The sequence below is a fragment of the Kaistia terrae genome, from assembly GCF_026344005.1.
GTDB lineage: Bacteria > Pseudomonadota > Alphaproteobacteria > Rhizobiales > Kaistiaceae > Kaistia > Kaistia terrae.
The window spans coordinates 568619-626163 of the sequence record NZ_JAPKNH010000002.1 but is presented as its reverse complement, the minus strand read 5'-3'; the positions used below and the strand labels follow the sequence as shown (position 1 = coordinate 626163).

General features: G+C 63.9%; 49 protein-coding genes and 1 pseudogene (2 of these 50 running past the window's edge). 21 read left to right on the top strand and 29 right to left on the bottom strand.

Features of this window, described 5'->3' with window-relative positions:
* Positions 1 to 459, bottom strand: partial view of an N-acetylmuramoyl-L-alanine amidase gene (locus OSH12_RS08075; protein WP_266343354.1) — the 5' portion only. 273 nt of this gene lie to the left of the window's left edge; the window shows 459 of its 732 coding nt (coding positions 1–459); it begins with the start codon at positions 457 to 459; its stop codon lies off the left edge, out of view.
* A 50-nt stretch (positions 460 to 509) separates the two neighbouring features.
* Positions 510 to 1226 (bottom strand): J domain-containing protein, encoded by a 717-nt coding sequence (locus OSH12_RS08070; RefSeq protein WP_266343007.1) that lies wholly within the window; start codon positions 1224 to 1226, stop codon positions 510 to 512.
* Between the two features lie 106 nt (positions 1227 to 1332).
* Here OSH12_RS08070 and OSH12_RS08065 point away from each other — a divergent pair, with 106 nt between their 5' ends.
* On the top strand, positions 1333 to 2244 hold the full coding sequence (locus OSH12_RS08065) for a DMT family transporter (protein WP_266343006.1): 912 nt from the start codon (positions 1333 to 1335) through the stop codon (positions 2242 to 2244).
* A 61-nt stretch (positions 2245 to 2305) separates the two neighbouring features.
* A complete protein-coding gene (locus OSH12_RS08060; RefSeq protein WP_266343005.1) occupies positions 2306 to 5941 on the top strand; it encodes a hydantoinase B/oxoprolinase family protein in 3636 nt (1211 codons plus the stop codon).
* Between the two features lie 298 nt (positions 5942 to 6239).
* Here the strand turns inward: OSH12_RS08060 and OSH12_RS08055 are convergent, their stop codons facing one another.
* From OSH12_RS08055 to OSH12_RS08010, 10 genes and pseudogenes are all read right to left on the bottom strand, one after another.
* Positions 6240 to 6944: a hemerythrin domain-containing protein gene (locus OSH12_RS08055; RefSeq protein ID WP_266343004.1), complete on the bottom strand. Its 705-nt coding sequence runs from the start codon at positions 6942 to 6944 to the stop codon at positions 6240 to 6242.
* 96 nt (positions 6945 to 7040) lie between these two features.
* The gene (locus tag OSH12_RS08050; protein WP_266343003.1) at positions 7041 to 7973 is read right to left on the bottom strand and encodes an extensin-like domain-containing protein; all 933 of its coding nucleotides are present in this window, start codon (positions 7971 to 7973) and stop codon (positions 7041 to 7043) included.
* A gap of 79 nt (positions 7974 to 8052) precedes the next feature.
* Positions 8053 to 9273: an alanine racemase gene (locus tag OSH12_RS08045; protein ID WP_266343002.1), complete on the bottom strand. Its 1221-nt coding sequence runs from the start codon at positions 9271 to 9273 to the stop codon at positions 8053 to 8055.
* A gap of 73 nt (positions 9274 to 9346) precedes the next feature.
* Positions 9347 to 10405: a DUF2336 domain-containing protein gene (locus OSH12_RS08040; protein WP_266343001.1), complete on the bottom strand. Its 1059-nt coding sequence runs from the start codon at positions 10403 to 10405 to the stop codon at positions 9347 to 9349.
* Between the two features lie 638 nt (positions 10406 to 11043).
* Positions 11044 to 11364, bottom strand: a complete 321-nt coding sequence (locus OSH12_RS08035) for an AzlD family protein (protein WP_266343000.1) — start codon at positions 11362 to 11364, stop codon at positions 11044 to 11046.
* Complete coding sequence (locus OSH12_RS08030; protein WP_266342999.1) at positions 11361 to 12086, bottom strand: AzlC family ABC transporter permease; 726 nt, start codon at positions 12084 to 12086, stop codon at positions 11361 to 11363. Before OSH12_RS08030 ends, OSH12_RS08035 begins: the two co-directional genes overlap by 4 nt.
* A 130-nt stretch (positions 12087 to 12216) precedes the next feature.
* A pseudogene (metH, locus tag OSH12_RS08025) lies at positions 12217 to 15950 on the bottom strand (methionine synthase).
* Positions 15951 to 15990: 40 nt separating this feature from the next.
* The gene (gene metF / locus OSH12_RS08020) at positions 15991 to 16932 is read right to left on the bottom strand and encodes a methylenetetrahydrofolate reductase [NAD(P)H] (RefSeq protein WP_266342998.1); all 942 of its coding nucleotides are present in this window, start codon (positions 16930 to 16932) and stop codon (positions 15991 to 15993) included.
* Positions 16932 to 17936, bottom strand: a complete 1005-nt coding sequence (locus OSH12_RS08015) for an ArsR/SmtB family transcription factor (protein ID WP_266342997.1) — start codon at positions 17934 to 17936, stop codon at positions 16932 to 16934. Before OSH12_RS08015 ends, metF begins: the two co-directional genes overlap by 1 nt.
* A gap of 173 nt (positions 17937 to 18109) precedes the next feature.
* Positions 18110 to 19573 (bottom strand): catalase, encoded by a 1464-nt coding sequence (locus tag OSH12_RS08010; RefSeq protein WP_266342996.1) that lies wholly within the window; start codon positions 19571 to 19573, stop codon positions 18110 to 18112.
* 154 nt (positions 19574 to 19727) lie between these two features.
* On the opposite strand from OSH12_RS08010, the gene OSH12_RS08005 reads away from it, so the two are divergent.
* Positions 19728 to 20672 carry a hydrogen peroxide-inducible genes activator gene (locus tag OSH12_RS08005; protein WP_266342995.1) on the top strand — a complete coding sequence of 315 codons (945 nt, stop codon included), beginning with the start codon at positions 19728 to 19730 and terminating at the stop codon, positions 20670 to 20672.
* Between the two features lie 74 nt (positions 20673 to 20746).
* Positions 20747 to 21046, top strand: a complete 300-nt coding sequence (locus OSH12_RS08000) for a hypothetical protein (protein ID WP_266342994.1) — start codon at positions 20747 to 20749, stop codon at positions 21044 to 21046.
* 72 nt (positions 21047 to 21118) lie between these two features.
* Here OSH12_RS08000 and tam read toward each other — a convergent pair whose 3' ends face one another.
* Complete coding sequence (gene tam / locus OSH12_RS07995) at positions 21119 to 21889, bottom strand: trans-aconitate 2-methyltransferase (RefSeq protein WP_266343353.1); 771 nt, start codon at positions 21887 to 21889, stop codon at positions 21119 to 21121.
* A gap of 667 nt (positions 21890 to 22556) precedes the next feature.
* Between tam and OSH12_RS07990 the strand changes: the two genes are divergently transcribed.
* Positions 22557 to 23258 (top strand): phosphotransferase, encoded by a 702-nt coding sequence (locus OSH12_RS07990; protein ID WP_266342993.1) that lies wholly within the window; start codon positions 22557 to 22559, stop codon positions 23256 to 23258.
* A gap of 8 nt (positions 23259 to 23266) precedes the next feature.
* On the opposite strand, the gene OSH12_RS07985 is transcribed toward OSH12_RS07990, so the two are convergent.
* The 4 genes from OSH12_RS07985 to OSH12_RS07970 all read right to left on the bottom strand — a co-directional run bounded on the left by OSH12_RS07985 (position 23267) and on the right by OSH12_RS07970 (position 27998).
* On the bottom strand, positions 23267 to 23968 hold the full coding sequence (locus OSH12_RS07985; RefSeq protein ID WP_266342992.1) for an aspartate/glutamate racemase family protein: 702 nt from the start codon (positions 23966 to 23968) through the stop codon (positions 23267 to 23269).
* 119 nt (positions 23969 to 24087) lie between these two features.
* A complete protein-coding gene (gene ettA, locus OSH12_RS07980; RefSeq protein WP_266342991.1) occupies positions 24088 to 25740 on the bottom strand; it encodes an energy-dependent translational throttle protein EttA in 1653 nt (550 codons plus the stop codon).
* A gap of 242 nt (positions 25741 to 25982) precedes the next feature.
* Entirely contained in the window at positions 25983 to 26564 is a 582-nt protein-coding gene (locus OSH12_RS07975) for a DUF1993 domain-containing protein (RefSeq protein ID WP_266342990.1), read from the bottom strand.
* A gap of 42 nt (positions 26565 to 26606) precedes the next feature.
* The gene (locus tag OSH12_RS07970; protein WP_266342989.1) at positions 26607 to 27998 is read right to left on the bottom strand and encodes a glycosyltransferase family 4 protein; all 1392 of its coding nucleotides are present in this window, start codon (positions 27996 to 27998) and stop codon (positions 26607 to 26609) included.
* 248 nt (positions 27999 to 28246) lie between these two features.
* Here OSH12_RS07970 and OSH12_RS07965 point away from each other — a divergent pair, with 248 nt between their 5' ends.
* The 3 genes from OSH12_RS07965 to OSH12_RS07955 are packed head-to-tail and all read left to right on the top strand — an operon-like array spanning position 28247 to position 31518.
* Positions 28247 to 28720, top strand: coding sequence for a MarR family winged helix-turn-helix transcriptional regulator (locus OSH12_RS07965; RefSeq protein WP_266342988.1), 474 nt, complete (start codon positions 28247 to 28249; stop codon positions 28718 to 28720).
* Positions 28717 to 30417, top strand: a complete 1701-nt coding sequence (locus tag OSH12_RS07960; protein WP_266342987.1) for an MFS transporter — start codon at positions 28717 to 28719, stop codon at positions 30415 to 30417. The genes OSH12_RS07965 and OSH12_RS07960 overlap by 4 nt, the downstream gene beginning before the upstream one ends.
* 27 nt (positions 30418 to 30444) lie before the next feature.
* Positions 30445 to 31518 (top strand): HlyD family secretion protein, encoded by a 1074-nt coding sequence (locus OSH12_RS07955; RefSeq protein ID WP_266342986.1) that lies wholly within the window; start codon positions 30445 to 30447, stop codon positions 31516 to 31518.
* 49 nt (positions 31519 to 31567) lie between these two features.
* Here OSH12_RS07955 and OSH12_RS07950 read toward each other — a convergent pair whose 3' ends face one another.
* From OSH12_RS07950 to OSH12_RS07915, 8 genes are all read right to left on the bottom strand, one after another.
* The gene (locus OSH12_RS07950; protein ID WP_266342985.1) at positions 31568 to 32641 is read right to left on the bottom strand and encodes a sulfite oxidase; all 1074 of its coding nucleotides are present in this window, start codon (positions 32639 to 32641) and stop codon (positions 31568 to 31570) included.
* A 207-nt stretch (positions 32642 to 32848) separates the two neighbouring features.
* Complete coding sequence (locus OSH12_RS07945; protein ID WP_266342984.1) at positions 32849 to 34072, bottom strand: NAD(P)/FAD-dependent oxidoreductase; 1224 nt, start codon at positions 34070 to 34072, stop codon at positions 32849 to 32851.
* A gap of 336 nt (positions 34073 to 34408) precedes the next feature.
* Positions 34409 to 35407, bottom strand: a complete 999-nt coding sequence (locus tag OSH12_RS07940) for an ABC transporter ATP-binding protein (RefSeq protein ID WP_266342983.1) — start codon at positions 35405 to 35407, stop codon at positions 34409 to 34411.
* A 61-nt stretch (positions 35408 to 35468) separates the two neighbouring features.
* Complete coding sequence (locus tag OSH12_RS07935) at positions 35469 to 36521, bottom strand: Gfo/Idh/MocA family protein (protein ID WP_266342982.1); 1053 nt, start codon at positions 36519 to 36521, stop codon at positions 35469 to 35471.
* Between the two features lie 74 nt (positions 36522 to 36595).
* Entirely contained in the window at positions 36596 to 37435 is an 840-nt protein-coding gene (locus OSH12_RS07930) for a carbohydrate ABC transporter permease (RefSeq protein ID WP_266342981.1), read from the bottom strand.
* An 8-nt stretch (positions 37436 to 37443) separates the two neighbouring features.
* Positions 37444 to 38391, bottom strand: a complete 948-nt coding sequence (locus OSH12_RS07925; protein ID WP_266342980.1) for a carbohydrate ABC transporter permease — start codon at positions 38389 to 38391, stop codon at positions 37444 to 37446.
* A 204-nt stretch (positions 38392 to 38595) separates the two neighbouring features.
* Entirely contained in the window at positions 38596 to 39867 is a 1272-nt protein-coding gene (locus OSH12_RS07920; RefSeq protein ID WP_266342979.1) for an ABC transporter substrate-binding protein, read from the bottom strand.
* A 51-nt stretch (positions 39868 to 39918) separates the two neighbouring features.
* A complete protein-coding gene (locus tag OSH12_RS07915) occupies positions 39919 to 40827 on the bottom strand; it encodes an N-acetylmuramic acid 6-phosphate etherase (RefSeq protein ID WP_266342978.1) in 909 nt (302 codons plus the stop codon).
* On the opposite strand from OSH12_RS07915, the gene OSH12_RS07910 reads away from it, so the two are divergent.
* From OSH12_RS07910 to OSH12_RS07870, 9 genes are all read left to right on the top strand, one after another.
* Complete coding sequence (locus OSH12_RS07910; RefSeq protein ID WP_266342977.1) at positions 40826 to 41131, top strand: hypothetical protein; 306 nt, start codon at positions 40826 to 40828, stop codon at positions 41129 to 41131. The two genes, OSH12_RS07915 and OSH12_RS07910, sit on opposite strands and share 2 nt — an antisense overlap.
* A 1-nt stretch (position 41132) precedes the next feature.
* Positions 41133 to 42038, top strand: coding sequence for a BadF/BadG/BcrA/BcrD ATPase family protein (locus OSH12_RS07905; protein ID WP_266342976.1), 906 nt, complete (start codon positions 41133 to 41135; stop codon positions 42036 to 42038).
* Positions 42035 to 42799, top strand: coding sequence for a GntR family transcriptional regulator (locus OSH12_RS07900; RefSeq protein ID WP_266342975.1), 765 nt, complete (start codon positions 42035 to 42037; stop codon positions 42797 to 42799). Before OSH12_RS07905 ends, OSH12_RS07900 begins: the two co-directional genes overlap by 4 nt.
* Before the next feature lie 22 nt (positions 42800 to 42821).
* Positions 42822 to 43847 (top strand): SIS domain-containing protein, encoded by a 1026-nt coding sequence (locus OSH12_RS07895; RefSeq protein ID WP_266342974.1) that lies wholly within the window; start codon positions 42822 to 42824, stop codon positions 43845 to 43847.
* Positions 43848 to 43970: 123 nt separating this feature from the next.
* Complete coding sequence (gene nagA, locus OSH12_RS07890) at positions 43971 to 45134, top strand: N-acetylglucosamine-6-phosphate deacetylase (RefSeq protein WP_266342973.1); 1164 nt, start codon at positions 43971 to 43973, stop codon at positions 45132 to 45134.
* 13 nt (positions 45135 to 45147) lie between these two features.
* Positions 45148 to 46056 carry an ROK family protein gene (locus OSH12_RS07885; protein ID WP_266342972.1) on the top strand — a complete coding sequence of 303 codons (909 nt, stop codon included), beginning with the start codon at positions 45148 to 45150 and terminating at the stop codon, positions 46054 to 46056.
* A gap of 52 nt (positions 46057 to 46108) precedes the next feature.
* Positions 46109 to 46849: a copper homeostasis protein CutC gene (locus OSH12_RS07880; protein WP_266343352.1), complete on the top strand. Its 741-nt coding sequence runs from the start codon at positions 46109 to 46111 to the stop codon at positions 46847 to 46849.
* Between the two features lie 118 nt (positions 46850 to 46967).
* Positions 46968 to 48134: an ABC transporter ATP-binding protein gene (locus OSH12_RS07875; RefSeq protein ID WP_266342971.1), complete on the top strand. Its 1167-nt coding sequence runs from the start codon at positions 46968 to 46970 to the stop codon at positions 48132 to 48134.
* A gap of 139 nt (positions 48135 to 48273) precedes the next feature.
* Positions 48274 to 48438 carry a hypothetical protein gene (locus OSH12_RS07870; RefSeq protein ID WP_266342970.1) on the top strand — a complete coding sequence of 55 codons (165 nt, stop codon included), beginning with the start codon at positions 48274 to 48276 and terminating at the stop codon, positions 48436 to 48438.
* A 207-nt stretch (positions 48439 to 48645) separates the two neighbouring features.
* Here the strand turns inward: OSH12_RS07870 and OSH12_RS07865 are convergent, their stop codons facing one another.
* From OSH12_RS07865 to OSH12_RS07855, 3 genes are all read right to left on the bottom strand, one after another.
* Positions 48646 to 49398 (bottom strand): carbohydrate ABC transporter permease, encoded by a 753-nt coding sequence (locus tag OSH12_RS07865; RefSeq protein ID WP_380223552.1) that lies wholly within the window; start codon positions 49396 to 49398, stop codon positions 48646 to 48648.
* Between the two features lie 62 nt (positions 49399 to 49460).
* Positions 49461 to 50411, bottom strand: coding sequence for a carbohydrate ABC transporter permease (locus OSH12_RS07860; protein ID WP_266342968.1), 951 nt, complete (start codon positions 50409 to 50411; stop codon positions 49461 to 49463).
* A 152-nt stretch (positions 50412 to 50563) separates the two neighbouring features.
* On the bottom strand, positions 50564 to 51844 hold the full coding sequence (locus OSH12_RS07855) for an extracellular solute-binding protein (RefSeq protein ID WP_266342967.1): 1281 nt from the start codon (positions 51842 to 51844) through the stop codon (positions 50564 to 50566).
* 342 nt (positions 51845 to 52186) lie between these two features.
* Here OSH12_RS07855 and OSH12_RS07850 point away from each other — a divergent pair, with 342 nt between their 5' ends.
* From OSH12_RS07850 to OSH12_RS07835, 4 genes are all read left to right on the top strand, one after another.
* On the top strand, positions 52187 to 53611 hold the full coding sequence (locus OSH12_RS07850; RefSeq protein ID WP_266342966.1) for an NAD(P)-binding domain-containing protein: 1425 nt from the start codon (positions 52187 to 52189) through the stop codon (positions 53609 to 53611).
* A 16-nt stretch (positions 53612 to 53627) separates the two neighbouring features.
* The gene (locus tag OSH12_RS07845; RefSeq protein WP_266343351.1) at positions 53628 to 54671 is read left to right on the top strand and encodes a questin oxidase family protein; all 1044 of its coding nucleotides are present in this window, start codon (positions 53628 to 53630) and stop codon (positions 54669 to 54671) included.
* Positions 54672 to 54679: 8 nt separating this feature from the next.
* Entirely contained in the window at positions 54680 to 55876 is a 1197-nt protein-coding gene (locus OSH12_RS07840; protein ID WP_266343350.1) for an amidohydrolase family protein, read from the top strand.
* 135 nt (positions 55877 to 56011) lie between these two features.
* Positions 56012 to 57223, top strand: coding sequence for an MFS transporter (locus OSH12_RS07835; RefSeq protein WP_380223336.1), 1212 nt, complete (start codon positions 56012 to 56014; stop codon positions 57221 to 57223).
* Between the two features lie 88 nt (positions 57224 to 57311).
* On the opposite strand, the gene OSH12_RS07830 is transcribed toward OSH12_RS07835, so the two are convergent.
* Positions 57312 to 57545, bottom strand: the end of a protein-coding gene (locus tag OSH12_RS07830; RefSeq protein WP_266342965.1) for an SDR family NAD(P)-dependent oxidoreductase. 549 nt of this gene lie beyond the right edge of the window; 234 of the gene's 783 nt are visible here — the last part of the coding sequence; its start codon lies off the right edge, out of view — the gene reads right to left on this strand; its stop codon occupies positions 57312 to 57314.

The following is a 57545-nucleotide window of genomic DNA, read 5'->3' as shown; positions in this document are numbered from 1 at the left end:
GGAAGCGAGACGGCCCCAAGGGAACTTCTCGCCGGGGTCGCGCTTGCGCGCCGGCGCAACGTCGGAGTGAGCAAGGATTCGTTCCGGACGAATGCCGTGTCGAGCGCAAATGTCGCACGCCAGCGCTATGACGGAATCGATCTGGACGTCGGGAAAATCGGGGTAGCCATGATCATGGCCCAGATTGGCGATCTCGATTCCGACCGACCGGGAGTTGATATCACCCTCGCCGTGCCAGGACGAAACACCCGCATGCCAGGCGCGATCCCCCTCCCGGACAAGCTGCGTGATGGCGCCATCCTCGGCCACGACATAGTGGCACGAGACATTCGAGGCCGGATCCGACAGCAGTTGGATCGCCGCCTCAGCGGTCTTCATGTCGGTATAATGCAACAGCAGGATATCGATCGCGACGCCCTCGGCGCGCAGTCCGAAACTGGGCGACGGCCGCCAGACCATGTTCGGCAACGTCACGCCGGGGATCGCCACGTCAGCCACGTCTTTCTCCATCATGCAAAGGCCCGCTCGCGACGGATGCGGTCATAGGCGCCGTTCAGGGCGGCAAGCTTGGCGGTGGCGATGGCAAGAAACTCCGCAGGGACGCCGCGCGCGATCAGCTTGTCGGGATGCGTCTCGGAAACGATGCGACGATAGTGTCGCTTCACGTCGTCGTTGGAAGCGCCGCGATCAATGCCAAGGATGAGATAGGGATCGCCCTCCTCCGGCACGATATGGCGGCTGCTGATGCGGGCGAAAGCCGCCTCGCCGATGCCGAAGATCGAGGCGACATGGTCGAGAAAGGCCAGTTCGTCCTGATGCACCATGCCGTCGGCCTTGGCGATGTGAAACAGGCCGTCGACGATGTCCTCGAACACGCTGGAGCCTGGATCGAACAGGCCGGCCAGCTTGCGCGCATAGGCATCGAAGCCGGCCAGATCCTGCTTGGCCAGATCGAACAGCCGCGCCACGTTCTGGTGTTCGGTCGCCGGAATATCGAAAAGCTGCTCGAACGCCGTGACTTCATCGCGCGTGACGACGCCGTCGGCCTTGGCCATCTTGGCCGAAAGCGCGATCATCGAAACGGAAAAAGCGACCTGCCGCCGGTCTTCCGGCGAGCCGGCCAGCATCGTGCGGACTGTTTCTATCAAATCATCCAGGGCCCGCCCGAGAGTGCAGGTGCCAGGAAGAGAGCAGATGAGATCGCCGAGTCGTTGCCAGATTGTCATGGGCTGACAATAAACACGCACCGTGCCGAGCGCGAGAGTCCAGGGTGTCGCGCACGTCACCGATCCACGATAGAAGGACATTCAATCCGCGCACCGCGAGAATATCTTGTCTCCCTCCTCCCATCCTGCCTCCCGCGACCTGGTCGGCTATGCGCTCGGCCTGGCCGGTGTCGTCATCTTTGGCGCCACCCTGCCGATGACCCGCATCGCCGTCGTCACCTTCAGCCCGTGGTTCATCACCTTTGGCCGCGCCGCCGTCGCCGGCGTGCTCGCGGCCCTACTCCTCGCCGTCATCCGTCGCCCCCTGCCGGACCGCAGGCTGTGGCCGGCGCTGGTCCTTGGCGCAATCTGCACGACGATCGGATTTCCCGGCTTTTCCTCGCTCGCCATGCAGACGGTGCCCGCCTCGCATGGCGGCGTCGTGCTTGGCGTGCTGCCGCTGGCAACCGCCGTCGCCGCATCCTTCATCAATGGCGAGCGGCCGTCGCCGGTGTTCTGGTTCTGGAGCCTGGCAGGCGCCGCGATCGTCGTCGCCTTCACCTTGCGGGCGGGAGACGCCAGCTTCGGCCATGGCGACCTCTATCTGCTGCTCTCCTGCGTCGCCGCCGCAACCGGCTATGCCTGCTTCGCCAAGGTGACGCGCAGCGTTGGCGGCTGGGAGACGATTTCCTTCGCGCTGGTGCTGATGCTGCCGGTTTCGATCGCGGCAAGCTCCTTTCTCTGGCGCGACAGCTACGCCGCCGCCCCGCCCGAGGCGATCGCCGCCTTCGCCTATGTCAGCCTGTTCTCGATGTTCATCGGCTTCTTCTTCTGGAATGCCGGTCTGGCGCTGGGTGGCGTTGCGCGAGTCGGCCAGGTGCAGTTGCTGCAGAGCTTCGTAACCCTGGCGATCTCGTCGCTAATGCTGGGCGAGACGATCGGGCTGGAGACCATCCTGTTCGCGCTCGCCGTCGTGGTCATCGTGATGATGGGTCGCCGCGCCGCCGTTGCCCGCCGGCCGGCGCCGATCGCATCGTGACGGATTGACGGACGCAGCCTGAGCCTTACTCATGCGCCCGGGCTTCAATCGCGCGAAGGGCATGACGATGACGCAGTGGGACTTCTGGATCGATCGCGGCGGCACCTTCACCGACATCGTCGCACGCGATCCCGAAGGCCACATCCGGGCCCACAAGCTGCTCTCGGAAAACCCCGAGGCCTATCGCGACGCCGCCGTGCAGGGAATTCGCGAATTGATGGGCGTCGCCCCCGGCGCGTCGATCCCGGCCGGGTCGATCGACACCGTGAAGATGGGCACCACCGTCGCCACCAACGCGCTGCTTGAGCGCAAGGGCGATCACACGCTGCTGCTGATCACGAAGGGATTTCGCGACGCGCTGAAGATCGGCTACCAGGCGCGACCGGACATCTTCGCCAAGAAGATCGTCAAGCCGGAACTGCTCTATGAGCGCGTCGTCGAGGTTTCCGAGCGGGTGCGCGTCGATGGCACGGTCGAAGCGGAGCCGGACAATGCCGAGGTCGAGGCAGCCTTGCTCGACGCCTATGCCAGCGGCGTCCGCTCCGTTGCCATCGTCTTCATGCACGCCTGGAAATATCCCGAGCACGAGGCACGCGTCGCCGAGATCGCCCAGAAGGTCGGCTTCCCGCAGATATCGGCCAGCCACCAGATCTCGCCGCTGATGAAGCTGGTCGGACGCGGCGACACCACGGTGGTCGATGCCTATCTCTCGCCGATCCTGCGCCGCTATGTCGAGCAGGTGGCTGGCGAACTGGGCGGCACGGAAGGCGCCTCGCCGCGCCTGATGTTCATGATGTCGTCGGGCGGCCTGACGGCGGCCGAGCTGTTTCGCGGCAAGGACGCAATCCTTTCAGGCCCTGCCGGTGGCGTTGTCGCCGCCGTCGAAACGGCGCGGCAGGCCGGCTTCGGTCAGGTCATCGGCTTCGACATGGGCGGCACCTCGACTGACGTCTCGCATTATGACGGCGTTTATGAGCGCTCCTTCGAGACGGAGGTCGCGGGCGTGCGGATGCGCGCGCCGATGATGCGGATCCACACGGTCGCTGCCGGCGGCGGCTCGATCCTGCATTATGAAGCCGGCCGGTTCCGCGTCGGCCCGGATTCGGCCGGCGCCGATCCCGGCCCCGCCAGCTACCGGCGCGGCGGCCCCCTCGCCGTCACCGACGCCAATGTCATGACCGGCAAGTTGCGGGCAGAGCATTTTCCAAAGATCTTCGGACCCGGCCGCGACCAGCCGCTGGACGCCGGCGTCGTTCGTGCCCGCTTCGAGGCGCTGGCATCCGAAATCGGCGACGGTCGCAGCGCGGAAGAGATCGCCGACGGCTTCCTGCGGATTGCCGTCGAGAACATGGCCAACGCCATCAAGAAGATCTCGGTCCAGCGCGGCTATGACGTCACCGACTACGCCCTGAACTGCTTTGGCGGCGCGGGCGGCCAGAGCGCCTGCATGGTCGCCGATGCGCTCGGCATGACGACGGTGCTGGTGCATCCCTTCTCCGGCATTCTCTCCGCCTATGGCATGGGCCTCGCCGACATCCGCGCCAGCCGCAGCCAGGCGGTGGTCAGGAAGCTCGCGCCGGAGACACTGCCCGAGCTTTTGACGCTTGCCTCAGGTCTCGAAACCGATGTGAGGGCGGAACTGATAGGCCAGGGCGTCGAGGCTGCGGATGTCTCGGTCTTCATCCGCGCCCATCTGCGCTATGACGGCACCGACACGCCGATCCCGGTCGACGTGCTGGCGGAAGGGTCGGACTGGCTGCCATTGGGAAAAATCCTCGGCGGCTTCGAGGATGCGCACAAAAAGCAGTTCGGCTTCGTCTTCGAGGGCAAGGCGATCGTCGTCGAGAGCCTGGAGGTCGAGGCGGTCGGCGGCGGCGCTTCGATCGAAGAACCCGCCCTCGACGCACCAGAGAGCCGGCCGCAGCCGTCTGAGACGGTCTCGGTGTTCTCGAATGGCGCGGCGCATCCAGCCGGCATCTTCGCCCGCAACAGCCTCACGCGCGGCGCCATCATTGCCGGTCCCGCGCTGATCATCGAGCCGCACCAGACCATCGTCGTCGAGCCCGGCTGGCAGGCTCAAATCTCGCCGCGCGACCATGTCATGCTGACCCGCGTCGAGGCGCTCGACCGCAGCCATGCCATCGGCACCGATGCCGATCCCGTCATGCTGGAGGTGTTCAACAACCTCTTCATGTCGATCGCCGAGCAGATGGGCGTGACGCTACAGAACACGGCCTATTCGGTGAATATCAAGGAGCGGCTGGATTTTTCATGCGCCGTCTTCGACGCGACCGGCGCGCTGGTCGCCAACGCGCCGCACATGCCGGTGCATCTAGGCTCCATGGACCGCTCGGTTGAGACGATCATCGAGTTGAACCGGGGAACGATGCGGCCGGGCGATGTCTATGCGCTCAACGCGCCCTATAATGGCGGCACGCATCTCCCCGACATCACCGTCGTCTCGCCGGTCTTCGACGATGCCGGCGAGGAGATCCTGTTCTTCGTCGCCAGCCGCGGCCACCACGCCGATATCGGCGGCACCGCGCCCGGCTCGATGACGCCGCGCGCGACCACCGTCGACGAGGAAGGGGTTCTCATCGACAATTTCGTCCTCGTCGATCGCGGGAACTTCCGCGAGGCCGAGCTGGTCGAACTCTTGACCAACCACCCCTGCCCCGTTCGCAACGTCACGCAGAACATCGCCGACCTGAAGGCGCAGATCGCCGCCAACGAGAAGGGCGTGCAGGAGCTCAGGAAGATGGTCGGGCATTTCGGGCTCGACGTCGTCATCGCCTATATGGGCCATGTGCAGGATAACGCCGCCGAGAGCGTGCGGCGGGTGCTCGGAAGCCTCAAGGATTCCGAATTCGCTGTCGAGACTGACCAGGGCGCGATGATCCGGGTAAAAATCAGCGTCGACCGCGACAAGCGCGAGGCGACGGTCGATTTCACCGGCACGTCGCCCCAGCAGAAGACCAATTTCAACGCGCCCGAACCCGTCACCCGCGCGGCAGTGCTCTATGCGTTCCGCGTCATGGTCGAGAGCAACATCCCGATGAACGCCGGCTGCCTACGGCCGATCCACATCGTCGTTCCCGAGGGTTCTATGCTGGCGCCGCGCTATCCGGCCGCCGTCGTCGCCGGCAATGTCGAGACCAGCCAGCAGGTGACAAACGCCCTGTTTGGTGCGCTGGGCGCGTTGTCGTCCTCGCAAGGCTCGATGAACAACCTCACCTTCGGCAACCAGACATATCAGTATTACGAGACGCTCTGCTCCGGCGCTCCGGCCGGCGTGTTCAATGACGGCACCGGCTTTGACGGCATCGACGGCGTACATGTCCACATGACCAATTCGCGCCTGACCGATCCGGAAGTGCTGGAATTCCGCTTCCCCGTCCTGCTCGAGGATTTCCATATCCGCGAGGGTTCGGGCGGGCGCGGAAAATGGTCGGCCGGCGGCGGCACGAAACGGACGATCCGCTTCCTGGAAGAAATGGAATGCGCCATCCTCGCCTCGCACCGGCAGGTTGCCCCGCATGGCCTCATGGGCGGCGATCCCGGCGCGCTCGGCAAGACCGAGGTGCGCCGCAACGACGGCCGCATCGAGGAACTCGAAGGCTGCGACCAGACCGTGCTCGCGGCCGGCGAGGCTGTCATTGTCACGACGCCGACCGGTGGCGGGTTTGGAAGGGCCTAACTTCGCCAGACACAGGCTGTAGGCTTGGTCTGGCCGTCAGGCGACCTTCCCAAAAGATCGAACTCCGAACCTGCAATCCACCGTCTCCGCCCCCCATCATCCTGAGGTGCCTCGCGGTAGCGAAGCCTCGAAGGAGGGGCCAGTGAAACACCGGAACCTCCCTTTAGCTCTGATCACGCGGCTTGCTGCTTGATGCCTGGGCCAGACGGACGCCATGAGTTGTCTGGATGCTCCTTCGAGGCCCGGCTGCGCCCGGCGCCTCAGGATGATGATCGTGCGGCTTGCAGCAGGTAACGGCTCAGGCCGCCTTCGCCAGCGCCGCCTCAAGCGCCTGCCAGTCGGACGGCGTCAACACCGGCTTGACGCCCATGTCGACGATCGCCGCGAACACCGGCACCGGCATGGCGGCCTTCATGCCGCCCAGCATCGCCAGCCTTTCGGCCGGGTTCATCGCCGGGATCATGATGCGGATGAATTCCATCATCATGCCGGGCTCGACCGAGCCGACAATGCTGCCTTCGATCGCCGCCAGTTCGTCATCGCGAAACAGCTTGTGGAGGAGCGACAGGGTTTCCGTCTCCTCCTCGATCATGTGCTCGAAATCATGCGCCTGGAACTTAGTGTAGCGCAGGTAGAGCGCCCGCAGCATGGGCGAGCGCTGATCCGGCGCTGCCGCCTCGATCTGCGACAGCATTCCCTCGAGTTCCTGGAAATCACGCTCGTGATCGTCGTGGTCGTCGGCCAGGCGCTGGGACGCGCCGACGCTCCGCTTCTCGAGCTCGGTATGGACGAACCGGTCTTCATGCTTCAGGTGCATGCGCCCCATCGTGACCATCAGGCGGAGATCGCGGATAAGCCCGGCGACATCCGTCTCGTTCAACGGATCGATCGCGCCGAGGCGGATCATCAATTGTCCCTGGGCGCGCCGCAGGCCCTTGTGGATGGTGGCGTAGAGGTTGTAGCGCGTCTCATCGACGTAAACGGCTGTGGTGGCGGTCATCATCAAACTCCTCGAATCCCTAGAGGGAGGGCGGAGTACAATGTGACGTTAGGTCAGGCTGTGATGCAAATCACTTGCCCTTATTGCGCGCACTCGCCGTCATTGCGCGTAGGACATCGGGATGCTGGCCGGCGGCGTATAGGGGCCAGAGGCCGGAACCGAAGGCGCTTGGCCCTGGAGAATCTGGTCGCCCGGATAGGGCGCGGAGGCGTCCGGCGCACCGAGATTGTCGTCGAAGCGATAGGTGAAGGCCCGCTGCTCCATATTGGCTGGTGCTGCGGGTGGCGGCGTCTGCAGCAGCGTCGCCATCGGGATGCCGGTATTCGGATCGAGCGGTGTCGGGCCCGGCATGTCGAGCTTCGGCCGGCAATAGCGGGACGTGCCGGCTGCGTTGTGGCGGGCCAGATCGATGTGGATGTGGTCCTCGTGCAGGCGGTTGGAGCCCGGCCCGAGCACGGTGGTGAAGTATTCGCAAGCAGAGATCAGCGTCTCACGCAGAAACGCCTGGCTGGCCGGATCGCCGCGCCGCCAGTCGGTCTTGACGCGGATCGTACGACCATCGGCGAGACGGAAGCCGGCGACATCGAAGGCATTGGCGAAGGAATGTTCCGAAAGCTTGGCGCCATGGCGGTTGTTGCGTGACCGGCAGGAGTAAGTGCCCATGGTCAAGACTTCGGTGACTGGCATGCCGAAGCGAGCCTGCGCCGCCGGCTGGACCGACAGGCGGATCCAGCGTTCCATGGCATTGGTCATCATGCAGCCAAGCACCACATCGCCGCCGGTGACGGCGACGATTCCGCGCTCGAATGCGTTGACCTTCAGCGGCCGTTCGATGCCGCACGTGCCCTTCCCTTCCACTTCCTTCGCCGGGCGCTGGAAGTAGGACGGGACAACGAGCTTTTGAGCGTAACAGGCTCGCTCCGTCGCATCCCGCCAGCTTTCCCTTTCCTCCCCAAGGAAGTTAAGGGCACAGCCGGAGAGTGAGACGAGAGCGAGCACAGACGCGGTACGCAACGCTACGCAACTGAACATGCTGCGTAGAATGCGTCCGAAGCTCTTAAAGAATAGTCAACCATAACTTCAACTCAAGCGAGCAGCCGAACAGGCTTCGCTACTCGCCCATGGTCTCGATGCTGGCAAAGCCCTCGACAGGGCCGGCCGCCTCGAAGGGGGTCGTCACCTCGACGAAGCTGTCTGGATAGAAGCCGTTGAAGCGGGTGCGCAGTGACAACGAATAGGCGCCGATATGGCCGATCTCGATCCAATCGCCCATGCCGATACTTTCCGGCAGGTAGAACGGCCGTGACAGGATATCGACGGAATCGCAGGTCGCGCCGCAGACGCGGAATGGCACGACCTTCTCCCCGTCGACGCTGCGTTTCCGCCGCGCGGGATCGGGCAGGTGGCGCGCCGGCAGCGTGATCTTGCCCGTCCAGGAATCGGAAAGCGACGACCAGATCCCGTCATTGATGTAGAGGCGCCTGCCCTTCTTCAACAGCACGCGCACGACGACAGAGAGACAGCGCGCGACGATAACGCGGCCGGGCTCGGCTACCAGCGGCACGTCGCCAAAGCCCCATTCCTGCGCCTCGCGCACGACATCGGCGATCAACGCGCCGGTTTCCGGCCGCACTACCTGCTTGCGGCGAGGGTCGCTTCCATAGGCGGCCGGAAAGCCTCCGCCTATATCGAGCGCCGCGAGCTCGACGCCGGCGCGAGAGCGCACCCAGGCGGCGGAGGCCAGCGCGCGCTCATACGTGTCGGTGTCCTCGACCTGACTGCCGACGTGGAAACAGAGCCCGACCTTGAAACCGAGCTTGGCGATCCGTTCGATCAGCTCGACGGCATGTCCCGGCGCCGCGCCGAATTTTTTGGAAAGTTCATAGGCAGCATGGCCGCGTGTCGCGAGGCGCACAAACAGTGTGATCTCTTCCGGATCGAGATCGAGCGCCCGCACGATGCGGAGGATCTTGGCGATCTCGTCCTCATGATCCACGGCGATGACGCGAATGCCATAGGTCTCCAGCGCCAGCCTTATGTCCGACTGCGCCTTGACGGGATGCATGTAGAGAAGCTCGGCATTCGGCGCGACGGCGCGGGCGGCGGCGAATTCGGCCGGCGACGCGACATCGAAGCAGTCCACCCCGGCATCGGCCAATGTCTGCAAGACCAGCATCTCGCCATTGGTCTTCACGGCATAAGCCATGCGGCCCGGAAAGGCCGATTTGAACGCTAGCGCATCGTCGCGCAGCACACTTGGGCGAAAGCAGTAGAGCGGCTGGTCCGGACGGAGCTTGTAGGCAGCGTCGCGGGCGGTTTCGAAGCGATCCATCGTTCACGACCCCGTATGCCGGTTACCCATGAACGCTATCAGCGGCGGATCACCACGGGAACCCCATTCGGGGTCAGCCGGCCGGGTTCTGCAGGATAGGCTGCGCGGGCGATGTATCCGTGCCATGGCGGGCGCGCAGGAAGCGCAGCGTATTGGCGACGTCGTCGGGACCAAGGATCTGATAGGCCCGGACCAGAGCTCCGATGGCTTCTTCCGAATGGCCATGGCGGCGGCCCCGGATCGTCGCGATAGCCGCAAACGTCTCGACGCTGACACCGGCTGCCTTGCAGAGCACGGCGAGTGGCATCGTGTCGGGCTTCGCAATCATCCGGCTCACCATGTCGACCGGGAGCCCGGCGAATTCGGCGAGCAGGCCAGCCACCTCGAGCATCCGATCGCCCGAGGCGACCGTGGCGATGACCTCGGCGACGGCATTGAACGATGGCTCGATGTCGGCGTCGGCCGCTTCTTCCGACCGAATCTGGCGCGAGGGAAGCGGAATGACGACACCATTGCCTGAGGGCTTGGCGAAAGACCGCCGCGACCGCGTGGCAGATGGGGCCGAGCGGATGTCCAGCACCTGTCCGCGCAACTCCTCGTTTGCCTTGAGCGCGGCCTGGCGCTGCGCCAGCGTCTGCGTGGCCTCGTCCACCAGCATCGTCAGGCCATGCTGCGAGAAACGCACGCCGGGGTTTTGCGCCAGAAGGCGCAGCACGGCCCGATCGCCGCGATCCAGCAGCGCGTCGGAAACCGCTTCGGAAAGACGCGGACGGGCAGCGATGGCGCAAAGCCGGTCGTGCGGCAAGCGCCCTGCCAGCGCGACGAGATCAGCATCCGCGAAAGCCATCGACCGGCGCAGGACCGGCTCTGCCGTCTCGATATCCTGCGTCGCCAGAAACTGCAGCAGCGCCGCCGGAGCGTTGGATAGCTCTGCGATGCGCTCGACGAGCACCGCCCGCTCGACCGCGTGCATCGCGCCGAAGACGCCAACGATGATCTCGCAATAGAGTGCAGCCGTCGACGGCGATACCGCCGCGCCGGCATTGCCGAACAGATCGGTGATCGAAGCCAGCAGCTCGGCTCTACGCGCCGGCGAGGTATCGGTCTCGGGCTCCGTCCGGCAATCATCCATGCTGGTTTTCCGGCGCTGTTGTCATGGCCGGACGGTCGCAGCGAAAGCATAAGAAACGATTGAGAGGCGCGGTTTCCGGGAGGTTACCACGGCCGCAACCATTCGACGGATCGCCGCACCGGGCGTGCAAGAAATGAGCGTCCGTTGATGATTTGGGCGACATTGCAGCGGAACAAAGCCACTGCCGCTCCGATTTTCCCCAAGGAGATTTGGGAGATTATTCCACGGCTTACCCGATTTACGGCAGGATTGCGCCGCCTTCGCGGCAAAACCCGCAATTTGAGCTCTTGCGAGAAACTCCGTTCACGTTAATATTTAGGCTGGAAGTTGGGCGTGAAAGAGAGACCCGGGAGATGTCCATGAGCCTCGCTAAACCGTTCCATCTGCTGGCCGTAAGTGCCGCATTTCTGTTCGTCGCGGCGATTGTATTGGGAGCGATCTAGGCGCTTCCGCGGCCACTTGTATTCTCGACAGCGTATCTGACAGACCGGAGCCGAGTCTTTTCTCGGCAGTCCGGTTTTTTATTGCCCGGCTTCCCTCGCCAGATCGGCCGGAAGGTCGCGGTTGGCGCTGGTTCAGGCGCCGCCTGCTCTATCTGACCTCTGAGTCGGGGCGCAGACGCAAAGCCTGAGACCAAGTCAGCCCCCGAATGCCGCCCGGCTTGCGGCAACAACCGCCATGCCCGCGAACGCCGCCAGAATGTCGCTGCGACGCCAGAAATAGACGGCGATCGTCGCGGCAAAGGCCGCATATTCCGCCGGGCCGCCATGCGCCGCGATCGGACCGAGGATCGAGCCCATGATGGCAAGCGGGAGCGCTCGCAGCCACGCTTCGACACGCGGCGTCACCACCACGAACCGCATCAGAAAAAAGCCGGCAATCCGGGTCAGATAAGCGGCGATCGCCATGGCGATGACGATGACCGCGAAACCGCCCGTGGTGTTCGGATCGAGATTCATGGCTGCGATCCTCCGGTCCCGTCCCCGCCTCGGCTTGCGCCGCGCGGCATGAAGGCCGCCGACAGGCTGCCGGCCATACCGCCCGCCAGCACGTGCCACGAGCCGCCGACGAAGCGGTCGAAAATGATCGCCACTACGCCACCGATGACGAAGGGCAGGACGTCGGCCCTGCCCCTCCAGAAGCCACAGGCCAGCGACAGGAAAAAGGCCGGCAGGAAGAAGTCGAGGCCGAGCCGGCGCGTGTCGCCCAGCAGCTGGCCGAACCCCGTGCCGGCAATGGTGCCGGCGACCCAGCCGACCATGCAGCCAAGCCCGAGCCCGGCAAAAACAGCGACGTCCCGTCGGCCAGCGTCGCGCTCCTGCATCGCCGTCGCCCAGTTCGCATCGACCATCAGGAACATTGAGGGATAGGCGATCCAGGGCGAGAGGCCGCGCATCCAGGGCTGCATGGCGGCGCCGAACAGCACATAGCGGGAGTTCATCGCGACCACGGCGACCACGACGGCAACCAGCAGGTCGGGCGCGTGCCAGCTGTGCAGCGCCAGCAACTGCGCCGTACCGGCATAGACGAAGACGCTCATCGAGGCGGCGCCGAGGATCGAGATTCCGACCTGGCCGGCGAGTACGCCGAACACGACGCCGAAGGCGACCATGCCGGGAAAAAGCGCAAGGCCTTCGAGGAAGCCGCGGCGGAAGCCGGCGGCGGTGAATGTGGCCGACATGGGACTGTTTCTGAAAACGAGGCGAAGTGGGGGGACGATTGCTGTCCCTAACGGATTCCGCCTCGCGGTTCCAGAGCCGTCAGCGCGGGAGTCTGGCATGCCGCCACGCCGGCGGCATGCCTTCTCAAATCTACTCGGCCGCTTCGACCCGGATCGGGTCGTAGTTGAGCACCGGCGCCAGCCAGCGCTCGACCTCGCGGATTTCCCAGCCCTTGCGGGCAGCGTAGTCGGCGACTTGATCAGCCTCGATCCGGCCGACGCCGAAATAATAGCTGTCGGGATGGCCGATATAGAGACCGGAGACCGACGAGCCCGGCCACATGGCGAAGCTCTCGGTCAGCAGGATGCCGGCCTCTTTCTCCGCATCGAGCAGGTCGAACAAAGTGCGCTTTTCGGTGTGGTCGGGTTGGGCTGGATAGCCCGGCGCCGGGCGAATGCCGGCATAGGCCTCGCGGATCAGTTCCTGGCTCGAAAGCGCCTCGTCGGAAGCATAGCCCCAGAACTCGCGCCGCACCCGCTCGTGCATCCGCTCGGCAAAGGCCTCCGCCAATCGATCCGTCAAAGCCTGGCTGAGGATCTTCGAGTAATCGTCATTGGCGCGATTGAAACGCTCGGCCATGACTTCCTCGCCGATGCCGGTGGTGACGGCGAAGCCGCCGACATAGTCGGCAATCCCCGTTTCCTTCGGCGCGACGAAATCCGACAGAGCCACATGCCGGCGCTTGTCGGTCGAGCGGGCGATCTGCTGGCGCAGAGTGAAGAACGTAGCGAGGTCCTTGTCGCGGGAATCATCGGCATAGAGCGCGATGTCGTCACCGACCGCGTTGGCCGGCCAGAAACCGATCACCGCATTGGCCGAGACCCACTTCTCCTCGACCATCTGCTTCAGCATCACCTGTGCGTCGTTGAACAGCGAGCGGGCGACTTCGCCGACCTTCTCGTCTTCGAACAGCAACGGATAGGTGCCCTTGATCTCCCAGGTCGCGAAGAACGGCGTCCAGTCGATATAGGGAACGAGTTCCGCGATCGGATAATCCTTGAACACCTTGGTGCCGAGGAAGCTCGGCTTGACCGGCTTGTAGCTGGTCCAGTCGAGCTTCAGCCCGTCGGCGCGTGCGGCGGCGAGCGTGATCCGGCGCTTATTTTCCTGCGCGCGGGCATGGGCGTCGGCGATCTTGACGTAATCCGCCTGCACATCGGCGACATAGGTCGCCTTGTCGCGGCCGAGCAGGCTCGACGCGACGCCGACGGCGCGGCTGGCATCGAGCACATAGACGGCCTGGCCCTTGGCGTAGTTCGGATGGATCTTGACGGCGGTATGCACTTTCGAGGTCGTGGCGCCGCCGATCAGCAGCGGCACGTGAAAGTCTTCACGCTCCATCTCAGCCGCGACATGACACATCTCGTCCAGAGACGGCGTGATCAGGCCGGAGAGACCGATGATGTCGACGTTCTCGGCCTTGGCGGTGGCCAGAATCTTCGCTGCCGGCACCATGACGCCGAGGTCGATCACCTCGAAATTATTGCACTGGAGCACGACGCCAACGATGTTCTTGCCAATGTCGTGCACGTCACCCTTGACCGTCGCCAGCAGGATTTTTCCCGCCGAGGACGAGCCCGTGGTGCCGAGGCGCCGCTTTTCTTCCTCCATGAAGGGCAGCAGATAGGCAACGGCCTGCTTCATAACGCGAGCAGATTTCACCACCTGCGGCAGGAACATCTTTCCCGCACCGAACAGGTCGCCGACGACGTTCATGCCGGCCATCAGCGGGCCTTCGATGACGTCGAGCGTCCGGGTAGACCGCGTCCGCGCCTCTTCCGTGTCGAGCTCGATGAAATCGGTCAGGCCGGAAACCAGCGCATGTTCCAGCCGCTTTTCGACCGGCCACTCACGCCAGCTGAGATCGGCTTCCTTCTTGGAGCTGGCACCGCCCTTGAAGCGCTCGGCAATCTCCAACAGCCGCTCCGTGCCATCGGCACGACGGTTGAGGATGACGTCCTCGCAGAGGTCGCGCAGTTCCGGGTCGATGTCGTCATAAACCGGCAGTGCGCCGGCATTGACGATGCCCATGTCCATGCCGGCGGCGATGGCATAGTAGAGAAACACGGAGTGCATCGCCGCGCGAACACTCTCATTGCCGCGGAACGAGAACGACAGGTTCGAGATGCCGCCCGAAATATGGGCGTGCGGCAGGTTCTGGCGGATCCAGCGCGTCGCCTCGATGAAGTCGACGCCGTAGTTGTTGTGTTCCTCGATGCCGGTCGCAATGGCGAAGACGTTCGGATCGAAGATGATGTCTTCCGGCGGATAGCCGATTTCCTCTACGAGGATCTTGTAGGCGCGGGCGCAGATCTCCGTCTTGCGCTCAAACGTGTCCGCCTGCCCCTTCTCGTCGAAGGCCATGACGACCACGGCCGCGCCATAGCGGCGCAGCTTGCGAGCATGCTCGCGGAACTGGTCCTCGCCTTCCTTCATCGAGATCGAATTGACGATCGGTTTGCCCTGGACGCATTTCAGGCCTGCCTCGATCACCGTCCATTTCGATGAATCGATCATGACGGGAACGCGCGCGATATCGGGCTCGGCCGCCATCAAATTGAGGAAGGTGACCATCGCCGCTTCGGAGTCGAGCAGGCCCTCGTCCATGTTGACGTCGAGGATCTGCGCGCCATTGGCGACCTGTTCGCGCGCGACGTCGAGCGCCGCCGAATAGTCGCCGGCGGTGATCAGCTTGCGGAACTTGGCCGAGCCGGTGACGTTGGTGCGTTCACCGATATTGACGAAGACGGCGGTCGAAGAGGTCATGAGGCGAGTTCAAACGGTTCGAGGCCGGAAAGACGCAGCTTTGGAACAACGGTCGGCAGGACGCGCGGTGCGAGCCCCTTGACCGCTTCTGCGATGGCGTGGATGTGGTCCGGCGTCGTGCCGCAGCAGCCGCCAACGACGTTGACGAGGCCCGACTGAGCGAATTCGCCGACCAGCACAGCCATCGCGGCCGGGCTTTCGTCATATTCACCAAATTCGTTCGGGAGACCTGCGTTCGGATAGGCGCAGACCAGCGTGTCGGCGATGCGCGAGATCTCGTCGATATGGGCGCGCATCTCGCGAGCGCCGAGTGCGCAGTTCAGGCCGATGGAAAATGGCCGCGCATGGCGCAGCGAATACCAGAACGCCGTCGGCGTCTGGCCGGAGAGCGTGCGGCCCGAGAGGTCGGTGATCGTGCCGGAGATCATCACCGGCAGCTCGATGCCCTTTTCCTCGAACACGTCCTCGACGGCGGCGACCGCAGCCTTGGCGTTCAGCGTGTCGAAGATCGTCTCGATCAGGATCAGGTCGGCCCCGCCGTCGACGAGGCCGCGCGTCGCGTCGGCATAGGCCGTTCGCAGGTCGTCAAAGGTTACGGCGCGAAAGCCCGGATTGTTGACGTCCGGCGAGATCGAGGCGGTGCGGTTGGTCGGTCCGATCGCACCGGCAACGAAGCGCGGACGACCCGTCGCCGCGGCGACCGTATCTGCCGCCCGCTTGGCGACGCGCGCCCCTTCGAGATTCAACTCATAGGCCAGCTCTTCCATGCCGTAATCGGCCTGGGCGATGGTGGTCGACGAGAAGGTGTTGGTCTCGACGATGTCGGCGCCGGCCTCAAAATACTGGCGATGAATGCCTTCGATGGCGTCCGGCTGCGTCAGGATGAGCAGGTCGTTATTACCCTTCAGGTCGCGATGCCAGTCCTTGAAGCGCTCGCCGCGAAAGTCCGCCTCCGAGAGCTTCAGCTGCTGGATCATCGTGCCCATGGCGCCATCGAGCACGAGAATGCGCTCGGAAGCGGCGCGGTTCAGGATGGCTGTCGAAGCTGGAATGCTCATGCTCTTCTCTTTCGCCCGATATGTCCGGGAACCAACGCCCTCACGCAACCTTCTCCCCGACGACGGGAGCTTCCAGCCCCGCCGTCCGGACCGGCCGCATGCCGAGCAGATGGCAGATAGCGTAGACAAGGTCTGCGCGGTTCATCGTGTAGAAATGGAACTCGTTGACGCCACGGTCCACCAGATCGAACACCTGCTCGGCGCAAACGGCGGCGGCTACAAGCTGGCGGGTCGAAGCATCGTCTTCGAGCCCTTCGAAGCGGGCCGCGAACCAATCGGGAATGCTGGCGCCGGCCTTCTGCGCAAAACGGGCCGTCTGGGTGAAATTGATCACCGGCACAATACCCGGAACGATCGGAATGTTGATGCCCGCCGCCGCGACCCGGTCAAGGAAAGCGGCATAGAGATCGTTGTCGAAGAAGAACTGGGTGATGGCGCGGGTGGCGCCAGCATCGACCTTGCGCTTCAGATTGTCGATTTCGGTCTGCCAATCCCGGCTCTCGGGATGGCGCTCGGCATAGGCGGAAACCGAAACTTCGATCTCGGGATGGCGATCGCGGATGGCGGTGACGAGATCGGAGGCCTGGGCGTAGCCATCCGGATGCGGCTGGTAGACCGTGCCGATGCCCGCGACCGGATCGCCGCGCAACGCCACGATGTGGCGCACGCCCGTCTCGGCATAGCCGTCGACAACCGCGTCGATCTCGCTCTTGCTGGCGCCGACACAGGTCAAATGCGCCGCCGGTTTCAGCGGCGTCTCCTGCAAAATTCGCGACACGGTGGCGTGCGTCCGCTCGCGGGTCGAGCCGCCGGCGCCGTAGGTGACCGAGACGAAGGACGGCGAGAGCGGTGCCAGCCGCTCGATCGACGTCCACAGCGTCTCTTCCATGACTTCGGTCTTGGGCGGGAAGAACTCGAACGAGACCTTCAGTCCGGATGTCCCGACGCCGTTGCGGCTCGCCCGATCGATTGTCTCACGCATCACGCCGTCTCCAACCCCTTCGAGGCCCCGGCAACCACAAAGCGCGGATCGCGCGCCAGCCAGAGCGTTACTGTCAATTGTTCGGTAGCGGACTTGGCCGCGAGATCGGTTGCCTCTTCGAGCACCAGGCCCGCCTGCTCGATCCAGCCCCGCACGACGTCGTGCGAGAAGCCAAGGCGGCGATGCGCATGGCGCTCGCGCAGGAATTCCAGCCCGTGCGGGGCGAAATCGACCACAAGCAGCCGGCCGTTCGGGCGCAGCACGCGCGCAGCTTCCGCCAACGCGACCGCCGGATCGTCGAGGTAGTGCAAAACCTGATGGATCGCCACGAGATCAAAGCTGTCACGCGGCATCGGCAACTTCATGATGTCGCCGTGCCGGATCTGCGCATGGGAAACGCCAGCCTTGTCGAGATTGGCGCGGGCGACCGAGAGCATCGCCGTCGAGGAGTCGATGCCGACGCCCTTGTGATAGAACGGCGCGAGCAATTCCAGCATCCGGCCGGTACCGGTGCCGATGTCGAGGAAGCTGTCGATCGGCCGCGTGCCGAGTATCGCACGCATCGCGGCTTCAACCGCCGTGTCCGGCACATGCAGCGAGCGGATCGTGTCCCAGTCGGCGGCGTTTTCGGTGAAATAGCGGGCGGCAGTCTGTGCGTGCTCGCGCTTGACGCCGGCGAGCCACTCGCGGTCGCGCGCCAGCGCGGTATCCGCCGGATCGGCAAGGGCGACCAAATCCTGAACCAGTCGTCGCTCGGCGCCGGATTCGGAGATGCGGTAATAGACCCAGGCGCCTTCGGGATTGCGCTCGATCAGGCCGGCTTCGGTCAAGAGCTTCAAATGACGCGAGATCCGCGGCTGCGATTGGCCGAGGATCGCAGTCAGATCCTTGACCGTCAATTCGCCCTCCGACAGCAGCGCCAGGATGCGATAGCGCGTCGCCTCCCCGGCCGCTTTCAGCGCCGTGATGATCGCGTCCGTCGAAAGAGCCGCCTGGCCCACCATGAATCTCGCTCCGCCTGCCTGAAATCGACGGCAAAGGCCGCCCGTCAAGCTGACGGTAGATATAAACATATCTTTATATCTGTAAAGTGAATTGTCGCTCGATCCCCACCCGGCCGCAAATGCAAAAGGGCGGCGCTTTCGGCGCCGCCCTACGCAATCAAACGTTGAAAAGCCTACTCCGCCGCGGCGGCGAGACCTTCAGTCGGCAGGCCGAGCTTGGTGGCGACGCCGATGCCGTATTCCGGATCGGCGCGGTAGAAGTGCACCAGCTGGCGATTGATGATCTCGACCGGCACGCCCTGCATGGCGGCGGCGAGATTGCCGAACAGGCGATCCTTCTGTTCCGCATTGAACAAGCGGAACAGGTTGCCGGCCTGGGTGTAATCGTCATTACCGAGACGATGGTTGTAGCGATCCGCGTTGCCGTCGATATTCAGCGGCGGCTCGGCGACAGCTGGTGTTTCCTTCGGGCCGTTGAAGGAGTTCGGCTCGTAATAGGCGTCGTTGTTGGTCGCCGGCGGGAAGAAGCGCATGGCTCCGTCCTTGTGGTAGTTGTGCACCGGAACCTTCGGCGCATTGACCGGCAGCGCCTCGTAGTGGGTGCCGAGCCGGTAACGGTGAGCGTCCGCATAGGAGAAGATACGCGCCTGCAGCATCTTGTCGGGCGAGAAGCCGATGCCGGGAACGATGTTCGACGGCGAGAAGGCAACCTGCTCGATTTCAGCGAAGTAGTTTTCCGGATTGCGGTTCAGCTCGAGAATTCCGACGTCGATCGGCGGATATTCAGCGTGCGGCCAGACCTTGGTGAGGTCGAACGGGTTGTAGGACGTCTTGTCGGCGTCGGTCTCGGGCATGACCTGGACCTGCACCTTCCAGCGCGGGAACTCGCTCTTCTCGATCGCGCCGAACAGATCTTCCTGGGTCGATTCGCGGGTCTTGCCGACGACATCCGACGCTTCGGCATTGGTCCAATGCTCATGACCCTGCAGGGTCTTGAAATGGAACTTTACCCAAAAGCGCTCGTTCTGCGCGTTGATGAACGAATAGGTGTGCGAGCCGTATCCATTCATCTTGCGAACGGAGGTCGGCAGGCCGCGATCCGAGAACAGGATCGTCACCTGGTGCAGGCTCTCCGGCGAAAGGGACCAGAAATCCCACATTGCCGTCGGCGAACGCAGATTGGTCTTCGGATGGCGCTTCTGCGTGTGGATGAAGTCGGGGAACTTCAGCGGATCGCGGACGAAGAACACCGGCGTGTTGTTGCCGACGAGGTCCCAGTTGCCCTCTTCCGTGTAGAACTTCAGCGCGAAACCGCGCACGTCGCGCTCGGCGTCGGCAGCACCCAGTTCGCCGGCCACCGTCGAGAAACGGGCGATCATCGGGGTGGTTTTGCCGACCTGCGAGAACACGCTGGCCTTGGTGTACTGCGAGATGTCGTTGGTGATGGTCAGCGTGCCGTATGCACCCCAGCCCTTGGCATGAACGACGCGCTCCGGGATGCGCTCGCGGTTCTGGTGCGCAAGCTTCTCGACCAGCTGCCAATCCTGCATCAGGACCGGACCACGCTCGCCCGCCGTCAGAGAATTCTGGTTGTCAGCGACCGGCGCGCCCGCCGTCGTCGTGAGTTTGTCAGTCATGGCGCCCTCCAAGGGTATTTGGCGACATCCGAGCCGCCTTCGACATGGCCGCAAGATGCCACGCGATTAGATCGGTTCCAAATCATATTGAATGCGATTAGCGATAAGAATAACTTATCGACATGATCCAGATCAATTCCAAACGGCAAAATTCGTGATCACGCTCCGCCAACTCCGCTATTTTGAAGCCGTCGCCCGCCATCTGCATTTCGGCAAGGCAGCGATCGAGTGCGCCGTGACGCAACCGGCCCTTTCCCAGCAGATCCAGGAGTTGGAGGCGACGCTCGGCGTGTCCCTGATCGAACGCGCCGCCAGACGGATCGCCATCACGCCGAAGGGCGAGGAGGTGGCGCGTCGCGCGGTGCGCATCCTGGGCGAGGTTCGCGACCTGACCGATTATGCCCGGCATGGCGGCGGCGCGCTGACCGGGCCGTTGCGGCTCGGCGTCATCCCCTCGATCGCCCCCTACCTTTTGCCGAAGGCGCTTCCCCTGGTGCAGAGCACCTATCCGGAGCTGGAACTGCAGCTGCGCGAAACACAAACCGATGCGCTGGTCGACGAACTGGCGCAGGGAAAGCTCGACGTGGTGCTGATGGCGTTGCCGGCGCGCGACGCCAGCTTCGCTAGCATGCCGCTGTTCGTCGACCGCTTTCTGCTGGCGACCAAGGCAGGCACGCCTGCCTCCGGCACCAGCTTCGCCAGCCCGGACATGATCCCGCCCGACCGGTTGCTACTGCTGGAGGAAGGCCACTGCCTGCGCGATCAAGCCCTCACCTATTGCCAGATCCCGCGCTCCGAGAAGATGAGCGGCTTTGGCGCCGCCAGCCTTTCGACCATCATGCAGATGGTCGCGAACGGCTACGGCGTGACACTGCTCCCGGAGATGTGCGTAACCGTCGAAGCGCGGGACGAGCGAATCGCGCTGTCCCGCTTCAGCGCGCCGGAGCCGCAACGCGAGATCGGACTGGTCTGGCGCCGGTCATCGCCGCGACGCAGTGATTTCGAGGCGCTCGGCCGCCTGCTTGTGTCGGCGGTCGGAGACGCTGCGCCCGACATCGGCGCAAGGCCGGGGATCGTACCCGAACTGGCCAAGGCCTGAACGCAGGCAGGTTCTAGCGCCACGCTGCCATGTGAATTAGTCTGGACACTGGTCCGCGCCAACAGGAGAAGACAATGCAAAGCAAGCTGCTCGCCGCTGCCATCCTTGTCTCGGTCGCGACCATCGGGAGCCAGGCGCAAGCCAAGATCCCCCTGGTCAATGCCACCTGCCCGACGAACATCGAGGTCCATGCCGACGAGGGTGGCCCGATCTACATCAATGGCAAGGAAGGCAAGTTAAAGAAGTTCAACGACAACTACTTCGAGGCCACGGGGAGCGGGGTAACGATTTCGCTCACCATCAACCCGGACGGCTCACCGGACGTGTCCTACACCGGCAAGCATGGCGCGAACGGCGTCTGCACGATCAAGTAGGCCGGAACAAGCCAGCCGAGTTGTCGACCCCACGCCGCCCAACCGGGCTTGCACACCTTCGATTCCGGATCGCTACGCCTTGACGGCGGTCAGGAACAATCTCGGAAACCGCAGCAGCACCCGTCCATCCAACATCGGCGGGTAGCACGCCGCAATCCGCTCCAGATAAGCTTCAAGGAAAGCCTCGCGCAGTTCCGGCTGAACCTTTTCGAGGTATGGACGCAATCCTGTCCCCTTCACCCATTCGACAATCGCAGCCGCGTCGGCGAGCGGGTGGTTGTAGATCGTATGCCAGACATCGAGCCGCGCCGATTTCGGCCCCAGAGCGTCGAAATAGCCGGCAGGCGACGGCAGCGTCGGTCGCCTGATACTGCGACTGGCAAAGGCTTCGGCCCAGGGGCCGGCATGGGCGACCTCTTCCATCAGCATATGCGTCGGCTCGCCGAGATTGTCGGGCATCTGCACGGCGAGCACGCCGCCGGGCTTGAGGCTGTCCATCAGCCGGACGAGTACGGCGAGGTGATCGGGGATCCACTGGAACAGCGCATTGGCGAACAGGAGGTCGACGGGCTCGTCCGGGGCCCAAGTCGCGATGTCGGCCGCCAGAAACGACCGATCAGGGAGACGCTTGCGGGCCGCGACCAGCATATCGGGCGCCGAATCGATGCCCGTGATCGACGCTTCGGGAAAACGCTCAACCAGCAGCTCGGTCGAATTGCCGGGGCCGCAGCCAAGGTCGACGATCGATTGCGCCGAAGAAAGCATCACCTGCGCCAGCAGATCGCGCGCCGGGCGCGTGCGCTCATCCTCGAACTTCACATATTGGCTCGCCGACCATGCCAGTTGATCCATCGTCGCCCCCTCTTCGGTTTGCATGTTCCCTGCCCCAACTCTGGAAGGCTGCCTGCGTTCCCAGCTTTCCAGACATAGGCCTGTCTGGCACGCCGCATAACCCTCGCGTTCGACAATTGGATGACGCCGCCTTGACCCAGACCACGCCCCGGACCGGCCCTCACCCATGCCGCCATCCTGTGACGCGTGTCACAGACAGTCGACCCGCCGCGTGACAATCTCCGATCAAGTTCAAGCGAGCGAAAACAAGAACTCGCCAGGAGACGCCGCGTACCGATCGTTGCCGCCAGTCGTCTCAAACAGCGCTTCGGTCCCTGTTCTCAGGGAACCCCGAGACCCTTAGCCCTCCAAACAGGGCCGAGGAAGGGCGAACGGCCTTGCCCCTGCCCCCCTAGACCCAGGCAGGGCCGTTCGCTGAAACAAGTGTCCATCTCGCGGACCAATCGCCATACCGGCAGAGCCGGTGGGGCGGCGGACGGTTCCAGCCCGCAGCGCCGCAGAGCGCGGGTTGGGGTCGTCCGCTGTTATTTTCCATTATCACTATTCCCGGCCCGCTTCGCCGGGTTCCCCAGCCGATTTCCCGTGCGTCACCGGCCTTCAGTGGCTTTCCGGCAATTCAATCCATCGACAATGTCGTGAAAATTGCTACGACCGTTCCATGAACGATCGATGCGCGCCTCTGCCGCCGGCCCTTTTGGACTATCTCGCCGCCGTCGAGCCGGGACGAACTGTCCTGCATTGCCATGACGGGCAGGACGGGGCGTTGTCGGTGAGTTGCTCGGCCAGTCCGGCCGCCGCCAAGATCGCCTATTTCCACCAGCCCGAAACGTCGCATCTATACGAGTTGCACTTCGACCAGCATTCGAGTTCGACGGTACGAATCGACCTGAACCGGTTCGAGGTGCACAAGAAGCTGGCCCGCTTCATCGAGCATGGCATCGAAGCGCGCGAAATCCACTGGCTGACGACGCTGGCGGCGACAGGCTCGGTGCCAAGGCTGCTCGGGAATATTCCGGGCCTACTGCGGATGGAATATGTCGGCGAGCCGACGCGCCACTACAACCTGCCGGCTGACTGGCGCGAGCAGGCCGAGCGGATCCTCGCCGCCCTTGCCTCGGCCGGATGCTGCCACAACGACATCAAGTGCGACAACCTGATGGTTCGCGACGGTCGGCTGACGCTGGTCGATTTCGGCTGGGCCACGGCGAAAGGCGACCCCATCCCGCCGCATTGGCCGCAGGGCATCGGGCGCCAGCACCGTCTCGCCATCCATCGCTTCGATGACCGCCACGCGATCTATGCCGCGCTCGCTTCGGCCGAACGCGACGAAGTCGACCGCTCGATCATCCTGCCGGCGTAGGCCTGCCCTCAGCCTTCGAGCGAGCGCTCCACGGCCGCCTCCGCATGAATCGTCGTCGTGTCGAACAGTGGAACCGAGCTGTCCTCTGCCGCGACCAGCAGCATGATCTCGGTGCAGCCGAGGATGATCGCCTCGGCGCCGCGCTCGATTAGCCGCGCCATGACATCGCGATAGATCTGCCGCGACTGCGGTTCGACCTTACCGCGCACGAGCTCCTCGTAAATGATCCGATGCACCGCGGCCCGGTCGGCTTCGTCTGGCACCAACACGTCCAGCCGGTAGCGATCGGTGAGCCGGCCCTTGTAGAAGTCCTGCTCCATCGTAAACGCCGTCCCAAGCAGGCCGACGCGGGAAAAGCCGGAAGCCTGGATGCGCTCGGCAGTCGGGTCGGCGATGTGAATCAGCGGAATGCCAATGGCCTTCTGAACGTCGTCCGCCATCCGGTGCATGGTGTTGGAGCAGATCATCAGGAAATCGGCGCCGCCGCGCTCCAGCCGCTGCGCCGCGTCGATCATCCGTTTCGTCGCCTCGTCCCAGCGCCCGACATGCTGCAGCGCTTCAATCTCGGCAAAGTCGAACGACCACATCAGCAGGCGGGCCGAATGCAGCCCGCCGAGCCGTGCGCGCACCGCCTCGTTGATCAGGCGATAATACTCGGCCGAGCTTTCCCAGCTCAGTCCGCCGATCAATCCGATCACCTTTTGCGCCACGGCCTTATCTCCGACATTCGGCCTCGCTCAATCGAAGGCCAACCCAAAAAGAAACGGGCGGACCCGCCTACCCGAAGGGATAGGACCGACCCGCCCGCGCGACCGTGACGTAGAAACGACTAGCGCGTCAGCTTCTTGTACTTGATCCGGTGCGGCATGACCGCATCGTTGCCGAGGCGGCGCTTCTTGTCTTCCTCGTAGTCGGCGAAGTTGCCCTCGAACCACTCGACATGGCTGTCGCCCTCGAAAGCGAGGATGTGCGTCGCCAGCCGGTCGAGGAACATGCGATCATGCGAGATGATCACCGCGCAACCTGCGAAATCCTCCAGCGCTTCTTCCAGCGCGCCCAGCGTCTCGGTGTCGAGATCGTTGGTCGGCTCGTCGAGCAGGATGACGTTGTTGGCATCCTTCAGAAGCTTGGCGAGGTGCACGCGGTTGCGCTGGCCGCCGGAGAGCGACCCGACCTTCTGCTGCTGGTCGCCACCCTTGAAGTTGAACGAGCCGACATAGGCGCGCGTGTTCACTTCCTTTTTGCCGAGATAGAACACTTCGGCGCCGCCGGTGATCTCTTCCCAGACCGTCTTGTTCGAGCCGAGATCGTCACGGCCCTGGTTGACGTAGCCCAGATGCACGGTGTCGCCGAGCGAGATCGAGCCGGAATCCGGCTTCTCTTCGCCGGTGATCATCTTGAACAGCGTCGACTTGCCGGCGCCGTTCGGGCCGATGACGCCGACGATGCCGCCGGGCGGCAGCTTGAACGTCAGATTGTCGATCAGCAGGCGATCGCCGTAGCTCTTGGAGAGGTTCTCGACTTCCAGAACCTTGTCGCCGAGACGCTCACCGACCGGAATGACGATCTGCGAATTGAACAGCGTCTTCTCGTTCGAACGCTCGACCAACTCGTCATAGGCGCGGATACGGGCCTTGGACTTGGTCTGGCGGGCCTTTGGCGACTGCTGGATCCACTCGCGCTCCTGCGACAGCGCGCGAACACGGGTCGCCTCTTCGCGGCCCTCCTGCTCCATGCGCTTGGCCTTCTTCTCCAGATAGGAGGAGTAGTTGCCTTCGTAGGGGATCGAGCGACCGCGATCGAGCTCGAGAATCCAGCCCGTGACGTTGTCGAGGAAGTAGCGATCGTGGGTGACGATCAGGATGGCGCCGGGATATTCGCGCAGATGGCCTTCGAGCCAGTTGATCGATTCGGCGTCAAGGTGGTTGGTCGGCTCGTCGAGGAGCAGCAGGTCAGGCTGCTCGAGCAGCAGGCGGCAAAGCGCGATGCGGCGCTTCTCACCACCGGACAGGTTCTCGACCGAGGCGTCGCTGGGCGGGCAGCGCAGCGCGTCCATGGCCATCTCGACCTGACTTTCGAGGTCCCAGAGATTCTGGCTGTCGATCACGTCCTGAAGCTTCGCGCCCTCCTCCGCCGTCTCGTCGGAGTAGTTCATCATCAGTTCGTTGTAGCGGTCGAGGATCGCCTTCTTCTTGGCGACGCCCTCCATGACGTTCTCGAACACGTTCTTGGTCGGATCGAGCTGCGGCTCCTGCTGCAGGTAGCCAACGGTAGCGCCCTGCGCCACCCAGGCCTCGCCGGTATAATCCTTGTCGAGGCCGGCCATGATCTTCAGGAGCGTCGACTTACCCGAACCGTTCGGGCCGAGCACGCCGATCTTGGCATCCGGATAGAAGGAGAGGTGGACGTTATCCAGCACCTTCTTGCCGCCGACATAGGTCTTGGTCAGACCCTGCATGAAATAGATGAACTGACGCGCCATGAATTCGCTCCGAAGGCCCTCTTCGCCAAAAGGGCAGGATGTAGGGATTAGGTTGCCGTTCTTCTAGTCGAAGCGCCGCCAAGGGGCAACGCGGAGAGACAGCGCCACGCAGCGAGATGCAGGATTTTCAGCATCACGACATCGCCCCGACCGGACAACCAGCTACCGATCCGACAAGCAAAGCCGATCCGGCGCATCGCAACACGCCATCGGATGCGCCCGATGCCAAGCGACCTCACGATCTAGGTGGGTGTCTCCAATTGATAACACTTGGGTCCTTCAAAGTCCTGTTTCCCAAGACCTACCCCGCAATGGCGTAAAATTGCATAGGCAACAGAGATGTGGAAATAGAAGTTGGGCACCACGTAATCGAGAATGAAAGCTTCAGGCTCAAATATGCGAGTTTGCTGACGCGACTTCACCACGATCTCCTGCACGCAGCTATCGTTTATCTGAGCTGGAGCGTATGTCTGAAGCTCATCCATGGCCAACCGAACTCGGTCGGCAAGCTCTCGAAAGGATCTCGGCGAAGATCGAAAGGGAGCGCCCTCACCGCGGTTGAAAACCGCATAGTCAGGGGCCTCGGGATCGGGAAGCATGCCTCCCGCCAATCGCAGGGCTGCGCCCCGCGCGCCATCGATCACAATCTGGACCTGATAGCTCAAGGGGAGCATGTCCGGTGCCAACCGCGCTGCGAGCAACTCACGCTCCGTATCTTCATCTCCGCCCGCATGGGCTGCTGCCTTGCCGAGGATGTTTTGAAGATTGTCGAGCATCCGGCTGAACGGTCGAATGCTGAGATCGTAGAGCGGCACATTCATCATTTTGCCCTGCGAGCTTGCGGGATAGCGCAGGGCTGAGAGCCCTTACAACACCCGAACCAGTTCAGCATTTTTTTCCTGATGGGCGGTGGCAACGCCCATTAGCGTCAGCAGTCGATCTGCGAATGCCGCCTCCGACGTCGGCCTGTAGCCGTCCGCGATCGCCGAACGGAGCGTGGCGAGCCACTCATCGTCGGTCGACGCGCGCTCGATCGCGGCGCACCAGCCGTCCGCATCCTCGGCCGCGATGACGGGCATCAGGCCCTGCGTCGCCTCCGACAGAGCCTCGGCATCCGAGATCAGCACCGGCAGGCCAAAATCGAGGCACTCCGCCGCGCCAAGCCCCCAGCCTTCGACATGGGAAGGGAACACGCCGAAACGGGCATTCTTGTAGAGCCATGCGAGTTGAGGATCGCTGATCCCCGTCAGGAAATGAACTTTATCCAGCAGTTCCGGATGGTCCGCCAAAAACTGCCTTACCTCGTCCACCTTCCAGCCCCAGCGGCCGCAGATCACCAGATCCGGAAGACGATCGCCAAGCACCGGCATCAGCTTCAACCACGCGCGCAGCAGGACGATGTGATTCTTGCGGATCTCGATGGTTGAGCAATAGATCGCGAACGAACGATCGACGAGCGGCTGGACCGAATTCTCGGAATCCACATCCAGCCCCTCCCGTAGAAACGACCCCAGAGGGTTGACGGTTATCGAGGAAACGGGACCATCGGCCGCGCGGCTCTCGAGCAACCCCCTCGCGCTTCGCGCCGTAAACTCCGACACGCATATCAGGCTGGCGCATCGCGTGAGCTTCCAATTCAAGTCCCGTTCGAATGCGGCCGTGTGGGACTTGTTGAAGTATTGCGGCATGGCGATCGGTATCATGTCGTGCAGTATCGCCGATGCGTTGGCGCGGATCGGCTTGGACCGATGCGCGGCCATCGTGTGAAGCCCGACATTCGAAACAAAGCAATTGGCCTTCGGATCCGCGAGCGGATCACCGGTGAGGCCTGGGGAACTTTCTGGTCTCGTCAGAAGCTTGTCGATCCGAACGGCCAGCTTCGCCAGGGCGTACCGCGCACCATTGCGACCCGGACGCTGCGAAAGAAAGGCCGCCGCTACGCGGTCGAATTCCTTGCCGGATGCACTGCCACCGACTTGGATTATCCGGTGGACCACCCTCATGCGCGCCAGATACGTCGCGTCCTCCATCCCATCGAGGGAGGGAACGCTCTGCTCGACCAAACCCTCGAGATAGCGCCGCTCGGAAATTGTGAGAAGCCGACTGGTTCCGTCGCCCTCAATCAGGAAAAACTCGGCGTCGAAATCGTTCCGACGCAGCACCTGCCGGATCAGCGCACTTTCGACGCGAGGGATGCCCACCGGCGGATGGGGCCCCCAACGCAGCGGTTGAGTCGCGTCGAAATAGATTTTTTGCATAGAGCGTGAATCCGGGGGGATCGGGTAGCGATCTGTACATACAGCAAGATCGCCTCAAAATCCGTCGATATTTGGATCTTCCGACGATCCGGATTCAATGCCGCGTCAACCGCTCCCAACTCCCAATCCTACCACTGACAAGGCCGACCACGGCTGCGGTGAGAATTTTCCCTGCCCTCCAATAGCCTCTCGACAACTCACAAAGCCGAGCATATATGTATCTTAATACATTGTATGAAGCGACTGTTATGGCAACCTACAAAAACCGACCCAAGACATTCCTCGGAAGGCTTTCCCAGGCCAGCCGGGCCATGCGCACCTGTTTCGACGCAGAGCTCAAGACGCTCGACCTGACGCTTGCGCGCGGTCGCTTGATGCTCCACCTCGTTTCCGCGTCACATGTCGTGACTCAGGCCGAGCTTTCCGACGTCCTGGACGTCGAGCATCCGACGATCGTGCGACTTCTCGATGGGCTGGAACAATCGGGCCATGTCGAACGCCAGCCCCTGCCGGGTGACCGGCGGGCCAAATCCGTTGTCCTGACGGCGGAAGGCCAGGTCATCGGCGAGCGCGTCCTGCGCATGACCGACACTCTTAGCGATCGCCTGCTGGCTGGAATCGCCCCGGCGGACATCGACGTCGCAGAACGGGTTCTGGTCGCGCTTTCCGATAATATCGCCCGGGCCTTCGGCGAAGAAACAGAGCAAGAGCCGGCAGCATGAGCAACGCCATCCTCGCGGTGGCGCCCCAGCAAGAGGCTATTGCTCCGGCGACGCCAACAACCATTCCTGCCCTGACAGCTGTCCCTGCCGTCGTCGCTCAGCCTGCGCCGCCGGCCGCTCCGGCTTTCGTGCCTATGCCGCCCTTGCGCGCTGCCATCTATGCCAGCGCTTCAATCCTGCTCGGCCTGACGCAGGGCCTTGGCCTTAATCTGGTCTCGGCCAATCTGACAGGTCTTCAGGGTGCCCTGCACGCGACGCAGGTCGAGATCGCCTGGCTTACGGCCGCCTACATGGCGACCAACATCACCGGCACCATGCTGCTCTACAAGGTGCGGACCCAGTTCGGCCTGCGCCGCTTCGCCGAAATCGGCCTGATCATTTATGCGCTGGTCACAATTGCGCATCTGTTCAGCAACGATCTGCGCTCGGCCCTGGCTGTTCGCGCCGTCATGGGCATCGCCGCCGCGCCGCTCTCGACGCTCGCCTTCTACTACATGCTCGAATGGTTGCCGCCGGCCCGCAAGCTGACGCTCGGCGTCACGTTCGGCGTCCTCGGTGGTCAGTTGGCGGTTCCTCTCGCCCGCGTCATCTCACCGGACTTGCTCCAACTGGGCGATTGGCACGGCCTCTATCTGATCGAGGCCGGCCTCGCGATGATGAGCCTGGCCGTCATCTTCCTGCTGCCGATCACACATCCGCCGCGCTTCAAGGTGTTCGACCGCGAAGACTGGATCAGCTTTCCGCTGATCGCCGCCGGCTTCGGCTCGATGGCCATCATTCTCTCGGTCGGTCGGCTCTATTGGTGGTTCGATGCGCCGTGGATCGGCGTGCTGCTCGCCGTGTCGATTGCCTCGCTGACGCTCGTCGTCATCATCGAATGGCATCGCGCCCACCCGGTCATCGACCTGCGCTGGCTGTCGTCCTACGACATGCTGACGTTGACGGGATCCTTCCTGTTGTTCCGCTTCCTGCTGTCCGAGCAATCGGTCGGCGCCATCGGCCTGTTCAATGCGATCGGCCTGCAGAACGACCAGTTGATCCCCCTGTTCACGATCATCCTGATCGCCACGCTGGTCGGTTACCTGTTCACCGCCGCCGTCATCAGCCCGGCCAACGGTCCCCGGCTACATCTGGCGGCGCTGATCCTGATCGCCGCCGGCTCATGGATGGATGCGCGGGTCACCAACCTGACCCGGCCGGAACAGTTCTATGTCAGCCAGGCGATGGTCGCCTTTGCCGGCGCGATGTTCCTGCCGCCGGCGCTGCTCGTCGGCTTCGGCAAGGCGATCGCCAGGGGACCGATGGGCATATTGAGCTTCCTGGTCGTCTTCCTCGGCACCCAGAGCATGGGCGGCATCCTTGCCTCCGCCATTCTCGGCACCTTCCAGACGATCCGCGAGAAGTTCCATTCGAGCGTCATCGTCGAGCACCTGACGTTGCAGGATCCGCTGGTCGCCCAGCGCATCCGGGCCTACGGCGCCGCCTATTCGAAGGTCCTACCCGATCCGTCGCTACAGAATGCCGAGGGCGTCGTCGCACTCGGCAGGGTGGCGAGCCAGGAGGCGAGCATCCTCGCCTATCAGGACATGTTCCTGCTGATCTTCTACGTCGCGCTGGCCGGCATGGCCCTGCTCGCCGCTCACACCTTCTATGTCCGCCATCGCGCCACCCGCCTCGCCGCGCTCAACCCGGCCTGACGGTACCCAAAACCCGAGTCTCGCATCATGCAGATCCAACAGATACTCAAATCCAAAACGACCTTCGTCGCGCTCGCCGTCGGCATTCTCGGCGTGCTGCTCGTGCTTTATTCATGGCAGCTGCCACCCTTCGCTTCCTCGGTGCAGACAACCAACAACGCCTATGTCAAAGGCCAGGTGACGCTGCTCAGCCCACAGATCCCCGGCTATGTCGTCGCCGTGCCGGTGCAGGACTACATGACCGTCAAGAAGGGCGACCTGCTCGTCCAGATCGATGACCGCATGTACCAGCAGCAACTGGCGCAGGCGCAGGCGACCCTGTTGCAACAGAAGGCAGCGCTCGCCAATTTTGCCGAAAACCGCCTCGCCAAACAGGCCAGTCTCGACCTCGCCAAGGCACAGCTTCAAAGCGCCGAGGCAGGACAGGAAAAGGCCGAGCTCGACGACAAACGGACCGGGACTCTGGTCGATCGCGGTTTCTCGACCCAGTCCTCCGGCGACCAGACCCGCGTCGCCCTGCTGCAGGCGCAATCAACAGTCGCGCAGGCGGAAGCCTCGGTGAAGATCGCCGAGCAGAACCTCGCTTTGACCGACGCCGGCAAGAGTTCGCTCGAAGCCGCCGTTGCCAGTGCCGAAGCCTCGGTGGAACTTGCCCAGATCAATTTGGGCAACACCCGCATCGTGGCGCCGGTCGATGGCAAGCTCGGCGAGGTCGCAGCCCATGTCGGTCAATATGCAGCTGCCGGCACGCAGCTGACCTCGATCACGCCCGCGACGGTCTGGGTGATCGCCAACTTCAAGGAAACGCAACTCGCCCAAATCGGTGTCGGCCTACCGGCAACCTTCACGGTGGATGGCCTCGGCGATGTCGAGCTGTCCGGTCGCGTCGAGCGGATCGCGCCTGCCGCCGGCTCGGAGTTCAGCGTGTTGAAGGCGGACAACGCCACCGGCAACTTCACCAAGGTTGCCCAACGCCTCTCGCTTCGCATCGCGATTGATGGCGGCCAGGCTGCTGCGGCAGATCTGCGCCCCGGCATGTCGGTGATCGTCCGGATCGACACTGCCGACAAGCCGCTGCCGGAGCTTGCATCGGCCCAATAAAAGAAAGCGGGCGGTCCGAAAGGTCCGCCCGTTTTCTGGTCGTTGCAGTTCAGCGCACCATGACGGGAATCGCCTGCGCCATATTGTTGCCGACACCGATCCAGTTCCAGTTCTGCTCGATCGGCTGAACATTTCCCGCCGCATCGGTCGCCCGACAGGAGAGCACATGCTCGCCCGGCTCCGCGCTCCAGATGCAACTCCAGCGCCGCCATGCAAACGCGCCCTGAGGCGGATCAAGCTCGGCTGGCATCCAGCCGCCATCGACGCCGAACTCCACGCGTTCGATCGGCGCCTCGCCCGACCATGCCCGTCCCTCGATCCGGCATAGCCCAGCCGATAGCGTTCGCTGCCGTGTCAAGAAGTCGGGGTAGCCGGGCGGTACCAGCAGCGCGCGCGGGCGAATGCGCCGGACCGGCACGCCGGGATCGTCCGGGCCGCTTCGATAATGGTAGTTGGTCGCCTGATAGTAGCCATCGAACGGGCGGTTCACCGCCTCGATCCGATCCAGCCATTTGACGCTCGCCATTCCATACCAGCCCGGCACCAGCAGGCGTAGCGGAAAGCCGTGCTGCGGCAGCAAGGGCTGGCCGTTCATCTCATAGGCGAGCAGGATTTCGGGCCGGCTGGCGTCGGCGATGGAGAGGCTGCGGGCGTAGTCCAGTTCCTCGCCCTTCTCGAAACCATGATCGGCACCGCTGAAGACAATCTCGACCGCGTCGTCGAGCAGGCCCGCTTCGGCCAGCAGGCCGGACAGGGGCGTCCCGGTCCAGAGCGCCGTGCCGACCGCCTCCGTCACCCAGGGCTGGCTGACCGGCCGCGGATGCAGCCTCGACCGGCCATTGCCGGCGCATTCGAGCGTCACCGGCAGGCTCACCTTCGGTCGGGCGCGAATATCGTCGAGGCTCAATTCCAGCACCCGCCCGACCCGGCCATAAATCGAAAGCCGCCAGTCGGCCGCGTCGATCACCGGAATGTCGAAATGGATAAGCAGGTAATGCAGGCCGGCCGGCGTGATGTCATAGCGCAGCGCTTCGAGGGGCATGGAGTGGTTGCGCACGGCGAGTTGTAATTCCTCGACGGTAAGCGGCCCGTCGGTAGGCCCCTTGCCCGGCGTTTTGCTCACACCGTTGGCCCGAGGCTGGATGGGCTCAACGACTTGCGGCTCGGATGCTGGCAACTCGGATACTGGCGGTCTGGAAACGTGCGGCCTGGAACCCTGCGTCTCGGACATGATCGACCCCATGTTCAAAGCCCTGCGTCGGGGAAACATCCCGGTCACAAAGGCTAGCATGGAAGCGGCTCGGCGTCAGGCGGCGAGCCGGAAGCACTCTCAGCCTGCGGAAAGCACCATCTTTTTCAGATCGACGCTCTCGTCGGCAGCGACCGCCTTGTCGAGCGCGAAGCCGGAAGCGAGCATACGTCGGCCGAGCATATGGTCACCGGCGCGATTGACCGAGTCAATCGCCACCAGATCGTCATTGCGATAGTGGAAGACCGAGAAGCTGCCGTCTTCCGGCTTTCCACGCAGGATGCTGGAATTGGCGTCGTTGGGAAGGCCGACCATCTGCAGCTTGGCATCGCCCTGATCCGACCAGAACCACGGCACGGCACGATAAGGCTCGGCCTTGCCCAGCAGCGCCGCGACGCCGGTCTTGGCCTGGTCGACGGCGTTCTGCACGCTTTCCAGCCGGACGGAACGGCCGAGCGCCCAATGATGGAACGACACGGCGTCGCCGGCGGCAACAATTCGGGGATCGCTGGTCCGCATCGCCTCATCGACGACGATGCCATTCGAGACATGCAGACCGGCCGCTTCCGCGAGTTCGACATTCGGCACCACGCCAACGCCGACAATCACCGTATCGGCCGGAATACGCTCACCCGAAAGCGTCTCTACGGCGACGGCGCGGCCGTTCTCGCCGAGGATGCCGTGCACCGGCGTTTCCAGCCGGATCGTCGTGCCCATGGCCCGGTGCAGATCGAGGAAATAGGCGGAGATCGCCGGCGCAACGACGCGGCCCATCAGGCGCGGCGCAGCTTCCAGTACGGTGACGGTCTTGCCGAGCAGGCGCGCGGTCGCGGCCAGCTCCAACCCGATGAAACCGCCGCCGACCACGACGACGTCCTTGGCGACGACGAAGCGCTCCTTCAGCCGGCGCGCGTCTTCCGCCGTGCGCAGCAGGAAGATGTTTTCAAGCTCGATGCCGGGAACGGGTGGGACGCGGACGCGCGCGCCGGTTGCCAGAACGAGGCCGTCGAATGGCAGGCTGTCGGTGCCGAGTCGCACCAGGCCGGCGTCGCGGTCGATGGCGGTCACTTCCGAACCCAGAACCAGGTCGACGGCGTTCTTCTCGTAGAAGGCGGCCGGACGCAGTTCCTGCAGCTCGTCGCTCTCAGCCTTGATGAACCCCTTCGACAGTGGCGGGCGGTGATAGGGGATCTCGCGTTCGGCCGAGACGAGCGTGACCTTGCCGTCAAATCCGTCCGAGCGGAGGCTGGCTGCGGCCTGCGCTCCGGCGTGGCCGCCGCCGATGATTACGATGTTCTTGGTCATGTCACCCGCCAGTCCGATTCCGCGCGACAGTCGCACCGGCGGACGGGTGGGTGCAAGGGGGCGGCGCGTCCTGAGAAGGATAGAAAGCCCCTCACCCTGCCCTCTCCCGCAAGCGGGCGAGGGAACGCATACCCTCTCACCTCTCCCTAAGGGAGAGGTCGGCTCGAAGGGCGGGGTGAGGGTTTAGGGAACCTTCCGAACAAGGCGCAATCGATGCAGACACGCGAGCGAGGCCGTAAACCCTCACCCGCCGGCCTTCGGCCGTCGACCTCTCCCTCAGGGAGAGGTGAAGCAAGGCCGCTTTGCGGAAGTGCCCGGGATGAAACGACACCTAAATCAGAGCGCCCGGCCGTCCTTGCCGAAGCGGTGGATATGCCCCTCGTCGGCCGATAGACCGATGGTCGAGCCAATTTCAAAGTCTTCCTGGCCAACGATCCGGACCGTGACCATATCGGCGCCCTCGACGGCGACATAGACGAAAGTGTCCGAGCCCAGCTTTTCGAGATGGCTGACCTTGCCTTCCCAATTGCCGCCGGTCGGCACAACCCGAACGTGCTCGGGTCGAATGCCGATCGTTTCCGCGCCAAGCTTCGTGGCGGCCGCACCGGTGAGGAAGTTCATCTTCGGCGAGCCAATGAAGCCGGCGACGAAGAGATTGGCGGGTTTGTTGTAGAGGTCGATCGGACGGCCGACCTGCTCGATCTTGCCGGCGCTGAGCACGACGATCTTGTCGGCCAGCGTCATCGCCTCGACCTGATCATGCGTGACGTAGATCATCGTCGCGCCGAGCAGGCGGTGCAGGTTGGCGATCTCGATGCGCGTGTTGACGCGCAGCGCTGCGTCAAGATTGGAAAGCGGTTCGTCGAACAGGAACAGCTTTGGCTGGCGCACGATGGCGCGGCCGATAGCGACGCGCTGGCGCTGGCCGCCCGAAAGCTCCGACGGACGGCGACCGAGCAGCGTGTCGAGATGCAGCATCTTGGCGGCCGAGGCGATGCGACGCTCGATCTCGCTCTTCTCGACGCCCTCCTGCTTCAGCGCCAGCCCCATGTTGCCCTTCACCGTCAGATGCGGGTAGAGCGCGTAGCTCTGGAACACCATGGCGATGCCGCGCTTGGCCGGCGGCGTCACGTCGACATTTTTACCCGCAATGGTCACATGGCCGGAGGTCTGGTCCTCCAGCCCCGCGATAATGCGAAGCAGCGTCGACTTTCCACAGCCTGAAGGCCCGACGAAAACGACGAACTCGCCCTCGGCGACCTCGAGATCGACGCCACGGATGACATCCGTCGATCCAAAGCGCTTGGTGACGTTCTGAAGGGTAAGTGCGCTCACGAGATGCTCCCTCGCAGGTCTGCCTGAAGGGCGCGCGAAGGCGCCGTGTTCATCGAATGGATCACAGCTTCACCACCCTGCCCTCACGCATGCTGACCTCGGCGGCCAGCGCGATTTCGAGCGAGGTGACGGCGTCCTGCATGTGGCGGGTGAGATCGATATCCTCACGGATCGCCTTCAGCAGATAAGCCTGTTCGCGGTCGCAAAGTGCCTGGTGTCCGGGCTCGTCCTCCGTGGAAAACCACTCGTCGGAGCGCTCGAACGAGCCGTCGGCCTTGAGTTCCGAATGATGGACGCGGATGCGCGCCGTCTTGGTGTGGGTGTCGACATCGTCCGACTTCGCGCCCTCGTCCATGACGATCGAGACGGAGCCCTTCGGGCTCATCACGTCCTTCACGAAAAAGGCGGTTTCCGAAATCATCGGGCCCCAGCCGGCCTCGTACCAGCCGACCGAACCGTCCTCGAAGATGACCTGCAGGTGCCCGTAATTGACCTGCGTCTCGGCGATCTCGCTGGAGAGGCGCACGCCCATACCGCGAACCTCGACCGGCTTCGCATCGGTGATCTGGCACATGACGTCGACATAATGGACGCCGCAATCGACCAGCGGTGAGGTCGTCTGCATCAGTTGTTTGTGGATGTGCCAGCTCGGGCCGGAAGACTGCTGGTTCAAGTTCATCCGCATGACGAAGGGCGGGCCGAGTTCGCGCGCCTTGGCGATGAAGCCGATCCAGGACGGGTGATGGCGCAAGATGTAGCCGATGACGAGCTTCTTGCCGGTGCGCTTCGCCGCGTCGACGACCGCGCGCGCCGCTTCCGCGTTGGCGGCCAGAGGCTTCTCGACGAAGACATGCGCGCCGGCTTCCATCGCCGCGATGGCGAAGGGAGCGTGGCTGTCGGTATAGGTGTTGACCGAAACAACGTCCGGCTTCAGCGCCAGGCCCGCATCAAAGCTTTCGACGCGCGGATAGGCCTTCAACTCATCCGGCAGGTCGACTTCCGAGCGGTTGTACAGGCCGACGATCTCGAAGCCCGGATTGGCGTGATAGGCGAGCGCGTGGCTGCGCCCCATCTGGCCAAGGCCGGCAACGAAGACGCGGAGAGGACTGGTCATGGGTCAGCAACCTGCATTCAAAATGGACGGGCGCAGTCTTTGCAAAATCGACGGGCGCAGAGTTGGCGGGAAATTCACTTCACCGCTCCGGCGGTGATGCCGCGGATGAGCTGGCGCGAGAAGATCAGATAGAGGATGAGCACCGGCAGGATCGCCAGCGACAGCGTAGAGAGCACAGCGTTCCAGTTGGTGACGTACTGGCCGATGAACATCTGCGCGCCCAGCGTGACCGTCTTGGTCGCCTCGCTCGGCGCCAGGATCAGCGGGAACCAGAGATCGTTCCAGATCGGGATCATGGTGAAGACGGCGACCGTCGCCATCGCCGGCCGCACCAGCGGCAGCACCAGGCGGAAGAAGATCGTGTATTCCGAAAGCCCGTCGACCCGGCCGGCGTTTTTGAGATCGGCCGACACCTGCCGCATGAATTCCGACAGGATGAACACCGCGAGCGGCAAACCTTGCGCCGTATAGACGAGGATCAGCGCCGTCAGCGTGTTGACGAGTCCGGTCGCGACCATGCCCTGCAGGATCGCCACCGTGCCGAGACGGATCGGGATCATGATGCCGAGCGCCAGATAGAGCCCCATCATCGTGTTGCCGCGAAAGCGGTATTCCGACAGCGCAAACGCCGCCATTGCGCCGAACAGCAGCACCAAAAAGATCGACAGGATGGTGACGATCAGGCTGTTCTGGAAATAGCCGAGGAAATCGCCCTGCTTCAGGACGGTCTGGTAGCCTATGAGGCTGAAGGTGGTGGCGTTCGGCAATTGCAGCGGCGCGGAAAAGATGCCCGCGCGCGCCTTGAACGAGTTGGCGACGACCAGGAAGATCGGGAACAGCGCCAGCAGCGTGTAACCGCCCAACGCCAGATGGACGAAGCCGGAACGGGCCACAGAGGAACGTGCTTTCGACATGGCCCGCCTCAGAACTGGTAGCGGCGGATGCGCCGCTGGATGACGAAGAGATAGAGGCTGACGCCGGCGAGGATGATCAGGAACATCACGGTCGCGATGGTCGCGCCCATCGAGCGATCGCCGACCTGCAGCTGGAAGCCGAAGAAGGTGCGGTAGAGGAAGGTGCCGAGAATGTCGGTCGACCCATCCGGTCCGGCCAGCGCGCCCTGCATCGTGTAGACGAGATCGAAGGCGTTGAAGTTGCCGACGAAGGTCAGGATCGAGACGATGCCAATGGTCGGCAGGATCAAAGGCAGCTTGATCTTGAAGAACTGGCTCCAGCCGGTGACACCGTCGCATTCGGCCGCCTCGATCACCTCGTCCGGGATCGACAGCAGCGCCGCATAGATCAGCATCATCGGGATGCCGATATTCTGCCAGACGGAGACCAGTGACACCGTGACGAGCGCGCTCGCCGGTTTGCCGAGCCACGGGCCGAAGAACGACTTCATCCAGACCAGATCCATCAGGAAGGGCGCGACGCCCCAGATCGGCGACAGGATCAGCTTCCAGATGAAGCCGACGATGACGAAGGAGAGGATGGTCGGCAGGAAGATCGCAGTCCGGTAGAACCCGCGCAGGCGCAGAACGGGCAGCGACAGCAGCGCCGCCAGCGCGATGCCGATCGGGTTCTGCACGACCATGTGTATCAGGAAGAAGACGAGATTGTTCTTGAGGGCGTTCCAGAACGAGACCGACCAGCGGTCATCGCCGAACAGCACCTTGAAATTGTCGAAGCCGACGAAGATCGACTGGTTGTCGACGACGTTGAACAGCGACAGCCGCAACGTCTCAATCAGAGGCAGGATCATCACGGCTGTGTAGATCAGCACGGCGGGTGCCAGGAAGACGGCGATATGCCAGCGCACCGGTCGCTTGGCGACGGCATCCGGGTCGGTTGTGTCGATCGTGGTCATCCGGGCCATCTCTTTCGCGTCTTCGAAATCGCCCCGGGTTCCGCCATGGAATCCGGGACGTATGTCTTGAAGGAAGTCCCTCACCCCCCCTCTCCCGCGAGCGGGCGAGGGCCTTCTTTCGGCGTCTCGCATCAGCACGGGCGGATCGTTGACGCCCCCTCTCCCGTTCACGGGAGAGGGTTGGGGTGAGGGCTTTTTTTTTCCTTACTTGGCAGCAGCCGGCTTGAACCAGGCGTCGAGGCCCTTCTGGAGCTTCTCGGCGGCGACCTGCGGCGTATCGGTGCCGTTGATCACATTGGCCGATTCCGTCCAGGTCTCGTTCTCGAGGTTCGGCGTACCGCGCGACAGGATCTGGTAGGTCGAGCGGATCGTCGGCTTGCACTTCTCACGCCAGGAGACGAACTCCTCGGCGAGCGGGTCCTGCATCTTCACCGGCGTCGAGGACAGGCTGAAGAAGCCCGGCAGCGCGTTGGCGTAGATGTCGGCGAACTCAGGCGAAGCAACCCAGGACAGGAACTTCTTGGCAGCTTCCGGATGCGCCGTCTTGGCGTTCATGCCGATCGCGAGATCGGTGTGGTCCGAGATGAAGCACTCGTCGCCGGCCTTCTTAACCGGCGGCGGGAACGCACCCATCTTGAACTGGGCCTGGGTGTTGAAGCCCGAGATTTCCCACGAACCGGCCGGGTAGATGGCGGCGCGGCCGAGCGTGAACAGGTTCTGGCTATCGGGATAGGTCTGGGCCTCGAAGCCGTCGCCCATGTAAGGCGCCCACTTGGCGAGCGTCGCGAAGGGCTCGACCCACTGCGGATCGGTCAGCTTCTGGGTGCCGGCGATCAGAGCCAGACGGCCCTCTTCGCCCTTCCAGTAGTTCGGACCGATGTTCTGGTAGCCCATCGTCGCGGCTTCCCAGAGATCCTTGGTGCCCATGGCGAGCGGGATGTAGGTGCCGTCGGCCTTGATCTTCTCGAGCGCTGCGAAGAACTCGTCTTCGGTCTGCGGCACGGTGATGCCGAGCTTGTCGAAGGCTTCCTTGTTGTAGATGAAGCCGTGGATGACGGCGGCGACCGGCACGCAGAACGTGTCCTTGCCGTCATCGGTGATCCAGGCGGACTTGGCGACCGGCGAGAAGCCCTCGATGCCCGGCAGATCGCTGAGCGAGGCCAACTGGCCCTTCTGGAACAGCGCCAGCGACTTGTCGAACGGACGGCAGGTGATGATGTCGCCGGCCGAGCCTGCATCGAGCTTGGCGCCGAGCGCCGCGTCATACTCGGTCGGGGCGGACGGAGCGAAGTTCAGCTTGATGCCCGGATTCTTGGCTTCGAAGGCCGGGATCAGCTTCTCCTGCCAGATCGGCAGATCGTCATTGCGCCAGCTTTCGATGGTCAGCGTGACGTCTTCGGCGAAAGCCGGAGCCGCAAAGCCCGCGCCGATCGCCGCGACTGTCGTCACAAGCAACGTCTTCCTCAGATGGTTCATAGACAGACTCCTCTCTGGTCCGTGCCGCCGCGTTGGTGCGGCAGCATCGGCTTATGCGATTCTGCTTTTTGCCAGTGCGGATAGCGCCGCACGGAGATTGCCTGAATGCTTGGCGAGCAGGGCGCCGGCAGTCGCGAGGCTGGTCGCCCCGGCCGCGATCAGGATGGCGGGCTTGACCTCGCCTTCGGCCGCGTCGAGCGCGCCAATAGCGGCCGCGTCGTCGACCTTTGCGATCCGCGAGATGATGCGCGCAGCGCGGCCGCGCAGCTTGGCGTTGTCGGCGCGGACATTGACCATCATGCCGTCAACGACATGGCCGAGCCGAATGGCGATCATCGTCGAAAGCATGTTGAAGGCGGCCTTCTGCGCCGTGCCCGCGCCCATCCGCGTCGACCCGGCCAGCACTTCCGGCCCGGAATCGAGGAACACGGCGATGTCGGCATGGGCAAACAACGGCGCCGAGGCATTGCAGGCAATAGCCACGGTCGAAGCGCCCGTCTTCCGCGCCGCTTCGAGGCCAGCGACCGTATAGGGCGTCGAGCCGCTGGCAGATGCCGCCACAACGCAATCATTGGGGCCGAGCTTCGCGCTCTCGATGTCGGCGACGCCGAGTTCCGCGACATCCTCTGGCCCGCCGGTCAGCGTTTCGGTCATGGCCATGCCGCCGGCCATCAGCACGAGGATCTGGCCCTGCGGGATGCTGAAGGTCTGCGGAATTTCGAGAGCGTCGACGAGAGCCAGCAAGCCGGACGAACCGGCGCCGAAATAGACGAGACGCCCACCCTTGGAGAGCCGGTCAGCGGCCTGCTCCGCGGCGGCGGCGAGAGCGGGGATGGCAGCGCGGACGGACATCGCGCCCCGAATCTGCCCATCGGCCAAAGCGGCTAGCGCGTCGACGGATGACCAGAGATCGATACCATCAAAGCGGTCTTCCACCACTTCCGTGCGCGGCATTGCCATGGATCAGACATTCCCCCAAATGCATTCTGAAGAAAACGATACCAACAAAGTACCATTACGTCCAGACGTCACGCACCCGCTCATCGGGACTTTTCAAAAGAACACCGCGAGAATCAAATTACGTTATAAAATTCAACATGTTGCGCAATTATTTGGCAGATCGCCTTCCCGCAATACAAAACTCCGCCTTCCGCGCACAGCATTCACTCTTCCCAACTGGATTCAATTTGGTATTATCAGTGCCGGCATCCGGATCGGGCCTTCCGGCCGCCTGCAACCTCGCATTTTGGCTCGAAGCGGGTGATATGTCCGGATCCATAGCAAGGGCTGGCCAACCGATTCTGGTAGGCGTCGACGGCGGCGGCACCCGGTGCCGGGCACGCGCGAGCTGGCTCGACGGCACCCCGATCGGCGAGTGCGTCACCGGAACGGCGAATATCCTGGCTGGGATCGACGCGGCGCGTGACAACATCATTGCCGCGGTCGATGGCGCTCTGGTCGAAGGTGGCCTTTCCAGCGCCGATCTCGGCCGCTGTTTCGTCGGCCTCGGCCTCGCTGGCGCCAATATCCCGGATCTCTCCGAGCGCTTCCTCGCCTCCGACCTCCCGTTCGCACGCACAGCGCTTGAGATGGATGCATGGATTGCCTGTCGCGGTGCGCACCCGGACGGCAACGGCGCCATCGCCATCCTCGGCACCGGCACCGCCTATGTCGTGCAGACCGGCGGCGTCTTCATCACCGTTGGCGGCTGGGGCTTCCAGCTCGGCGACCAGGGCAGTGGCGCCTGGCTCGGCCACATGGCGCTCCGGCGATCCGTGCTGGCGCATGATGCACTGATCGGGCCGTCCGGACTGACCGATGCCGTGCTGGCGCAATTCGATGGCCAGCCCGACCGAATGGTGACCTTTTGCAAGTCGGCGCTCCCCCGCGACTATGGCACCTTTGCGCCGCTGGTCTTTGATCGTGCGGCCTCCGGCGACGCCAACGCAACGGCGATCGTCGACGAAGCGACCCGCGACATCGAGGTGGCGCTGAGCCGCCTCGTCGCTCTGGGCGCGGCGCGCATCAGCCTGCTGGGCGGCCTTGCGCCGCTCTATGCAGCGCGGCTGTCGCCGACGATTTCCGCCTATGTCACGCCCCCGGCCGGCGATGCGCTAGACGGCGCGCTTCGCCTCGCCGCCACGCTGGTTTCCGCCGAGGTGCCGGCATGAGCGAGTTCCTTCTCACGCCGGAGCAACTGGCCGACGAAGAAGGCGGGCCGCTCTATACCCGCCTGCAGGCGCTGATTCGCTCAGCCATTTCCAACGGCAAGCTGCCGGCCAACGGCGCTTTGCCGCCTGAACGCGACATGGCGACTTCGCTCGGTGTGTCGCGCGTCACGGTGCGCAAGGCGATCCAGGGCCTCGTCGCCGAGGGCGTGCTTCGCCAGCGCCATGGCTCCGGGACTTTCGTTTCGCGCAGCGGCGGCCGTGTCGAGCAGCCGCTTTCGCGCCTCTCCTCCTTCACCGAGGACATGAAGAGCCGCGGCCTGATGCCGACAGCGAGCTGGCTCGAACGCTCCTTCGGCATGCCGACATCAGCCGAGGCGATGATCCTTGGCCTCGCACCGACCGAGCGCGTCGCGCGCTTCCATCGCCTGCGCATGGCGGACAACGAGCCGATGGCGCTTGAGCGCGCCGTCGTTCCGGGACGCATCCTGCCGGATCCCTCGATTGTGCAGAACTCGCTCTACGATGCGCTGGATTCGCTTGGCATGCGCCCGGTTCGCGCCGTGCAGAGGCTCAACGCCGAAAATGTCGGCAGCGCCGACGCGGCGCTTCTCGGCATGGCATCCGGGTCCGCCGTTCTGGCAATCGAACGCATCTCCTACCTGCCCGATGGCCGCGTTGTCGAGTTTACCCGCTCGCTGTATCGCGGTGATGCCTATGATTTCGTAGCAGAATTGAACCTGGCCGAAGTGTCTCCCCGCTAAGGTCGGACAAAGGAAAACGACGATGACAACGACCCTGATGCGCGCCGAGATCGACGAAGCTCCGGCCGCCGTCCGCCGTCTGCTGGACCTGTCTGGCGATGCCATCCGCGAGGCTGGCTCACGCCTGCGCAGCCTCGACCCCAAGGTTATCGTAACCGTGGCTCGCGGCTCGTCGGATCACGCCAGCGCTTTCTTCAAATATGCCTGCGAAATCACCACCGGCGTGCCGGTCGCCTCGCTCGGCCCTTCGATCGCATCGATCTACAACACGCCGTTGCATCTCCCCGGCGCCGCCGTGCTCGCCACCTCACAGTCGGGCAAGAGCCCGGACCTGCTGGCGATGATGGAGGCCGCCAAGAAGGGCGGTGCCGTCGGCATCTCGCTCGTCAATGTCGAGGACGCGCCGCTGGCAGCCCTCGCCGACATCTTCGTGCCGCTACGCGCCGGACCGGAAAAGAGCGTCGCCTCGACCAAGTCCTACATCACCTCGGTCGTCGCCGGCCTCGCGATCCTCGCCGAATGGCGTCAGGACAAGGCGCTGCAGGCCGCCATCGCCGCCCTGCCCGACAAGCTCGACGCCGCGCTCGAATGCGACTGGAGCGAAGCGCGCGACACGGTCGTCGCCGCGACCTCGCTCTATACGCTCGGCCGTGGCCCCGGCTTCGCGGTCGCGCAGGAGGCGGCGCTGAAGCTCAAGGAAACCGCGATCCTGCACGCCGAGGCCTATTCGGGCGCCGAGTTGCAGCATGGCCCGGTTTCACTGGTCGACGAGAATTTCCCGCTCATCGCCTTCATCCCCAATGACGCCGCCGCGCCCAGCATGGTGGCCACGGTCTCGGCGCTGCATGCACGCGGCGCCAAGGTGTTCACGGCAACCGCCGAGACCATTCCCGGCCCGCGACTGCCGATCGCGCCGACCGGCCATGCGATGACCGATCCGATCTCGATCGCGCTCTCCTTCTACCGCTTCGCCGAGACCGTCGCGGTGGCGCGGGGCTTCAACCCCGATAAGCCGCGCGGCCTGAACAAGGTCACCGAGACCGTCTAGGGTTTTGGGGAGCGCTCTTCACCTCTCCCCGAGAGAGGGGTGAAGCAGCAACAAATCGCGGCCCTATCCTCCCGGAGGAGCCGTGCTATCCATCTACCAATACGGATTTTCAGGAAGAGCCCCATGTCGAGCCGGACCGCCTTTTTGAGCGCCGAACTGTTTGACGGCGCGACCCGTCGCCGGAACGCTGCCGTTCTGGCCGAAGCGGGCCAGGTGGTCGACATCGTCGGGCCGGGCTTCTTGCCGGAGGGCATCGCGACCATTGATCTCGGCAGCGGCCTGCTCGCCCCCGGATTCGTCGACGCGCAGGTCAATGGCGGCGGCGGCGCGTTGCTGAACAGCGCCGCGACGATCGACGGCATCCGCACCATCTGCACGGCGCATGCGCGCTACGGCACGACGGCGCTGCTGCCGACGCTGATCACCGACACACCGGCCGTGACGGAAGCGTCGATCAACGCCACGCGCGACGCCATCGCCGCCGGCGTACCCGGCTGTCTCGGCATCCATATCGAGGGTCCGCACCTCTCGATTGCGCGCAAGGGCGCCCATAACCCCGCCTATATCCGCCCGATGGACGAGGCCGACCTCGAACGGCTGATCTCGACCGGCCTCGAACATGTGCTGACCACAGTCGCCGCCGAAACCGTGCCGCCGGCGCAGATCGCCCGGCTGACGGCGGCCGGCGTACATGTCGCCATCGGCCATTCCGACGCGTCTTATGAGACCGCCATGGCAGCGTTCAACGCCGGCGCGCGCGGCATTACGCATCTCTTCAACGCCATGAGCCAACTCGGCCATCGCTCTCCCGGCGTTGTCGGCGCGGCGCTCGACAGTCCAGATGCCTGGTGCGGCATTATCCCGGACGGCCTGCATGTGCATCCGGCGGCGATCGCCAACGCATTGCGCGCCAAGCGCGCGCCGGGGCGGATCTTCATTGTCACCGACGCCATGTCGACGATCGGCACGAACATGACGGAGTTTGAGCTGAACGGCCGGGTCATCACCCGCGAGAACGGCAAGCTGACGCTGGATGACGGCACGCTGGCGGGCTCAGATCTCGATATGGTCGGCGCCATTCGCTTCATGACCGGCACCGTCGGCATCGGCCTCGACGAAACGCTGCGCATGGCCTCGCTCTATCCGGCCCAATTCCTCGGCATTGACCGCACGCATGGCCGGATCGCGCCGGGTTCGCGCGCCGATTTCGTCCATCTGGCAGCGGATCTGTCCGTTTCTGGTGTCTTCATCGGCGGCGAGCGCCAGCATTTTGCACCGCTCGCCTGAGCCCGGAGCCGTCATGTCGCAAACCGCAGCCTTCGACATTGGCGGCTCGAAGATCGAATTCGCACGCGTCAGCAAGGACGGCACGGTCTCAAACCGTGCCACGTGGCCTACGCCGCACACAAGCTGGGGCGATTTCGTTGCCGCCCTGCAAAGGCTGGTCGCGGCCGATGGCGGCAATCCGCAGCAGATCGGCATTTCGATCGCCGGCACGACGGACAGTGCGACCGGCATCGCCCAGGCGGCCAATGTCCCGGTCGTTAACGGCCATCATCTCGAAAACGAAATTTCGGCAGCACTCGGCGTTCCGGTCCGGGTCGGCAACGACGCGGATTGCTTCGCGCTGGCCGAGGCGACGGTCGGCGCCGGCAAGGGCATGCCGATCGTCTTCGGCGCCATTCTGGGTACCGGCGTCGGCGGCGGCCTGGTCATTGGCGGCCGCATGGTGCGCGGTGCACATGGCGTCACCGGCGAATGGGGGCATGGCCCAACCATGGCCGAGGCGGTAGCGGCGCGCGGCATCCCCGTCATCCGCTGCGGCTGCGGTCAGCTTGGCTGTCTCGATAGCTATGGTTCCGCGAGAGGCCTAGAGCGCATCCACGCGGCCCTCACCGGCGAGACGCTGACCAGCCAGGCGATCACCGAGATCTGGCACGCCGGTGACGTGGGCGCGACGCGGACCGTCGAAACCTTCGTCGAATTGATCGCCGGATCGCTCGCAGTGATCGTCAACACGATCGGCCCCTGGGTGATCCCCGTTGGCGGTGGCCTCTCCTCCGACGCGGCGCTGCTGGCCTTGATCGACACTGCTGTGCGTCAGCGCGTGCTCGGCCGCTACGATGAGCCACTGGTCGTTCCCGGACGCACACGCGGCGCCAGCGGACTGATCGGTGCGGCGATGCTGGCGGACGAACTCCGCGCGTGATCCAATCCGGCTCAAGAAGACGAACATGCATACGAGCGAAATGAACCCCGCCATGAAAATCCAGCTCGAAATCTGCGTCGACACGCCCGACGGCCTCGCCGCCGCGATCAAGGGCGGCGCTGACCGAATTGAACTTTGCAGCGCGCTATCGATCGGCGGACTGACGCCCTCCCCGGGCCTGATGCGCATTGCCGCCAAGACCGCCGTGCCGGTCTATGCGATGATCCGCCCGCGTGAAGGCGACTTCGTCTTCTCGCCCGGCGAGATCGATCAGATGCGCCGCGATATCGATGCCGCCCGCGAAGCCGGCCTGGCCGGTATCGTGCTCGGCGCGTCGCAGCCGCGTGGCAAGCTTGACGCGGAGGCGCTGTTCCATCTGCGCCATCATGCGGAAGGCCTCGGCGCGACGCTGCACCGGGCCTTCGACCTCGTCCCGGACTTCGACGATGCGCTGGAAACGGCGATCTCGCTCGGCTTCGAACGCATTCTGACCTCGGGCGGCGCGCGTAAGGCGCTGGATGCGCTCGACGCGCTGAAGCTACTGGTCGAGCGCGCCGGCGATCGGATCTCGATCATGCCGGGCTCTGGGGTCCGACCGGAAAACGCGCTCCAGGTACTGACGGAAACCGGTGCGCGAGAGATCCATGCCTCCTGCCGCACGGGTCGCCAGACGGTAGCCCCGGAAGCCGTGGCGCTCGGTTTCGCATCGGATTCGCTGCTCGACGTCACATCGGAGGCAAGCGTTGCCGAGTTGGTCGATATCCTGCGGATGTTCGAGAATTCATCCACCTGAACGTTGCCGCCGAACATGACGCGCAAGGCACCGAAACGATTGAAATTACAGCAGTCCTCGGCTTTGACAGCCGGTCGTCGCGCGTGGCACGCTGGTTGCGCGACATGAGGGAATGGCAATGGCCGAGATCGTTTTTGAGCGAGTGACGAAGCGCTACGATGACGGCCAGCTTGCCGTCAACGCGCTCGATTTGAAGATCGCCGATGGCGAGTTTCTGGTGCTGGTCGGCCCCTCAGGCTGCGGCAAGTCGACAGCACTCCGGATGATCGCCGGCCTCGAGGAAATCTCGGATGGTGTGCTCGTCATTGACGGCGCCGTCGCCAACGACCTGTCGCCGCGCGACCGCAACATCGCCATGGTGTTCCAGTCCTACGCGCTCTATCCGCATTTGACGGTCGCCGACAATATCGGCTTCGGCCTCAAGGTGCGCGGCTCGAACAAGGCGGAGATCCGCACCAAGGTCGAGGAAACCGCGAAGCTGCTGGAGCTTACCGAATTGCTCGACCGCAAGCCGGGCAGACTCTCCGGCGGCCAGCGCCAGCGCGTCGCCATGGGCCGTGCTCTGGTGCGCTCGCCAAAGGCGTTCCTGATGGACGAGCCGCTTTCCAATCTCGATGCGCGGCTGCGCGGCCAGATGCGAGCCGAGATCGCCCATCTGCAGAAGATGACCGGCGTCACCACTGTCTATGTCACACACGATCAGGTAGAGGCGATGACGATGGGCGACCGCGTCGCGGTGATGAACAAGGGCGTGCTGCAGCAACTCGCCGCGCCGCGCACCCTTTATGACGCGCCTGCCAATCTGTTCGTCGCCGGCTTCATCGGCTCGCCGCCGATGAACCTGCTTCCCGGCCAAGTAGAGGCGACCGAATCGGGATACGCGCTGAAACTCGGTCAGCTGACCATCGCTCTCGACGCCGCTGCGATCGAATCACGGCCCGCGATTCCCCGATTCGCCGACAGGAATATCATCGCCGGCATCCGCCCCGAGGCGTTCCAATTCCTCGAAGACGCCACGCCGGGACCGGGAAGGCTCTCTGGCAAGGTTGCCTTCGTCGAGGATCTCGGCGCCAGCCTGCTTGTCCATCTCGACCTCGACGGAGCGTCTGTTGTGGCGGCCGGAGTCTCCGAAGATGGCGAGGAGCTAAGCTCCGCCCGTACGCGCCTGCGCGCCGTAATCGACGGAACCCTGCCAGTAAGGAAGGCAGATCGAATCTGCCTCTCGGTCGACCCGTCCCGCATCCACCTCTTCGACGAAGCGACCGAACAGGCGATCATCGATTGAGCAATCGGGGCAAATTAACGGCAAATTGCGGTTAAGGTCGTAAAAACATGTATCTCGTCAAAGAGATCGGTTGATTTCGATCAAAGCAGGCTACAACCTAGAGTGAGATATTTGGCTCCGTCATCCAACGGAGCGCGCCATGTCTGCAGTCAGTATCCTCGCTCTAGGCGCCATCATCAGCGCCTTCCTCGTCTTCATGCTCAGCCTCGCTTGGGCCGAACGGCAGACGCGCCATTTGAGCGTTCATCAGAAGCCGGTCGAAGTACGGGCCTCTATCCGAGCCGCACGTCCGTCCAGGACATGAGGCTACGAAGCAGGCGCTGCGGGCGCACGTTTGGTCGGGGGGCCGAGCGTTGTCGTCCGCGCCCGCCGCACCGCGCAACCGGCTCATTGGGTCGGAAGCGCGGTGCGATGCCTGCCCTCCGGCAATTCCCGAATCCAGCCACATCACCGCGAATACAGCTGCGCTGGCCAGCGATCCGATAGGCCGCCGCCAATCGTCGCGTGGCTGTCAGTGAACGCCCTTGGTCAGGCCCTGGACGAAGTAGCGGTTCAGGAACAGCGCCATCAGCACGATCGGGATGGTGGAGAAATGCGCCAGCGCGCCGAGCGTGCCCCAGGTGATGTCCTTGGTGCCGAAGGAGGCCAGCAGCGCCACCGATAGCGGCTTGGTGTCCGAATTGGTCAGGAACATCGGCGTCAGAAAGTCGTTCCACGAGAACATGATGCAGAACAGCGCGCTGGCGATGATACCGGGCACAACGGTCGGCAGGGCGACGCGATAGAACGCACCCCAGAGCGTGCAGCCATCTGTTAGCGCCGCCTCCTCCATGTCGCGCGGCAACGCACGGAAATAGGAGAACATCATCCAGGTGACGAAGGCGCAGTTCAGTGTCGTGTTGATCAGGATAACCGCCCACCAGCTGCCAAGCAGGCCGATGTCGCGCATCATCAGATAGAACGGGATCAGCGTCGCGATGATCGGCACGGTGCGGATCGCCAGGAAGAAATAGGCGACGACGATGGCGTAGCGCGACTTCGACCGCGCCAGCGCATAGCCGGCCGGAACACCGAGCAGCAGCGACAACACCGTGGTGCCGAGGCTCATGACGAGGCTCGACTTCAGCAATTGCCAGACATCGAACAGCTGGAAGATGCGTTCGAAATTGAAAAGCGTCGGGCTGAAGGTGAAGGTCGGGGGCGAGGAGAAGATCTCGCGCGGCGGCTTGTAGGCGGTCGAGACCAGCCACAGGACCGGGATCATATAGAGGACGAGGATGACAACCAGCGTCGTGCGCTCGATTGCGATCTGGCGGGTTTGGGCTCTCATCGCTCGTTGGCCCTCACATCGGCCCGACGGATCAGCAGGGTGAACGCGGCGCAGAGGACGACGATGCACAGGATCATGACGTTACCGATCGCCGAGGCAAAGCCGATATTGAAGAATTGCAGGCCCTGCTTGACGCCATAGACCATCAGCGAATTGGTGGTGTCGCCCGGCCCGCCTCCCGTCGTGACAAAGATGGTGTCGAACACACGAAACGCGTCCATCACCCGGAGAACCAGCGCCAGGAATACGGTCGGCAGCAGCAGCGGCAGCACAACGAGCCGGAAGCGCTGAACCGCCGTCGCGCCATCGGCAGAGGCCGCCTCGAGAATGTCGCCCGGCAGCGATTTGAGCCCGGCGAGCAGGATCAGCGCGACCAGCGGTGTCCACTCCCAGACGTCGATCAGGATCACGACCGGCATGGCCGCCGTCGTCGAGGCCAGAAAGCCGCGCGGGCCCGAAATGCCCCATTCGGCCAGATAATAGCCGAAGAAGCCGTAGTCGACGGCCAGAAGCGCGCGAAAAATCAGACCGACCACGACGGGTGTGATGGTCACGGGGATCAGCAGGAAGGCGAGGCAGATGCGGTTGAATCGGCCCTCGCGCCAGAGCAGCAGGGCCAGGCAAAGGCCGAAGACAAACTCGATCGTCACCGCGGCGAAGGTGAAGATGAAGGTGTTGACCAGCGCCCGGCGCGCTGTCGAGTCCGTCCAGAGTTCTGCGTAATTGGCTAGGCCAACGAAGGTGCGCCGTCCACCGCCGCGCAGCAAATTGTAGTCGAAGAACGAGTACCAGATGCCCTGCGCCAACGGCCACAGCGCCACGAGCACGACATAGATCACGGCCGGCAGGGCGAGGGCGACAAGGAACAGCTTGCGCCGGTCAGCAAAGCGTAGGCCGGACGCCTTGCTTTGGGGAAAATCGATCGAACCGACGGAAGTCGTAGCCAATGCGGAACACCACCCTAGGTCCTCGCCTGCACAAGGTCGAGAAAGGCATCAACCTTGTGCAGTACGCCAGTGAAGCGACGGCCAGTCCCCTCGCCCGCTCACGGGGAGGAGCCGGGCAAGAGCCCGAGGCCCTCGCCCGGAGACTAGGCCGATCAGAACAGCTTCGCAGCCTTTTCCTGGACCTCATCGAGGGCGGCCTTCGGCTCGACGCCGCCGACCAGAACCGCGTTCACGGCCGTACCGAGCAGATCCTGGATCTCGGGATACTGCGGAATGCGGGGACGATAGTCGCCGTCGGCGTTCTCGAACGATTTCGCGATCACCGGAAGGTAGGGGAATTTCTTGTTGAGGTCCGGATCGGCCAGCGTCGACTTGCGGATATAGCTGCCGGCGCCCTCCATGTTGAATTCCTTCTGGATCTCCGGGCTGGTCAGCCACTTGATGAACTGCCAGGCGGCTTCCTGCTGAGCCGGATCGATATCGGCGTTGATGCCCATGCCCCAGCCGCCGAGGCCATACTTGACCGGCATGCCCTTGGCGCCGGGCGTCGTCGTGATGGCGACATGATCAACGATCTTCGACATGGACGGGTCGTAGTAGCCCGGCGCGCCGACCGACCAGGTTTCCATCATCGCGGCGATCCCCTGCCGGAAGCTCTCCTCGCGACCGCCCCAGTCATAATCGACGGCGCCGGGAGGGGCTGCCTTGTCGAACAGCTCCTTGTAGATCTTGAGGCTGTTGATGTTGGCTTCCGAATTGATCGCCGGCTTACCGGACGCATCGAGCACCGAGCCGCCGAGTTGCGAATTGTACTGCAGCCAATCCTGCGCCACCGCCGGGCCCTTCTGGCCGTTGGCGACGAAGCCATACTGCTTCTTGTCTGGATTGGTCAGCTTGATCGCTGTCTCGACGAACTCTTCGGCCGTCTCGGGAACCTTCAGTCCAGCCGCCTCGAGCAGATCCTTGCGATAGGCAAGCACCGCCGCATAGCCGGCGAACGGGAAAGCAACCTGCTTGCCGTCATATTGGCCGATATACTTGATCGTCGACGGATAGATATCGTCGAGCTTCATCTCGGCAGCGTCGCGCTTGATCCAGTCGGTCAGGTCGACGGTGTATTTATTGTCGGCATATTGCCCGGCCCAGACGATATCCATCGTCACCAGGTCATAGCTCTTGGTATGACCGACGAAGTCGGCCTGGGTCTTGGTCAGCAGTGAGCCGTAGTCGAGAATATCAACTTTGACCGTTGCTCCCGTCGCCTCTTCGAACTTCGGCGCCAGCTTCGCGATCACCGGCGCGAACTGATCGTTCTGGGAAGCGAGGTTGAGCGTGATGCCGGCCAGAGGCTTGTCGGCCGCGAGCGCCGAGCCCGCGACACCCATGGAGACGAGCCCGGCAACCCCGAGCTTCAACAGCGATGCAGTGCTCATTCCTGTGACTCTCTTTCATGCGGACGACAGACGATGGCGCAGCTTACATCAAACAACACCATGCTCAAGAACTACCTTTTATTCCTGAGAAACCCAAGATGAACAGCTTTCGTCAAGCTGTTCTATCAATTGGCAGCCTGCCTAACTTACAGTCAGCTTGAGTCGCGATGTTCCATCCGAAACAACAACGATGTTCGCTTGAAGCATTCGGGCGCGCATATTGCCGCGAAAACACGAGGCGCGCCGCGCGACAGCAATAATCGGTGAGTGCCTACTTTTACATCACGCGCAGTTTCGCATCAGTGCGGTACGATACATGCCTCCCGAGCGAGGAAGCGCCGCATGACCGTTTGTCCCCAACTCATCGAACTGGAACGGAAGATTGCCGCCGATCTGGCGCGGATCGAAGCAACGCCGACAGCCTGGATCCCGGCCCGCGGCGGCCCGGAAGGAGCGCCGATCCACGATGTCGTCATCGTCGGCGCCGGCCTGTCGGGGCTCTCGATCGGCTTTGGGCTGAAACGACAGGGCGTGGTCAACGTGCTGCTGCTCGATTCCCGCGCCGAGGGGCAGGAGGGGCCGTGGCTGACCTGCGCGCGCATGGACACGTTGCGCTCGCCCAAGCATCTCGCCGGCCCCGATCTCGGCGTACCGAGCCTGACTTACAGGTCCTGGCATGAGGCGATCCATGGCGCCGAGGCATGGGACAATGTCGGCAAGATCGGCCGGGCCGACTGGATGGAATATCTGCGCTGGTATCGCCGCGTCACCGATCTCTCCGTGCGCAACGAGACCACCCTCACCGCGATAGAGCCCTCTCGTGACGGCTTGGTGCTCTCGGTCGACGGGCCGAACGGCCATGAGCGGATCCATGCGCGCAAGATCGTGCTGGCCACGGGCATCGAAGGCGCAGGGGGACATGCGGTGCCGGCGATCGTCTCGGAAAGCCTGCCGCGCGAATTCTGGACCCACAGCGGCGAGACGATCGACGTGGCGCGGCTGGCCGGCCGCGATGTCGGCATTCTCGGCTCGTCCTCTTCCGCTTTCGACTGGGCAACGGCGGCGCTGCGGGCCGGCGCCAAAACGGCCACCCTGTTCGGTCGCGCGACGGAATTTGCCAAGACCGAAGTATTGGCCTGGACGAATTTCCCCGGCTTCCTCGGGCATTTCGCCGATCTCGACGATCTGCGCCGCTGGCGCTTCATGCGCCGCTTCTTCGATTTCAAGACGCCGCCAACGACGGAGATGTTCAACGCCGCACGCGCCTTTCCGAATTTTCGACTGGAGCTCGGCTGCCCGCCGGAGCGACTGGGCATCGAGGACGGCCGGATCCGCCTCGACACACCGCGCGGCCGGTTCGACTTCGACCATCTGCTGCTGGGAACGGGCTACGACATCGACCTTCGCCGCCGGCCAGAGCTTGCGAGCCTCGTCGACGATATCGCGCTCTGGTCCGATCGCTTCGCAGCGCCGACGGGAGAGGAAGATGCCAATCTCGGCCGCTATCCCTACCTCGGGGGCGCCTTCGAGTTCACCGAGAAAGTTCCCGGACGAGCGCCGCATCTCGCCAATATCCATATCTTCAACAATGGCGCAGTGCCGAGCCTCGGCCCGATCTGCAACGGCATTACCGGGCTCAAATATGGCGTCCCGAGAATGATTGCGGCTTTGACAAAAGGCCTCTTCCTCGACGACGCGGACCGGCATTATGCTGAGCTGATGGCCTATGACGAAGTTCACTTCAGCGCTGCGAACTTAGAAAAATAATTTCCGAGGAAACATGATGGCCCTTTCACCGCGCACCCGGCCCGACACGCTCGACGAGTTGCTTGTCGAAACCCGGCTGTACAGCGCCGAGTTCCCCATTCTGCTGGCCAGCCACTTGCCGATGATCCTCGTAGCCCTCGACCGGCTCGGCGCAACGAGCGAGCGGCTCGCCGAGTATTTCGAGACGTATTGCACAACCAACGGGCTAGTGCCGACGCCGCCACCCGTCGCGCCAATCGAGCGCGAGCGCTGGACAGATGCGCTTGGAGATCGCACGCGCGAATACGACTATCGCGCCTTCTTCGAGAACGAGGTCCGACGCATCGGCATCGATGCCGCGATCCAGACCTATCTGCCGACGCTGCTCCCCGGAATTGGCGCGAGCGCGATGCACGGCATGATGCGCACCGCCTATGGCCTGATGCGGATGGACCCCAGCGAAGTCGGCACGGCGCTCGGCTATTGGTCCGCCACCTATCTCACCATGCCGCGCGCCACCGGCGCTGCGCCGATCACGGATGATCCAGGCGAAGTGCTGGCCCGCGCCTGCACCCTGCCCTGCCTGCGCGAGGTCGAGCCCGAGACCGACTTGCTCTGGCACAACATTCGCGCCGCCGGCGAAAAGGAATCCTTTGCACCCGTCGTCGACTGGCTCGCGATCGGCCCCGATACCGGCCGCAAGCTGGCCGAGACCTCGCTGGCTCTCTTCGCCGCAACGATGGATTTCTCCTCGCTGCACGCTTTGACTGGTTCGCACTGGATCCGCCTGATCGGTCCGCATCTCGCCGAGGCAGACCGCCCGGCGCTGCAGCGCTATTTCTGGCAGATCATCGCCTCGCTGGTGCCTAAGATCGGCTTTCCGAGCCTGCCCAGCGCGGAGCAGCTCGACGCGTGGCGGCATCTGCCAGCGCCCGGCTGGCCCGAAATCGCCGAAGCGGCCATCGCCTCCGACGACGAGCACGATATCAGCCTAGTCTTCTCCGCCCGCGAGGAGGAAAGCATCTATGGCGACCGGCTCTACCGCGTCGTCGCCGCCCGTCGGATGGGATTGATCGCCTGATGGCTGCCATGCTGCCGACCCTCGTCATCGCCGGCGCGACCACGGCCGACGCTCGCCGTGTCGATATCGTCATCGCCGGCGAGACCATCGCCGCCATCGTCCCGGCCGGCCAAGCCCCGGTTGATTGCGACCGTATCGACGCCGCCGGCCAACTCGCCGCGCCCTCCTTTGTCGAAGGCCACATTCATCTAGACAAGACGCTGCTAGGCCTGCCCTTCATTCCGCATCTGCCGGGCGACACCGTCGCGCTTCGCATCGCGGCCGAGAAAGAACTGCGCCGCACTGTGGCGCTGCCGGTGGAGGAACGCGGCGGCAGGCTGATCGAGCAGATCGCCGCCTTCGGCACCGGCAGCCTCCGGAGCCACGTCGACATCGATACGGAAGTCGGCCTCAAGGGCCTGCATTCCCTGTTGCGCCTGAAGGAGCGCTACTGGGATCTGGTCGACATCCAGATCGTGGCGTTTCCGCAGAGCGGCGTCATGATCGATCCCGGCGTCGCCGACCTGCTTGACGCGGCGATCAGCGAAGGTGCCGATCTTGTCGGCGGCCTCGATCCCGCTGGCATCGACCAGGACGCCACCGGCCATCTCGACGCCATTTTCGCGGTCGCATCGAAGCACGACGTCGGCGTCGACATTCACCTGCATGATTCCGGCGCTCTCGGCGCCTCCGAAATGCGGGATATCGCGTCCCGCACGATCGCACTCGGTCTCCAGGGCAAGGTCGCGGTCAGCCACGCCTTCGCGCTCGGCCAGATCGACGATTTCGAATTCGGCCGCACGGCGGAGGCGCTCGCCGAGGCAAAGATCGCCATCATGACCAACGGCCCCGGTCCCGTCGCCATGCCGCCGGTCAAGCGCCTGAAGGCTGCCGGCGTCACCGTCTTCGCCGGCTCCGACAACATCCGCGATGCCTGGTCGCCCTATGGCGATGGCGATCTGCTGCGCCGCGCCCAGATCATCGGCTACCGGCAGGAATTCCTCGCCGATCCCGATCTCGTCCACGCCTTTGCCATGGTGACCGAGATTCCTGCCGCCGTTCTCGGCGTCGCGCATTATGGCCTCGCGCCCGGCAAGCGCGCCGATATCGTGCTGCTGGACGCCGCCTCGGTGCCGGAAGCCCTCGCCGGCGTACCGCCGCGCCGAACGGTGATCAAGCGCGGTCGGCTGGTGGCGCTCGAGGGCGTACTGGCGGCGCGGGACTGACCGACATCCCCTCGCGATCGTGAACGGTGTTAATCCCTACGGATGATTGGATTGGCCGGCGAAAGCTGCCATGTCTTGTCGATCGGCCGACGCTGCTTCGCGCGAGCGCCCGCCACCACAACAAGAGCCCATCTCATGCGTCTGCCAGATCCATCCGGCGTCGGCCCCGCGCCGGCGCCCGCCACGATTTCCGCGCCGCTGACTTTCCTGATGGCGGCAGCCTGCGGCGCCATCGTCGCCAATCTCTATTACGCCCAGCCGCTGATCGCCCTGATCGGCCCGGATGTCGGCCTGCCGCCGGCCATGGCCAGCCTCGTCGTGACGCTGACCCAGATCGGCTACGGCGTCGGCCTGATGCTGATGGTGCCGCTCGGCGACATCATCGAGAACAAGAAGCTGGTGCTGATCGCCGTCGGCGTGACGGCCTTCGCGCTGCTGCTCGCGGCCGTCGCTCCCAGCGCGCTGCCCTTCCTGGGCGCGGTGTTGTTCATCGGCATCTGTTCCAGCATCGCGCAGGTGCTGGTGCCGATGGCCGCCCACATGGCGAGCGACGAGACCCGTGGCCGGACGGTCGGCAATGTGATGGGCGGCCTGATGGTCGGCATCCTGTTCGCCCGGCCGCTCGCCGGCGTGCTGGCCGACCAGATCGGCTGGCGCGGCGTATTCTTCTTCTCCGCCGCCTTCATGCTGGCACTGGCGCTCCTGCTGATGCGCTTTCTGCCGCAACGCCACCCACATTCGGGCCACACCTATACGCAGCTGATCGGCTCGCTCTGGTCGATTTTCCGCGACACCCCGGTGCTGCGTCGGCGCGGCTTCTACCAGTTCGCCTTGTTCGCCGATTTCAGCCTGTTCTGGACCAGCGCCCCGCTCGAACTGGCCGGCGAGCCGTTCCATCTGTCGCAGACGCAGATTGCGGTCTTCGCGCTGGCCGGCGCCGCAGGCGCGATCTCGGCGCCCTTTGCCGGACGCCTGGCCGATCGCGGTTTCGGCCGCATCGGCACTGGTCTCGCCATTGCCGGCGTCTTCGTCGCCTTCGCCCTGTCCGGCCTAGTCTCCGTCGGCTCGATCGCAGCCCTGGTGGTGGCGGCAATCCTGCTCGATTTCTGCGTGCAGGCGAACATGGTGTTCGGCCAGCGTTCGCTGTTCATGATGGAGCCGGCGATCCGCAGCCGGCTGAGCGGCATCTATGTCGCCACCATCTTCATGGGCGGCGCCGTCGGCTCGGCCATCGCCAGCCCGCTTTATGAGACCTTCGGCTGGAACGGCATCCTCGTGGCAGGCCTCGCCTTCCCGCTGGCTGCCTTCCTCTTCTACCTGACCGAACTGTTTGGACGCCCCACCTAGGCGCGCTAATGAAACGGGGGCGGATCGCTGATCGATCCGCCCCCAACGTCCTTCAGTCAAAGCTGCCGAAGCGACCTTCCGGTCCGCCTCAGTCCATACGGACGCCGCCGGTGACGTTGATGCCCTGGCCAGTCATGAAACGGGCCGCGTCCGAGGCGAGGAACACGACGACGTCGGCAACGTCTTCCGGTTCCTCGATACGGCCGAGCGGGGTCAGCGAGATATATTCGGCGCGCACCGCTTCCGGCGTCATGCCGCGCAGCTCCGCTTCCCAGATGATCTCGCGCTCCTGCATCGCCGTCTTGACGAAGCCCGGGCAGAC

What these genes read in the sequence shown, in the direction of transcription:
- OSH12_RS08070 (WP_266343007.1), bottom strand. Translation starts at nt 1,226, where the DNA reads ATGACAATCTGGCAACGACTCGGCGATCTCATCTGCTCTCTTCCTGGC.
- OSH12_RS08060 (WP_266343005.1), top strand. Translation starts at nt 2,306, where the DNA reads ATGACGATGACGCAGTGGGACTTCTGGATCGATCGCGGCGGCACCTTC.
- OSH12_RS08055 (WP_266343004.1), bottom strand. Translation starts at nt 6,944, where the DNA reads ATGATGACCGCCACCACAGCCGTTTACGTCGATGAGACGCGCTACAAC.
- OSH12_RS08050 (WP_266343003.1), bottom strand. Translation starts at nt 7,973, where the DNA reads ATGTTCAGTTGCGTAGCGTTGCGTACCGCGTCTGTGCTCGCTCTCGTC.
- OSH12_RS08045 (WP_266343002.1), bottom strand. Translation starts at nt 9,273, where the DNA reads ATGGATCGCTTCGAAACCGCCCGCGACGCTGCCTACAAGCTCCGTCCG.
- OSH12_RS08040 (WP_266343001.1), bottom strand. Translation starts at nt 10,405, where the DNA reads ATGGATGATTGCCGGACGGAGCCCGAGACCGATACCTCGCCGGCGCGT.
- OSH12_RS08035 (WP_266343000.1), bottom strand. Translation starts at nt 11,364, where the DNA reads ATGAATCTCGATCCGAACACCACGGGCGGTTTCGCGGTCATCGTCATC.
- OSH12_RS08030 (WP_266342999.1), bottom strand. Translation starts at nt 12,086, where the DNA reads ATGTCGGCCACATTCACCGCCGCCGGCTTCCGCCGCGGCTTCCTCGAA.
- metF (WP_266342998.1), bottom strand. Translation starts at nt 16,932, where the DNA reads ATGCGTGAGACAATCGATCGGGCGAGCCGCAACGGCGTCGGGACATCC.
- OSH12_RS08015 (WP_266342997.1), bottom strand. Translation starts at nt 17,936, where the DNA reads ATGGTGGGCCAGGCGGCTCTTTCGACGGACGCGATCATCACGGCGCTG.
- OSH12_RS08010 (WP_266342996.1), bottom strand. Translation starts at nt 19,573, where the DNA reads ATGACTGACAAACTCACGACGACGGCGGGCGCGCCGGTCGCTGACAAC.
- OSH12_RS08000 (WP_266342994.1), top strand. Translation starts at nt 20,747, where the DNA reads ATGCAAAGCAAGCTGCTCGCCGCTGCCATCCTTGTCTCGGTCGCGACC.
- OSH12_RS07990 (WP_266342993.1), top strand. Translation starts at nt 22,557, where the DNA reads ATGAACGATCGATGCGCGCCTCTGCCGCCGGCCCTTTTGGACTATCTC.
- ettA (WP_266342991.1), bottom strand. Translation starts at nt 25,740, where the DNA reads ATGGCGCGTCAGTTCATCTATTTCATGCAGGGTCTGACCAAGACCTAT.
- OSH12_RS07975 (WP_266342990.1), bottom strand. Translation starts at nt 26,564, where the DNA reads ATGATGAATGTGCCGCTCTACGATCTCAGCATTCGACCGTTCAGCCGG.
- OSH12_RS07970 (WP_266342989.1), bottom strand. Translation starts at nt 27,998, where the DNA reads ATGCAAAAAATCTATTTCGACGCGACTCAACCGCTGCGTTGGGGGCCC.
- OSH12_RS07965 (WP_266342988.1), top strand. Translation starts at nt 28,247, where the DNA reads ATGGCAACCTACAAAAACCGACCCAAGACATTCCTCGGAAGGCTTTCC.
- OSH12_RS07960 (WP_266342987.1), top strand. Translation starts at nt 28,717, where the DNA reads ATGAGCAACGCCATCCTCGCGGTGGCGCCCCAGCAAGAGGCTATTGCT.
- OSH12_RS07955 (WP_266342986.1), top strand. Translation starts at nt 30,445, where the DNA reads ATGCAGATCCAACAGATACTCAAATCCAAAACGACCTTCGTCGCGCTC.
- OSH12_RS07945 (WP_266342984.1), bottom strand. Translation starts at nt 34,072, where the DNA reads ATGACCAAGAACATCGTAATCATCGGCGGCGGCCACGCCGGAGCGCAG.
- OSH12_RS07935 (WP_266342982.1), bottom strand. Translation starts at nt 36,521, where the DNA reads ATGACCAGTCCTCTCCGCGTCTTCGTTGCCGGCCTTGGCCAGATGGGG.
- OSH12_RS07930 (WP_266342981.1), bottom strand. Translation starts at nt 37,435, where the DNA reads ATGTCGAAAGCACGTTCCTCTGTGGCCCGTTCCGGCTTCGTCCATCTG.
- OSH12_RS07925 (WP_266342980.1), bottom strand. Translation starts at nt 38,391, where the DNA reads ATGACCACGATCGACACAACCGACCCGGATGCCGTCGCCAAGCGACCG.
- OSH12_RS07920 (WP_266342979.1), bottom strand. Translation starts at nt 39,867, where the DNA reads ATGAACCATCTGAGGAAGACGTTGCTTGTGACGACAGTCGCGGCGATC.
- OSH12_RS07910 (WP_266342977.1), top strand. Translation starts at nt 40,826, where the DNA reads ATGGATCAGACATTCCCCCAAATGCATTCTGAAGAAAACGATACCAAC.
- OSH12_RS07915 (WP_266342978.1), bottom strand. Translation starts at nt 40,827, where the DNA reads ATGGCAATGCCGCGCACGGAAGTGGTGGAAGACCGCTTTGATGGTATC.
- OSH12_RS07905 (WP_266342976.1), top strand. Translation starts at nt 41,133, where the DNA reads ATGTCCGGATCCATAGCAAGGGCTGGCCAACCGATTCTGGTAGGCGTC.
- OSH12_RS07900 (WP_266342975.1), top strand. Translation starts at nt 42,035, where the DNA reads ATGAGCGAGTTCCTTCTCACGCCGGAGCAACTGGCCGACGAAGAAGGC.
- OSH12_RS07895 (WP_266342974.1), top strand. Translation starts at nt 42,822, where the DNA reads ATGACAACGACCCTGATGCGCGCCGAGATCGACGAAGCTCCGGCCGCC.
- nagA (WP_266342973.1), top strand. Translation starts at nt 43,971, where the DNA reads ATGTCGAGCCGGACCGCCTTTTTGAGCGCCGAACTGTTTGACGGCGCG.
- OSH12_RS07885 (WP_266342972.1), top strand. Translation starts at nt 45,148, where the DNA reads ATGTCGCAAACCGCAGCCTTCGACATTGGCGGCTCGAAGATCGAATTC.
- OSH12_RS07880 (WP_266343352.1), top strand. Translation starts at nt 46,109, where the DNA reads ATGAAAATCCAGCTCGAAATCTGCGTCGACACGCCCGACGGCCTCGCC.
- OSH12_RS07875 (WP_266342971.1), top strand. Translation starts at nt 46,968, where the DNA reads ATGGCCGAGATCGTTTTTGAGCGAGTGACGAAGCGCTACGATGACGGC.
- OSH12_RS07870 (WP_266342970.1), top strand. Translation starts at nt 48,274, where the DNA reads ATGTCTGCAGTCAGTATCCTCGCTCTAGGCGCCATCATCAGCGCCTTC.
- OSH12_RS07865 (WP_380223552.1), bottom strand. Translation starts at nt 49,398, where the DNA reads ATGATCCCGGTCCTGTGGCTGGTCTCGACCGCCTACAAGCCGCCGCGC.
- OSH12_RS07855 (WP_266342967.1), bottom strand. Translation starts at nt 51,844, where the DNA reads ATGAGCACTGCATCGCTGTTGAAGCTCGGGGTTGCCGGGCTCGTCTCC.
- OSH12_RS07850 (WP_266342966.1), top strand. Translation starts at nt 52,187, where the DNA reads ATGACCGTTTGTCCCCAACTCATCGAACTGGAACGGAAGATTGCCGCC.
- OSH12_RS07845 (WP_266343351.1), top strand. Translation starts at nt 53,628, where the DNA reads ATGGCCCTTTCACCGCGCACCCGGCCCGACACGCTCGACGAGTTGCTT.
- OSH12_RS07840 (WP_266343350.1), top strand. Translation starts at nt 54,680, where the DNA reads ATGCTGCCGACCCTCGTCATCGCCGGCGCGACCACGGCCGACGCTCGC.
- OSH12_RS07835 (WP_380223336.1), top strand. Translation starts at nt 56,012, where the DNA reads ATGCGTCTGCCAGATCCATCCGGCGTCGGCCCCGCGCCGGCGCCCGCC.